Below are 56,042 nucleotides of genomic sequence, written 5' to 3'. Positions count from 1 at the left end.
ATGCGCCAGATCGCAAACTCGGATCGCGCGGCGACCGACCTTGTCTTCATAGGCAGGGCCAATGCCGCGGCCCGTGGTGCCGATCTTGCCTGCACCGGCCGCCGTCTCTCGCAAACCGTCGAGATCGCGGTGCAAGGGCAGGATCAACGGGCAATTATCGGCAATCGCGAAATTCTCGGGATTGATGGTCACGCCTTGCGCGGTCAGCTTCTCCACCTCGGCCTTCAGCGCCCAGGGGTCCAGCACCACGCCATTGCCGATAATCGACAAAGTGCCCGTAACGATACCCGAAGGCAGCAGCGACAGCTTATACGTTACGTCTCCGACGACCAGCGTATGGCCCGCATTGTGCCCGCCCTGAAAGCGGACCACCGCATCGGCGCGGCTTGCCAGCCAGTCCACGATCTTGCCTTTGCCTTCGTCGCCCCATTGCGCGCCGATTACCGTCACATTGGCCAAAGTATTGCCTTTCCAGACCATGTCAGAAACTCCGTAGCGGCGCTTAGGGGGTGGCGCTGCGCTCGGCAAGGGGATCGGCACGCTAAATACCGGCCTGTTCGGGTGAGAGAAAGCTTTCGCGCATTATTGAACCGCCTATGAGGTCGATTTTCTCCCTTTCCGCCTTCGCTTGCGCCGGCTGTCTGGCAGTCGCGCCGCTGGCCGCGGCGCAGGTATCCGCCCCTGCCCCGGCGCCAGCATCTGTCCCCGCTGCCCGGACCGTACCCGCAGCGCAGGAATTGTCCTTTGGATCGCACCCCTTGCAGCGGCTCGATTTCTATCGCTCCCCCTCGCCCGGTCCGCGCCCGTTGATTCTGTTCGTCCATGGCGGCGCATGGATCGGCGGAGACAAATCCGATTCCACCGGAGAGGCCAAGATCCGCCATTACACACAGGCCGGATACCAGCTCGCCAGCGTCAACTACCGGCTGCTGCCCGAGGTCGACATCGAACACCAGGCCGACGATGTGGCGGCATCGCTTGCCAGCCTGCTGGAGCAGGCGCGCGATCTGAACATCGATACGCGGCGTGTGGTGCTGATGGGGCACAGCGCGGGCGCGCATCTGGCGGCATTGGTGGCGACCGATCCGCGCTACCTGAAACGCTATGGCCTGACGCCGGGCGATATCGGTGGCGTCGCGCTGCTGGACGGTGCCGCCTATGACGTGCCCAGCCAGATCATGGACGCGGGGCCTTTACTGGGCTTTGCCTATCAGATCGCGTTCGGTTCGGGGCCAGCGCGCCAATCGTCGCTGTCGCCCGCCAGCCATACGGCCACGGGCAATGCGCGCGACTTCCTGTTGCTGCATGTCGAGCGGCCCGATGCCGAGCGGCAGGCATTTACCTTTGCCGATGCGCTGGAGAGCGGCGGAACCCGCGCAAGGGTGGCGGGCGTCAAAGGGCGCGGCATGGAAGGGCACAACCGCATCAATGCGATGCTGGGCCGCAGCGATTCCGATGCGACGCCGATCGTCGACGAATGGCTGGCAGGGCTGTTCGGCAGCCGCGCCTACTGAACCGCTTCGGGTCCGCTGGCGCCCAGCACATGGGTGCAGCCCAGCGCCTTTGCCTCGTCCCTTTCGGTAAGGGCTGCCCGCGTGCGCCAGCCTTCGGCGCGCAGCGCAGCAGCGGCCTCGCGATCATGGCCGAGCGGCAGGAACACGATCCGGCTGGCCACCGGCAGTGCGTTGGCATCGACCAGCGGATCGGGATAGAGCGAAAAGCCTGTCGCCACCTCGTCATGCGGGGGCTGGCCGGGTTTACCCTCACCGGTCACGCGATAGGTGCCGCCACGCCCCAGCGCGCCGCGCAGCCCGTCGGCATAGATCGTGAAGCCGAACCAGCTTTGATATTCAAATCCGTGGCGTTCGGTCGGGTCCAGCGTCAGGCGCGCGGCATCGCCCACCAGCGCCGCAATCTCGCGCAGTGCCGCGATGCGCGTGCCCAGCGCGCCGCCATCGATAATGGCGCGGTCGAATTCTTCCAGCTTGGCAATGGCCGTATCGAATGGGCCGGTCGCATAAAGCAGCGGCAGAAATGCCTCTCCACCCACGGCAGTCAGCGCGCCCGCGTCCTTCGCATCCAGCTCGTGCCGGACCGCATCGGTCGTTTCGGCATCCATCGGATGCGCCCGCTCGGCCAGCGTGTCCACCAGATCGGGCAGCGTGAAGTCGACCGAAATACCGGTCGCCCCGGCCACCCGCAACGCTTCGATGGCAAGCAGCACAGCCTCGGCAGCGGCGGCGACATTATCGGCACCGACGATTTCGGCGCCGATCTGTAACTGCTCGCGCTCCGGATCTAGGCCGTCGCCCTTGATGCGCAAGACTTGCCCCGCATAGGACAGGCGCAAAGGGCGCGGCACATCGCCCATGCCGGTGGCGACAATGCGCCCCACCTGCACCGTCATATCGGCCCGCACCGCCAAACTGCGCAGCGATACGGGATCGGTAAAGCGCACCATGCGGTTCTTGCGCACGCCCGCCATGCGCGCGGCGAGCGAGCGTTCGAATTCGACCAGCGGCGGCTGAACCGGATCATAGCCATGGGCCGCCATTGCATCGACCATGGCGCGGGTTACACGCATCGCTTCGGCCGCGCGCGGCGGCAGGCGGTCGGCCAGCCCCTCGGGCAGCAGATCGGGATCGGGCGCACCGCTGCGCGGCGGTCGAATGGCGGTCGGCTTGGTCATCGCTGGCGCGTGTAGGGTGGCGGGCGAAGAGAGGCAAGCGTTCCCGCCTGCCCCTCGTTGCCTCTTCAGATCAGAACGAAAGCGCCTTGACGGTCTTCACGCCCGGCGTCTCGCAGATCTGCTTCATGACATCCTGCGAAATCGGCTGGTCGACCGACAGCAGCAGTACGGCTTCCCCGCCCGCTTCGCGGCGGCCAAGGTGGAACGTGCCGATATTGATGCCGCTCTTACCGAGCAGCGACCCGATGCTGCCGATAAAGCCCGGCGCATCCTCGTTCACCACGTAAAGCATGTCGCCAGTGAGGTCGGCCTCGATGCCGATGCCGAAAATATCGACAAGGCGCGGCTGGGTCTTCCCGAACAGGGTCCCCGCAACGCTGCGTTCGCCCGCATCGGTATCGACCTTGATACGCACCAGCGTCTGATAGTCGCCTTCGCGCTCGCGGCGGATTTCACGCACGTCAAGGCCGCGTTCCTTTGCAAGGAAGGGGGCGTTGACCATGTTCACGCTTTGCGAATAACGCTTCATCAGCCCGGCCAGCACCGCGCCGGTGATCGGCTTGATGTTGAGCTGGGCCGCAGCGCCCTCAACCTCGATCCCGATGCGGGTCAGATTGCCATGCGCCAGCTGCCCAACCAGCGAGCCGAGCTTTTCGGCCAGTGCCATATAGGGCTTGAGCTTGGGCGCTTCTTCCGCCGACAGCGACGGCATGTTGAGCGCGTTGGTCACGCCGCCATTGACGAGATAATCGGCCATCTGCTCGGCCACTTGCAGTGCCACATTGACCTGCGCCTCGGTAGTCGATGCCCCAAGATGCGGAGTGCAGATGAAGTTCGGCGTACCGAACAGCGGGCTTTCCTTGGCCGGTTCCTTCGCGAACACATCCAGCGCCGCGCCCGCGATATGGCCATTGTCGAGCAGGTCTTTCAGCGCTGCCTCATCGATCAGACCGCCGCGGGCGCAGTTCACGATGCGCACACCCTTTTTGGTGCGTTCAAGACGTTCGCGATTGAGGATATTGCGTGTTTCATCGGTCAGCGGAGTGTGGAGCGTGATGAAATCGGCGCGTTCGATCAGGGCTTCCAGATCGACCTTTTCCACGCCCAGCTCGACAGCGCGTTCCTCGGTCAGGAACGGGTCATAGGCGACGACCTTCATTTTAAGGCCCAGCGCGCGGCTGGCGACGATCGCGCCGATATTGCCCGCACCGATCAGGCCCAGCGTCTTGCCGGTCACTTCGACGCCCATGAAATCGTTCTTGGGCCATTCACCGTTCTGCGTGCGTGCATTGGCGGCGGGAATCTGGCGGGCCAGCGCCATGATCATGGCGATCGCATGTTCGGCCGTTGTGATCGAATTGCCGAAAGGCGTGTTCATCACCACGACGCCCTTGGCGCTGGCGGCGGGGATATCGACATTGTCGACCCCGATCCCGGCGCGGCCGATGACCTTCAGATTGGTCGCGGCCTCAAGAATGTCGGCAGTCACCTTGGTGGACGAGCGGATCGCAAGCCCGTCATACTCGCCGATGCGGGCCATCAGCTGTTCGGGGGTTTCGCCGGTGATGACATCGACATCGCAGCCGCGCGCTTCGAAAATGCGGGCGGCATTGGGGTCCATCTTATCGGAAATAAGGACTTTCGGCCTGGCCATGGTAAGCCTTTCTATCTTTTGAAATCAGGAAGATGCAGGCGGGACTTCACATCCCGCCGCACGCAGATCAGGCGGTCAGCAGACCATAGGCCCAGTCGAGCCACGGGCCGAGCGCATCGATATCCGCCGTGTCGACGGTCGAACCGCACCAGATGCGAAGACCGGGAGGCGCATCGCGATAGCCAGCCACGTCAAAGGCCGCACCTTCGTCTTCCAGCAGCTTGGCGAATTGCTTGATGAAATCCGCGTCGGCACCCTGCACCGTCAGGCACACGCTGGTATTGGAACGGATCGCGGGGTTTTCGACCAGATGGCCCAGCCACGGACGCGCTTCGACAATGGCGTTCAGCGCCGTCGCATTCGCGTCCGCACGCGCCTTCATCGCGGCGCTGCCGCCGATTTCCTTCGCCCATTCCAGCGACAGGATCGCATCTTCCACCGCCAGCATCGACGGGGTGTTGATGGTCTCACCCTTGAACACGCCCTCGACCAGCTTGCCGCCTTTCGTCAGGCGGAACACCTTGGGCAGCGGCCATGCGGGCGTATAGCTTTCCAGCCGTTCGACCGCGCGGGGGCCAAGGATCAGCACGCCATGGCCGCCCTCTCCGCCCAGAACCTTCTGCCACGAGAAGGTGGCGACATCGATCTTGGACCAGTCGATGGTCTGCGCGAAAACGGCGCTGGTGGAATCGGCGAAAGACAGCCCTTCGCGATCCGCGGGGATCCAGTCGGCGTTCGGCACGCGCGCACCGCTGGTGGTGCCGTTCCAGGTGAACAGCACATCGTTCGACCAGTCGACCGCCTGAAGATCGGGGATCTGGCCGTAATCGGCCTTCATCACGGTGGGATCGAGCTTCAGCTGCTTGACCGCATCGGTCACCCAGCCCTCGCCAAAGCTTTCCCACGCCAACGTGGTGACAGGGCGTGCGCCTAGCATCGTCCACATCGCCATTTCGAACGCGCCGGTATCCGAACCGGGCACGATGCCGATGCGGTGCGTTTCGGGCAGCTCAAGCAATTCGCGCATAAGATCGATGCAATAGGCCAGACGCGCCTTGCCGATCTTGGAGCGATGCGAGCGTCCAAGCGAAGCGGGATTGAGTTTTTCGGGAGCCCAAACCGGGGGTTTGGCACAGGGACCGGACGAGAAAAAGGGACGCGCCGGTAGCGTCGGTTTTGTATCAGTCATTAAGACTCTCCTTACAGAGAGCACGCGCGGCGTTGGGACCGCGTGGCCCGCTGGCCGCCCTAAAGATACACGCCGCCGTGTCAAGCGAATGACGCATGGGCCCGGCAGGGTGTGGTTCATCTGCGGTGAAGGCTAAACCGCTAAAACCCTTGGAAAAGCGCCATTGCGCGCTTGGCCGGTGCATTGTGGAAAGCCTAAGGTTCACAGCGATGAATATGGATACCCACCCCGCATTGCGCCCTGTCTGCCACCCCTCCGCACGGCGACTCGGGGCAGCATTGGCGCTGGGCGCAGCTGCAATGCTGGGCGGCTGCGCGCCCGAGGCGACGCGCGATATTCCCAAGACGACCTCGCGACCCGTCGTGCAACCGGTCCCGCGAAGCCAGCCTTCGGCCGAGGAACGCATTTGCCGCACGCGACTGGCAGAGCTGGGTGCAGATTTCGTGCCTCTGCCCGATCTGGCTGCGGGATCGTGCAGTTCGACCAATGCCGTCACGCTGTACCATCTGGCCAGCGACAACACGCGCGTCACGGTCACCAACCTGCCCCGCATCTCCTGTTCGCTGTCGCAAGACCTGTCGAACTGGACACGCTTCGGGGTCAGCCGTGCGGCGCAGCAGATTTTGGGCAGTCCCGTCGTCAAGCTTGAGACATTCGGAAGCTATAATTGTCGCAATGTCGCGGGATCGAGCCGCCGTTCGGCGCATTCGACCGCCAGCGCAGTCGACATCTCGGGCTTCGTGCTGGCCGACGGGCGACGGATCACGGTGGAAAGCGGGTGGAAAGGCAGCAGCGCCGAACGGCAGTTCCTGCGCACCATTCACGACAGCGCGTGCAAGCGGTTCGGGACGGTTCTGGGCCCCGATTACAACCGCGCGCACGAGGATCATCTCCATCTGGAACTGGACGGTGGCGGGTACTGCCGCTGACGCTTGCCTATCGCATCCCCTTCTCCTAAACCCGCCGCGTCATCCGGGGAGTAGCTGCCCGCACACCTATGGGAATGCGGGCCCAGCATCGACATACTCGGCCGAGAGGTCGCGGTGTTGGGACAAGTCCTTCAAGAGCGTCCACCGCTCTGTCCAAGGCGCTTCTGGCGAGACCGCATGACATGCGAACCCGGTTCTGCCGGGCGGGGTTCGTGTGTCATCGGTTATTGCAGAATACGCCCGGCATCTGGATTGGAACTTGCCCGATGGAAGCCTTTCTTACCTCCACCGCCGTCGTCGCGCTTGCCGAGATCGGCGACAAGACCATGCTGCTTGCCATCGTGCTGGCCGCGCGGTTTCGCAAACCCTGGCCGGTGGTCTGGGGCATATTGTTCGCCACTATCGCCAATCATTTCCTTGCCGCGCTGCTGGGCGCCACCATGGCCGAGGTGCTCGACGGAATATGGTTCCGCTATGCCGTGGCTGCCGGCTTCGTCGCCATGGGGCTCTGGACGCTGATCCCCGACAGGCTGGACGAGGATGAGGAGCCCCAGAGCCTTGGCGGCGCGTTTCTGACGACGCTGGTGGCGTTCTTCCTTGTCGAGATTGGGGACAAAACCCAGATCGCCACTATCGCGCTGGGCGCGCGTTTCGATGCCACGCTGGCGGTGACGGCGGGCACAACGCTGGGCATGATGATCGCCAATGTACCCGCCGTATTCGCGGGCGACGCGCTGACAAGGCGCGTGTCGCTGAAAGCGATCCGCATGGTCGCTGCCGCGCTGTTCGTCATTATCGGGCTGATGCTGGCGGCGCAAACCGCCGGATGGATCGGATAGCTGCCGATCGGGGCGGCGGCACCGTCGGGCATGAACCGCGCCGCCGCCCGCCAGGAGAGCTTAATGAAGCCAGTCGCCAAGGCTCGCTTCCAGACGCAGCCGGACGGCTTCAGCCGCGTGGCGCGCGCCCAGCTTGTCCATCATATTGCCGCGATGGATTTCCACCGTGCGCGGAGAAATATCGAGGTCGCGGGCGATCACCTTGTTCGAACAGCCTTCTGCCAGACGGTCCAGCACTTCCCTCTCGCGGTTCGACAGCATGGCGATGCGCGTTCGTGCCTCTATCGCGCGGCGGCGGTGCCGGGCCTGCGTCTCGGCCTCGCCCGCGACGCGGCGCAGGATCGACGACAGCGCCATCGGGTCCAGAGGCTGATCGAGATAGTCGAACGCGCCCGAACGCATCGCGCTGACCACGCGGTCCATTTGCGGGTGACGGGCCGTTGCGATCACGGGCAGCCACGCGCCCTGCGACGAAATCGCGTTCATCAGATCGCCCACCCCGCCGGCCTGCGGATCGTCATGCGCCAGCACGATCCCGTGCGAAGGCAAATGCGCGGTCAGCTCGTCAATCCCCTCATACACCTCGGCATGATGGCCCAGATCGAAGATGGTTCGGGCAAAGCTGGCCCTGTTACGCGGGTCCGCGTCGACGATGTGAATGATGATGCGCTGTTCCATGGACACGAGCATGTCGGCCCCATGGCGCACCCGCCACTAAGGTTGATTCCGTAATGGACCTATTGATTTCATTTGCCTTTCAATGGCGGAGAGTGCCGTCGATATTCCATCCGGAATGGATGCAATCACTCGCTCGCCATATGGTCTGCCATGCGTATTCCGGGCATTCGGAGCAGGAAACCGTCAACCAATCACGCCATATTCAGCCGACCGACTCGGGTTCGTCGTCGAAGCTGTAATCGGGCAAGGAATGGAATGCGGTGCGCAAGGCTTCGCTCCAACTCGAAGAGATTTCCTGAAAATACGGGTCGCTGGCCATGATCCGCTTTTCATGCAGCGGTTCGAATCGGTCGCGTTCCAGCACCAGCACGTCGAGTGGCATGCCGACCGACAGATTGGCCGCCAGCGTCGAATCCATCGACACCATCAGCAATTTGACCCCGTCCTCGAAGCTCATCGTCCGGTCATAGCCGCGGATGATGATGGGGCGCCCATATTTGGTCTCGCCGATCTGGAAGAACGGCGTGTCGGCGCTCGCCTCGATGAAATTGCCTTCGGGATAGATCAGGAACAGGCGCGGTTCCATGCCCGCGATCTGGCCCGCGACGATCATGCTGGCGGTAAAGCGCGGCCCGCCGGACTGGCCATCGCTGGAAATCTGCCGCTCCTCGATCGTGGCGCGCAGCAATTCCCCGACCAGATTGGCGACCTGGAACATGGTGGTGCATTTCAGGATCGACGGTTCGCGGTCCTCGGGCGCCTTGTTGCGTTCTTCCAGCTTGCTGACCACCGATTGCGTGGTCGCCAGATTGCCCGCCGTCATGATCGCGATGATCCGGTCGTCAGCCGACCAGTGAAACATCTTGCGAAATACCGAGATATTATCGACGCCCGAATTCGTCCGCGTATCGCTCATCATGACGATACCCTTGTCGAGCATCATGCCGACGCAATAGGTCACGCCCGTCCCCCATGTTTCAACATTTTCCCGCCCTTCATCATGGCCGCACGGCTGACAGCGGGAACACCGGTACCATAGGCGTAAATCGCGCGATTCACAGCAGGCGGCGCATCAATCCTGTGGGCCGGGGGCGTTCGGATCGCTCGACTGGCCCTGCTGCGACTGGATTTGCTGCGACTGGCTCTGCGATTGCCCGTGCCCATTCAGGCTCTTACCGTTCACGCTCTGGCTCTGCCTTTGCTGTCCCTGCTGTTGGGTTTGGCCCTGCTGCTGGGATTGGCCCTGCTGGCGCCGGACCGTCAGATCGACATCCAGCCCCGCATTGCTGCAACCGATGGAAATGCCCTTGACCGGCGCAGCCTCGGAATAATCCTGACCGCTGGCGACGCGGATATAGCGCTCGTCGGGGCTGATCTGGTTCGATACGTCGAAACCCACCCAGCCCAGACCGTCGATATGCGCCTCGGCCCATGCGTGGCCCGCCTTCTGCTCGTCGCTATGCTCCATCAGCAGATATCCCGACACATAGCGCGCCGGAATGCCCAGATGCCGCGCGCAGCCGATAAAGATATGCGCATGGTCCTGACACACACCCTCACCCGCATGCAGCGCGTCTTCGGCCCGCGTGCCGGTGTCGGTCTTGTCCTTTTCGTATTTCACCGCGTCGAGGACGGCGGCCGACAAGGCGTGAAGCATCGGCAGAGCCTCGCTCTCCCGCTGGAATTTCTCGGCCAGAGCACGCATTTTCGCGCCCGGCCGGGTCAAAGGCGTATGCCCCGAAAAATGCCAGCACGGCAGATGGCCCGCATGACGCCCGATAATGCCGTGATTATCCGCCGTCTCGATCGTGCCCTCGCAATCGATGATCACTTCGGTCACGCCCGGTTCGATCGCGATCAGCGTGGTGGTGTTCATATTGTGATCGTCGAACTGCAACTGCTCGTGCGCGCCTTCATAGCGCATCGTCCAGTCCACAACCTGCTGTCCGCTGGTGGATTTCGGCGTCAGGTGCAGCCGCTGCAATGCGTGCACGACGGGTTCGTCGAAGAGATAGCGGGTGCGGTGATGGACGTTAAGGCGCATGGGACGTCTGTACTCTCCCTCAATCCGAGAAGCGGTAGTCGGTTTCGACGGCGTGCGCGATCTCGTTATTGTCGGAAATGAAATCCGACAGAAATTCGTGCAACCCCTGATCGAAGATGGATTCGATATCGGCATCGTGCAAGCGCATGTCCGCCTTGCGCATCAACTCGTGCGCGTGCAGTTCCTCGCCATATTGCAGGGCCAGATTGCCAAGGTTCGACCGTATCTTCGAATAGCAGAACGCCAGCGACCGCGGAAAGCGTCCGTCGAGGATCAGGAAATCGGCGATCCCCTTGGCATCCATCTGGCCCGAATTCAGCCAGCGATAGGCTCGTTCCGCGCCCAGCGAGCGCAGGATCGTTTCCCACTGCACATTGTCGAGGCTGGACCCGACATAGGAAAGCGAAGGCAGCAGCACGTAATATTTGACATCGAGAATACGGGCCGTGTTGTCGGCGCGCTCGATAAAGCTGCCGATGCGCGCGAAATTATAGATGTCGTTGCGCAGCATCGACCCGTCCATCGCGCCGCGCACCAGCGTCGCCTCGCGCTTGACCGCCGCGATGGCATCGCCAAGATTGCTTTGCGTCACGGGCCGCGACAGCAGATCGTTGATCTGCAGATAGCTTTCGTTCACCGCCAGCCATAATTCGGCGGTAATGACGTTGCGCACCGCGCGCGCATTGGTCCGCACCTGCCCGATCAGCGACCGGATCGAATTGGGATTGTCCTTGTCGCGCAGGATATAGTTCCACACCTGCATGCCGGTGAAGGTGCCGTTCTTTTCCAGATAGGATTCGGTCATCCCCGCGGTTTCGAGGACAGAACTCCATTCCTGTTCCGCCGTGATGGAATCGCTGGTCAGCGCCATGCGGAATCCGGTGTCGAGCAGGCGGGCGCAATTCTCCGCCCGCTCGAGATAGCGGAACATCCAGAATACGCCGTTTGCGCTGCGCCCTAGCATTATTCCTCCAGCACCCAGCTGTCCTTGGTGCCGCCGCCCTGGCTGGAATTCACCACTAGCGACCCCTGTTTCAATGCCACACGCGTCAGCCCGCCGGGCGTGATGTCGATGCCATTGGGGCTCATCAACACAAAGGGCCGCAGATCGACATGGCGCGGGCTCAACCCTTTTTTCGCAAGGATCGGCACGGTGGAAAGCGACAGGGTCGGCTGCGCGATATAGTTTTGCGGGTTCGCCTTCAGCTTCTGGACGAATTTGGCGATTTCGCGCTTGGACGCGGTCGGGCCGATCAGCATGCCATAGCCGCCCGAACCGTGCACTTCCTTCACCACCAGATCGGCGATGTTATCCAGCACATATTTCAGTGCATCGGGCTCCATGCAGCGCCAGGTTTCCACATTGGGCAGCAGCGGTTTCTCACCGGTATAGAACTCCACGATATCGGGCATGAAGCTGTAGAGCGCCTTGTCGTCCGAAATGCCGGTGCCGGGCGCATTCGCAATGGTGATGCCGCCCGAACGATAGACATCCATGATCCCCGGCACGCCCAGCAGGCTCTCGGGATTGAACGTCAGCGGGTCGAGGTAATCGTCGTCGATCCGGCGATAGATCACGTCCAGCGGCTTGTACCCGCGCGTCGTGCGCATCTGGACGCGCCCGTCAATGACGCGCAGATCGCTCGCCTCCACCAGTTCGGCACCCATCTGGTCGGCCAGAAAGCTGTGCTCGTAATAAGCGGAATTGAAGATCCCCGGCGTCAGCACCGCGATGGCGGGCTTACCCTTTCCGTCGAAGGCAGGCGGCGCACAGGCGGCAAGGCTGCGCGCCAGCCGCCGCGGATAGTTCGATACCGGCGCGACCTTTACCCGCGTGAACAGTTCGGGGAACATCGCCATCATCGTTTCGCGGTTTTCCAGCATATAGGAAACGCCGCTGGGCGTGCGGGCATTGTCTTCCAGCACGTGGAAATCGTTCGGGCCGGTGCGGACCAGATCGATGCCGGTGATGTGGGTATAGATACCGCCCGGCGGGGTAAATCCGCACATATTGGGCAAAAACGCGGCATTACCGCGCAGCAGCCATTCGGGCACGCGTCCGGACCGCACGATTTCCTGCCGGTGATAAAGATCGTGGAGAAAGGCGTTGAGCGCCCTCACCCGCTGCTCGATCCCGCGCGACAGGCGGCGCCATTCCTGCGCGGTGATGATGCGCGGCACCGGATCGAACGGGATTAGCCGTTCCTCGGCCTCGTCCTGTCCGTAGACGTTGAAGGTGATCCCGGTGCGGCGGAAGAACGCTTCCGCCTCGCGGTGTTTCTTGCGCAGGGCTTGGGGATCCTGCTCGTCGAACCAGTCCGAATAGCCGGCATAGGCGGCCCGTATCGAGCCGTCCTCGCCATGCATTTCGTCAAAGGAAGGTTTCTGGTCCCGGCTCATGCGCTATCGCTCATGAGTCGGGGTTGTCACCGGTTTTTTGCTGCGTTGCAAGATGCGTAAAACTTTCGGGTGATTTTGCGAGCACCCATGACACCGCCTCGATCGAGGCGGGATGCCATGCAAAGCCCATATGTGTGCACCGGACATGGAGCGAGAAATCGCGCTCTTCCCGTTTGCCGCAAGCGCAGTGGCGATGGACGACACCGTCCTGCGCGCTCCACATCGCGACGGTCGGCACGGGTGGCTTGGCCGCGAATTCGCCCTTTACCGGCGGTTCGTCGACCGGATGGCCCGCGATCGCGTGATACAGCCGCCAGCCGTTATTGCCATGCATGTCACCCGAAAACGGCGAGCCCAGCGTGATCACCATCTCGACGTGATCGGGCAGCCTCTTGGCCGCTTCGCGCGCGAAAACGCCGCCAAGGCTCCACCCGACCAGCGTGATCTTGCGCCCCTCGGCGCGGGAAACGCGCCGGATGCGCGACAACAGGCGTTCGAACCGGTCCTCGCTTGCGCCCAGGTTCCAGCCGAGGCCCCAATCGGTAACCGAATGCCCTGCCTCGGCCAGTGCCTTGTGCATGGGGGCCATGCGCCACGGATGCGACCCGAAACCGGGCAACAGCATCACCGCACGCGATTCTTCGGGGATCGTTACATCCATCTTGCCATGCGCGATCCGGAACGCGGCAGGCGCGGCCAGCGATGCCAGCTCTTTCAGCAAAAGGCGCGACGAAGGGGTCGACACACCCTCGGGCTGAGGGCGCAGCGCCAAAGCGTGACGCCGTTGCCATTCGCGATAAAGAACACCGAATCCCTTGCCCGGCCTCGGCGCATCGGCAGGCGCGGGATTCGCCCGACCGACTTGCTGGCTAGGTGTCGTCGTTTTCCCTTTACGAACAACAGTGTCAGCCCATCCCTGCTGCGGCAGGCGGGTCATGCGGGCATTGGCGCGGGGGATGCCGGTATGGATATGATCGGGTTTCATGTAACCTTGCTGTAACATTTTTCGCCCCATCCAACCAATGCGAAAACGGCCCCGCAGTTTCCCGCCGGGCCGTTTTACTCCGGTTCCGAGATCGGGATCAGGCGGCGCAGTCGCCTGTGCGGGTCTGCTTCATCCGCATCGTCATCGCCATTTCCTGACCCTGTGCCTTCATCTTGGTATCGGCCACGATATCGGAACTGGTCTTGCCCACCGTGCCGTTCATCGTCATTTCCATCGTGCCGCCGTCCAGCGCGCAAACAGCCTTGGCATCGACCTTGCCATTATCGACCGACAGCCGGTTGAAATCGCACTGGCCGTTCTGGGCGACTTGCCCCAGCTGCTCCTTGAAACCCTTTTCGGCGTCTTCCGCCGTCAGGCAGAAACCGTCGGCATAGGCGCTTTCCATCACGCTTTTCATCTGGTCCAGCGCGCCTTCGGGTGCGCCCGGCAGGTCGAAACTCGTGATCTCCACCTCGAGCTTGTATTGACCCGGCTCCGGCTTATCCAGCTTGCTGAATTCCTCGGCCGCCTCGTCGATGTTCATCGCCTGCTCGGCCGCGGGTTCTTCGGGCTCGCTCGAACAGGCGGCCAGCGCCATGGCGGCGACCGCGATAAGACCGGTATATTTCAATTGGTTTCGCACTGAATCTGCTCCCCTGCTTGTTCAGGCGATGGTGCATTGCAGATGGGATACCGCTTGGCAATCACATCGGGGCAATTGCACCGCCAGCCTATTGCACCCATATCCCGTTCCATGACCGAACTCGTCATCCGCCGCGGGCTGGAAGAGCCCGACACGTCCGAAAGTTTCACCCCGCACCGCCCCGCCCGGCCGGAAAAATCGCTGCCCGGGAAACGGTTCGAACTGGTGAGCGATTATGAACCCGCCGGCGACCAGCCGACCGCCATCGCAGAGCTGGTGCAATCGGCGCAGGAGGACGAGAAGACACAGGTGCTGCTGGGCGTGACCGGGAGTGGCAAGACTTTTACCATGGCCAGCGTGATCGAACGGCTGCAACGGCCCGCCCTGATCCTTGCGCCCAACAAGATCCTTGCCGCCCAGCTTTATGGCGAGTTCAAGAGCTTCTTTCCAAACAACGCGGTCGAATATTTCGTATCCTATTACGATTATTACCAACCCGAAGCCTATGTCCCGCGCTCCGACACCTATATCGAGAAGGAGTCGAGCGTAAACGAGGCGATCGACCGGATGCGCCATTCGGCCACTCGCGCGTTGCTGGAACGCGACGATGTGATCATCGTCGCCTCTGTCTCGTGCCTTTATGGCATCGGATCGGTCGAGACCTATTCGGCGATGATCTTCGACCTGAAAAAGGGCGAGACGCAGGATCAGCGCGAAATCATCCGCAAGCTGGTTGCCCTGCAATACAAGCGCAACGATGCTGCCTTTGCCCGCGGCAATTTCCGCGTGCGCGGCGATAATCTGGAAATCTTCCCCTCGCACTATGAAGACATGGCATGGCGCGTGTCGTTCTTCGGCGACGAGATCGAGGAGATCAGCGAGTTCGATCCGCTGACCGGCAAGAAGGGCGCGTCGCTCGACAAGGTGCGGGTCTATGCCAATTCGCACTATGTCACCCCCGGCCCGACGATGAAGCAAGCGACCGAGGCGATCAAATTCGAACTGGCCGAACGGCTGAAGGAGTTGGAGGCCGAGGGCAAGCTGCTGGAGCATCAGCGACTGGAACAGCGCACCAATTTCGACCTTGAAATGATCAATGCCACCGGTTCCTGTGCGGGGATCGAGAATTACTCGCGCTTCCTGACAGGCCGCCTGCCGGGCGAGCCTCCGCCGACGCTGTTCGAATATCTGCCCGACAATGCACTGCTGTTCGTGGATGAAAGCCACCAGACCGTGCCGCAGATCGGTGCGATGGCGCGCGGGGACCACCGCCGGAAACTGACCCTGGCCGAATATGGCTTTCGCCTGCCCAGTTGTATCGACAACCGGCCGCTGCGGTTTAACGAGTGGGACGCGATGCGCCCGCAAACATTCTGCGTATCGGCCACGCCGGGTGGCTGGGAAATGGAAGAAACGGGCGGCGTTTTTGCCGAACAGGTCATTCGCCCGACCGGCCTGATCGACCCGCCGGTCGATATCCGGCCTGTGGAGGATCAGGTTCAGGACTGCATCAACGAATGCAAGGAAACCGCGAAAAAGGGATATCGCACGCTGGTCACCACGCTGACCAAGCGCATGGCCGAGGATCTGACCGAATTCATGCACGAGGCGGGCGTCAGGGTCCGCTATATGCACTCCGATGTCGAAACGCTGGAGCGTATCGAACTGATCCGCGATCTGCGGCTGGGCGTCTATGACGTGCTGGTCGGCATCAACCTGCTGCGCGAAGGGCTGGATATTCCCGAATGCGGGCTGGTCTGCATTCTCGATGCCGACAAGGAAGGTTTCCTGCGCAGCGAAACATCGCTGATCCAGACCATCGGGCGCGCGGCGCGCAATGTGGACGGGCGCGTGATTCTTTACGCAGACCGCATTACCGGCAGCATGGAGCGCGCCATGGCGGAAACCGACCGCCGCCGCGAAAAGCAGCGCGCCTATAACGAAGAACATGGCATCACGCCCGCCACCATCAAGCGGCGCATTGCCGATATCGTTGCCGACACCGCATCGAAGGATGGCGTGACCGTCGATACCGGCGATGATGAGCGCAACAATCTGGTCGGCCACAACCTGCGTGCCTATATCGAGGAACTGGAGGGGCGCATGCGTGCAGCCGCCGCCGATCTCGAGTTTGAGGAAGCTGGCCGCCTGCGCGACGAAATTCGTAGGCTGGAAGGCGAGGAACTGGGCCTGCCCGACGACCAGAAGCGCGCGCCCATCGTGGGGCGCAGCAATGAAGGCAAGCCGGGCACCCGCAAGACGCGGTTCGGCAAGACGCAAAGGAAGTGGAAAAAGTAACGTCCGCAACCGGTTTTTGCGCCAAATCGGGGGGATAACGCGGTGACCCAAATTGCGTTACCCCCGCAATCGCCGCATGTATGCCGCCATGATCATCCGCAATCGCATCCGGCGCGCCCTTGCCATCGCGCTTATCGGTTCCGCCCTTCCCGCCAGCCTTGCCGCCCCTGCAACCGCGCTTGCCGCCCCTGCGGACGATGAGGCGAAGCCGGCCACCGGCTATGAGGCGAACTCGGCATCGAAGAAGCTGAGCGGCACATTTGGCGGCAAGCGCATCACCTATACCGCCACGGTTCAGGAACAGGTGCTGAAAGGCGACGACGGAACGCCCAAGGCCGCGATCGTCACCATGTCCTATATCGCCGAACCGCGCGACACATCGCGGCCCGTCACCTTCCTGTACAATGGGGGGCCGGGTTCGGGCTCTGTCTGGTTGCAGATGGGTGCATTCGGCCCCAAACGCGTCGCGATCCCTTCGGAAGCGCAGGACGACGGCGGGCCGCCCTATCCCATTCTCGACAATCCGGATTCGCTGCTGGACGTGACCGATATCGTGTTCATCGATCCGGTCGGCACGGGTTTCAGCCACGCCATCGGCGATACCGACCCGAACGATTACTGGGGCGTCACTGCCGATGCCAAATCGGTCGCGGCGGTCATTCGCAAATGGTTGGGGGAAAACGGCCGCTGGAACAGCCCCAAGTTCCTTGGCGGCGAAAGCTATGGCACCACCCGCAGCGCCGCCGTGGTGCGCGAGCTTGAGGGCGGGTATAACGATGTCGGCCTGAACGGCGTGATCCTGATCTCGACCATCCTCGACTTCGCGGCCGGCGCGGATACCGAGGGGAACGAGCTTTCCTATATCACCAACCTGCCCACCATGACCGCGACCGCGCATTATCACGGCAAGGTGCAAGGCACCTCGGTCGAGGCGCTGGTCGAGGAAGCGCGCCAGTTCGCCATCGGCCCCTATGCCGCTGCCTTGCTGAAAGGGCAGTCCCTGCCCGATGCCGAACGTGCCAGCGTGCGCGCGGAGCTGGCCCGCCTGACGGGCCTGTCCGAAGCCTATCTCGACCGCGCGGACCTGCGCGTCACGCCGGGCCGTTTCTATAAGGAATTGCTGCGCGATCGCGGGCTGACCGTCGGACGGCTCGACAGCCGCTATACGGGCGTCGATTACGACAGCGCGGGCGAATATCCCGACAACGACCCCAGCTTCTATGGCATCGATGCGGGCTATGCCGCCGCGATCAATAGCTGGCTGCGCGACGACATCGGGTACGAGACCGAGCGCCAGTATGTCACCATCGGCGGCGTGGGCGACTGGGACTGGAAGTTGCAGGGCGGGCGCGACACCAATGCCTATCTGTCGGTGGCGCCTTATCTGGGCAAGGCGCTGCGCGAAAATTCGGACATGCGTATCTTCGTCGGCCAAGGCTGGTACGATTTCGCCACGCCTTTCTTCGCCGCCGAATACTCGCTGTCGCGCACCGGTTTCGACCCCTCCCGTATCGAGTTCCAATATTACGATTCAGGACATATGATGTATATCCGCGATCAGGACCGCGCCAAGCTTTCCCGCGATGTCAGGGCGTTCATCAATGCGCGATAAGGCTGGCTGGATCGGCGCGGGCCTTCTGCTCGCCGCCCTTGCGCTGACGGGGTGTTCGGGCGATGACGAGCAGGCTGCAGCCGCCGCGCCCATCCGTTTGCAACTGACCGGCACCGCGCATGCCGCATCGGGCCATGCCATGCCCGGCAAGATCGATCCGCAAGACGGTCGCTGGCAGCGCAAGGGCCAGACCGCGCTTTACGGCGAACCCGGCCAACCTGCCCTGCTGAAAATCGCGTGCCGGAACGGCATGGTAGAGGCAGTGCGCAATGTCCCGTCCGACAAGGGGGCGAAAGCGATGCTCTCCTTCGTCGGCTATCGCGGCGTTTTGCGGCTGCCGGTCGACAATAATGGCGCACGCTGGGCGGGCGCGCTTCCCGCCGATGATAGGAACTGGATCGCGCTGACCGGCGGGCCGTTCTATGCCACGGTCGCGGGCGGCGGAAAGGTCATCTTTCCCGCATCGTCCGTTCTGGGCGATCTGGTGGAGGGCTGCAAGCCGCAAGCCCCCCAAGCGCCGGTAGCCGCATAAAGGCCGCCGTAAAAAAACCGCCGCCTAAAGCTTGCCGAATTTTTCTTCGTAACCGGCGGTATCCCCGCTGGCGAGGTAACGCGCCTGCGTCCGCCAGTCGTCACGTTCGATCCGGCCGGAAAAGCGCCCCATCTTCGCGTCGATTTCCTGAACGTCGGAATCGCTCCATGCCGCGATCTGGTCATAGCGCGAAATACCCATGGACGAGAGCAATTCGGCCAGTTTCGGCCCCACGCCCTTGATCCGCGTCATATCGTCGGTCGCGCCGTCATCGTGCAGCTTGATCGCCGCGGCCACGGCCTGCGCATCCTCGGCAGTCTCGGGCATCTGGTCCTGCGGTGCGGCCTTGGCGGCCTCGGCTGCCTCATGCTCTTCCTCGGCCATCAGCGCGGCGGCGGCGACGGCCACCCCTGCACCGCCCAGCGTTTCGGGCACGGCGGGCGGCTCGTGCTCATGCAGAGGCTTGCCCGCGCTGGCGGGCGGTGCATCGATAAAGGCCTGATTGCGCTGCGCGGGCGCGACGCCCTCGTCCAGCACATCGGGTCGAAAACTGCGATCACGCGTTTTCTTGGGCCTTGCGATCAACCAGACGGCGATCAGCACGGCCACGATCACGACCAGCAGGAACGCCAGCCAGTTCGACTGGATCATCTCAACCATTTAGCTTTCCTCGCTCTTCCCTATATCGCCGCCCACCGGTTGCCCCCGATAGATCCGGCCTTTCGACACCTGCCTCTTGGCACGCTCTTGCGTCAAACGCGCCAGACGGGCGCGGCGTTGCAGCCAGCTCATCATCAGCGCAAGCACCGCGCCATAGACGATGAGCATAAAGACCATCAGTTCAACCCAAAGCGGCATAGACTGCCTCTAACCCTTTTCTCGTTCAACCGGCATCGGGAATATCGATGGGCGTCGGCTTTAACGGTGCGACTTCGATCACCGAAAACTCGATGCGGCGGTTGGCGGGGTCCTCGGGCTCCAGCCCCTCGATCGGCTGTGCCGACCCCACGCCTGCGGCACGCAGCGAATCGCGGGGCAACCCGCGCTGCACCAAAGCGCTGCGAACCGCCGCGGCCCGCTCACGCGACAGGCGCAGATTGACCGATGCATCGCCCACCGCGTCCGAATGGCCGGTGATCGCGATAATGCTGCCCCTGCACGGTTTCAGCGCGCCTGCAACCTCGTCCAGTAAAACCTCGCTCGCCGGATCGATCTCGGCGCTGCTCTGGCCGAAACGGATCACGCGCACGGCCAGCAAAGTCTCCACATCGCGCTGGCAGTGATAGGGACCGGCCTCGATCACAGGCTCGGGCATCGCCATGCTGCGCGAACGGCGGTCCCAATGCGCACCTCCGACGCCGGGCAGATCGGCCACGGCACGCGCCACGCGGGCGCGGACATCGTCGGGCAAATCCTCTCCGCCGCGAAGGACAGGATGGCGCGTGGGCCAGCCATTGGTGGTGGTGAAATCGGCTGTAATGCCGGTGCCGCCATGGGCCGCGATCGCCTTTTGCGCCCGCGCCTCAAGCCGCTCGATCATATTCTCGCCCGTCTGCGCATTGGCGATCAGGGCGATGCATGCCGTTATGATCGCACCGGTCAGCACACGCAGCCAGGTCGGTATGGCAAGAATAAGGCTCATGACCCTTCCCTAGCGAAGCATTCCGGTCGGTGAAAGCATGTCACCCTTCCGCGCTCGCCCCGGCCTTGTTGCCCGATTTGAACAAGACGCGATCCTCGGGCCCGAAACCGCGTTTCCATATGACATAGCCATAGGTTGCAAGGATCGCGGGCGCGCCGATGGCAAGCTCGATCCACTCCGGCGTCAGCGTGAACAGATAGCCGACGACCACGGCCGGCGCGATGGCCCAGATCAGCGGCCAGCGGAAATTATTGATCGACTGGCCCAGCATGCGGCCCAGCATTCTGGACTTGGTGATCGATGCGAATGCCAGTACCAGCCCCAAGGCCAGCGCGACCGAAGCCGCCTGAAACGGCTCTGCCAGTTCGAAATGCTGCGCCAGCATGATCAGCGCCACGGTCAGCACGCCCTGCAGCGCCAGTGTCATGACCGAAACCGCCAGATTGCGGATGCGCGCCAGATAGATCAGCGCCGCTTCGGATACGACGGCCGTGGCCGCCACGACTTCGGCCCCCAGCAGAAAGGCCAGCGCGCCCGTGCCGCCGACGAAACCCGGCCCGACAAGGCCCATCACCGCCTCGCCCGGAATGCCTAGCGCCAGCGCGACGCCGGTTTGCGCGGCAATAATCCAGAACCCCGCCTGACAGACCTGACGCGCGATGGCGGCAAAATCCTTCTCGTTCAGCTTGCGCACGATGACGGGGCCAAGGATCGGCTCGAAACTGGTCTTCAGCTTTTGCGGCAGGCTGGCGACCTGCACGGCGACATAATACACGCCGACGGTCGCCGGGCTGACGAATATGCCAAGGATCGCGATATCCAGCCGCCGCGTGCCCCATTCGATCGCGTCGGCCAGTGCCAGCGGCAGGTTCTCGCGCGCGATTTGCAGCAAACGGATCGTCTGCGGTTTCCACCCGTGCGGAATGCCATACATGCGCAGCATCGGGATAAAGGCCGTCACCGCCGCCGCCGCGACCGACAGAAGATAGCTGATCGCCAGCCCGCCCTCTGCCAGCGCGGGCACGAACAGCAACGCCCCTGCCGCGATGGACAGCACCCAAGGCTCCACCACGGCGCGGCTTCGCACGGTGGCCGCGATATTGAACCGGAACGCCAGCGCCGCCAGCATCACTTCGGTGACCGACAGAAACACCAGCGCAAAGGGCAACAGCAAATCCCACCGGCTGTTCATGCCATTGGGAAACATCGGATCGGGGAAGATGAACAGAATCCCCGCCAGCAGCGAGGAGAACAGCAGCGACAGCAGCAGCCCGTCGGCGATGACGGCGGATTCCTCGCGGTCACTTTGCCCCAGCTCTTTCGCAAGGCCGCGTTTCAACCCTAAAGTCGCGAGTTGTCCGCCAATCTCGATAATGATCAATGCCGAGGCAAAGCGCCCCAGCTGGTCCGCGCCGTAAAACCGGCCCGCGATAAACAGAAACGGCAAGCGCGCGACAAGGCGCAGCAGAAAGCCGAAGAAATTGGTGCGCCCGCCCTTGGCCAGAGTGGCCAGATCGTTCGATCCGCCATCTCTGTCCTGCTCGTCCTGCGGGCCCTGCGCCGTATCGGGCGCGCCGTTCTGGCCGGTCACGGCGTTTCCATCTCGGGTCGCAGCGGACGCGCCAGAATGCCGCGCACCATGTCATTCGCACTCGTTTCGCCCGCGAGCAGGGCGCAAACCGCCTGCGTTATGGGCATGGCGATGCCCAGATCATCGGCCAGCGCGTTGAGCACGGGAGCAGTGAACGCTCCTTCGGCAACGGTACGGCGATTGGCCATCAATTCGGCAGCGGGCGTCCCTGCAGCCAAAGCGCGGCCCAGCGAGAAATTGCGGCTGGAGGTCGACGAACAGGTCAACACCAGATCGCCAAGCCCGCACAGGCCCGACAGGGTTTCCGCCTGCGCCCCGCGCGCAAGGCCAAAGCGCAACATCTCGGCATAGCCGCGCGCGATGGTGGCCGCCCGCGCGTTCTGGCCCAGCGCCAGCCCGTCGACCACGCCGCATGCGATGGCGAGCACGTTCTTCACCGCGCCCCCGATCTCGGCACCGGTCATGTCGTCAGAGTAATAGGGCCGGAAGCTCGGCCGGGCAATCTGTGCCGACAGGCGCTGCCATTGCGCATCGCCGCCAGTGCACGCCAGCGTGACTGCGGTGGGCAATCCGGCTGCCACTTCATGCGCGAAAGTAGGCCCCGACAGTACCGCAAGCTGCGCATCGGGCGCCGCATCATGCGCAACATCGGCCATCAGACGGCCCGATCCCGCCTCGATCCCCTTGGCGCACAGCACGGCATCGCCCGCAAATTCCGCCAGCGCACCGCCCATGACCGAACCCAGATGCTGCGCAGGTGTCACGATCAGCAATGTGTCGAAACCGGCCATTGCCTCCAGATCGCTGCTTGCCACGATAGAGGGGCTGAGCGGCGCATCGGGCAGATAGAGCGCGTTGCGGCGGGCGCTGTTGATGCCCTGCACCACCTCTTCCTCGCGCGCCCATAATGTCACCGGCGCGCCATCGGCGGCCAGCATCTGCGCCAGTGCCGTGCCCCATGCACCGGCGCCGATCACGCCGATCCGCGATGCGTCGTTCATGCCTTCACTCCCGCTCCCCGTACGGCCTCTGCATCGGGATCGAGCGGCCAGCGCGGACGTGCGGCGACCGACAGCGGATCTCCGCCCGGTTCCGCCAGCCCGGCGTTCAGCCGCTCCTGCCCGGCCCATGCGATCATCGCCGCATTATCGGTGCAAAGTTTCATCGGCGGGGCGGCGAAATCAAGCCCGTGCCTGCCCGCCAGATTTTCCAGCGCGCCGCGCAGCGACGCATTCGCCGCAACCCCGCCCGCCACGACCAGTGCAGTCATGCCATCGGCCTGCTCCAGCGCGCGGGTCGTCCGGTCTATCACGCAGTCCATGGCTGCCTGCTGAAAGCTCGCCGCCAGATCGGCAGGATTGTATATCCCGCTTTCATGCGCCCGCAGCACCGCGCTTTTCAGCCCCGCGAAAGAGAAATGCGGTTCCGCCGATCCCTTCAACGGGCGGGGCAAAGGCACTGCCTTTGGATCGCCCTCCCGCGCCAGACGCTCTACCGCGGGGCCACCCGGAAAGCCCAGGCCCAGTATCTTGGCAGTCTTGTCGAAAGCCTCACCCAGCGCATCGTCGATGGTCGTGGCAAGGCGGCGATAGTCACCCACGCCGCGCACTTCCAATATCTGGCAATGGCCGCCCGATGCCAGCAGCAGCAGATAGGGAAACGCCAGCCCCGCATCGGCCAGACGCGGGCTTAGCGCGTGCCCTTCCAGATGGTTGATGGCCAGCAGAGGCTTGTCCCCCGCCATGGCAAGCGCCTTCGCCGTGACAAGCCCCACCATGACCCCGCCGATCAGGCCGGGTCCGGCAGTGGCCGCGATCGCATCCACATCGCCAAGCGCCATCCCGCCTTCGTCGAGCACGCGTTCAACCATCGGGGCCAGCACCTCGACATGGGCGCGGGCCGCGATTTCGGGAACCACGCCGCCAAAGGGCGCGTGATGCGCGTCCTGCGATGCGATGGCCTGTGCGATAATCGTGCGATCACCGGCAACCAGCGCCACGGCGGTTTCGTCGCAACTCGATTCGATACCCAATACGACACGGCGACGCGTTGAATCGCTGCCCTGTGCGGGCTGAACCGGTGCGGTCGGGTGGGGCCAATCGGGGGATGGGCTGCTCATGGCAACTTCCCCTGAACGCTTTGCCCCGCTAGCACAAGCCGCTGCATGACAAGTCCCGCCAAACCCTCGCCGCCCGCCGCCCCCTGCCCTCAACGCATACTCAGGCTGGGCACAAGACGTTCGCCACTCGCCATGGCACAAGCGTATGAGGCGCGCGACCGTCTGATCGCCGCGCATGGCTGGTCGCCCGATGCGGTCGAAATCGTGCCCGTTCTGGCCAGCGGGGACCGGATACAGGACCGCCCGCTGGCCGAAATCGGCGGCAAGGCGCTGTGGACCAAGGAACTGGACGCGGCTCTGGGCGAAGGGGCAATCGATTTCGCCGTTCACTCGATGAAGGATGTCGAAACGGTCCGCCCCGATGCGCTGACCATCGCGGCTTTGCTGCCGCGCGCCGATGTGCGCGATGTACTGATCGGCGCGTCCTCCGTTGCCGCCATCCCGCGGGGAGCGACACTGGGCACCAGCGCGCCGCGCCGTGCCGCGCAAATGCTGAACCTGCGGCCCGATCTGACGATTACCGGCTTTCGCGGCAATGTCGCGACGCGGCTTGCCAAGCTGCAGGCAGGCGAAGCCGATGTGACATTGCTGGCCGCCGCGGGGCTGGACCGGCTGGAACAGACCGGCGTGGGGCACAGGCTGGAGGTGGCCGACTGGCTGCCCGCCCCCGCGCAAGGCGCCATCGGCATAGAATGCCGCACCGACGATGCCGATATGCGCACATGGCTTTCCGCCATCGATCACGCCACTACCGCCGCGCAAGTGATGGCGGAGCGCGCGTTGCTGCTGGCGCTGGGCGGCAATTGCCACAGCCCCGTCGCGGTACTGACCACGGGAAGCGAAAAGCTGGCAATGCGCGCGGCGATTTTCAGCCCCGATGGCGCGTTGCGGGTCGACAGACAGGCTGAATTCGCCGCGGACGACGCAGATGCGCCCGCCCGTCTGGCCAAGGCGCTGCTGGCCGACGCACCCGCCGCGATTACCGTGCATTTCAGCGGCGCGGCGTGATCCCGGTCATCACGATCCGCCCCGCACCGGGCGATGCCGCGACCGTCGATCGCGGCGCGCACCAGGGGATGACAATCGAAAGCCATCCCTTGTTCGAGACGCAGCCGGTGCCATGGGCGGTTCCCGATGCCGGTGCGTTCGACGCGGTCCTGCTGGGCAGTGCCAATTCCTTGCGCCATGGCGGAACCGGCTTGCAATCGCTGACCCCGCTTCCCGCATTATGCGTCGGGGAAACGACGGCGCAGGCTGCGCGGCAGGCTGGTTTTGACGTCATCGCCACCGGCGCGCGCGGCATGCAGAACCTGTTGCCGCATGCCACGGCGCGCGGGCTTTCCCACCTGTTGCGCCTGTCGGGGGAGGCGCATGTCCCGCTCGACCTATCGGCCGGTATCACGGTCGAAACACGCATCCTTTATCGCGTCGTGCCATTACCCATGTCCGGCAATCTGGCGGGCCTGCTGGCTGGCGGGGCACTGGTATTGCTGCATTCGGGTGAAGGGGCGGCCCATTTCGCGAATGAATGCGACCGGCTGGGAATTGCGCGCTGCGGGATCGCATTGGCCTGCCTTGCCCCGCGTATTGCCGAAAGGGCGGGCACAGGCTGGGCCGACTGCCGCCATGCCCCGTCACCCGACGATGCCGCATTACTGGCCTTGGCGAAACAAATGTGCCAAAGCGGCGCCACAGGAATGATATAGAACACGATGGACTCCAGCGCTCCCCACGCCTCAGTGCCCTATGGCCAATCCCGCAGCAGCAACCGTTTCCGCAAGATTGCGGCAAGCGTTCTGCTGGCATTCGTCCTTGGCCTTGCCGCCGCCTTTTACCTTGCGTGGAGCACCGGCTGGCTGACCGACCCCGCGGCCGAACCCGCCCAGGTCGCAGCACCGGTCGAGGCAGCGCCTCCGGCAGAGGCGGAACTGACTGCCGCCGCGCCGCTGCCCGCTTTGCCCGAGGGTGAGATGACGGTGGGCCAGCGGGTCGGCGATCTGGAACGCCGCCTCAACCGGCTCGACATGCAGGCCGAAGCCGCGTCGGGCAATGCCGCCCGCGCCGAAGGGCTGCTGGTCGCCTTTGCCGCGCGCCGCCTGGTCGAACGCGGCGCGCCGCTGGGCTATCTGGAAAACCAGCTCCAATTGCGCTTTGGCAATGCCCAGCCCAATGCGGTGCGCACCATTATCAACAGTGCGCGCAATCCGGTCACCCTCGACCAGTTGCGGCAGGGGTTGCAAAGCCTGCCCGAAACGGCCGTGGCAGAGCCCGACGATCTGACCGGCTGGGCACGCATCCGTTCAGAGATCGCGGGACTGTTCGTTCTGCGCAAGGCCGATGTGCCGTCGCCGCAACCGGTAGTCCGGCTGGAACGGGCCCAGCAATTGCTGAACGACGGGCGTGTAGAGGCTGCCGCCGCGCTGGTGGCGCGCCTTCCCAATCGCGACGCGACCAAGGAATGGCTGGAAAACGCCCAGCGATATGTAGCGACGCAGCAGGCACTGGACCTGATCGAAACGGCGGCGCTGCTTGAACCGCGCAATCTGTCGGATTCGCAGGGACAGCCGGTGCGCCAACCCAGCCCCGCCCAACCCAGCCCCGCTTCTGCCGGCGACGATGGCGGGACTGCCACAAGCGGTAGCAACCAGACCGTCAATTCGGCCCGGTAAGGCGCCGGACAGCCTTCGCTAGGCGTCTTGCAACAGCTCGGGCAGCTTGCCCGATACGCCGCGCGCCTCGTCCATGAACCAGCGTTTCAACGGATTGGTCCGCTCGATCGCGCTAATGCCCAAGCGGCGGATAGCGCCCGCCGTCCTGCCCGGCACGCCGAAAATCCACGTCAGCCCGTCGGTTGCGGCGGCGACCATGAAATCGTCCAGCCCGCGCCAGTCCTGATACCGCTTCAACATCTGCGCATCGCCAAGGTCGAGGCCCAGGCGCACCCCTTCGCCCAACACTTCGGCCAGCGCCGCCGCATCGCGCAGGCCAAGGTTCAGACCCTGCCCCGCGATCGGGTGAATGCCATGTGCCGCATCGCCCACCAGCGCCAGCCTGTCAGCGACGATCGTGGGCGCATGGTGAAATCCCAGCGGAAACGACGAACGCGGACTGGCAAGATCGAGCCTGCCCAGCAATCCGCCCATGCGCTTTTCGGCCTCGGCCACGAAGGCTTTCTCGCCCAGTTTCAGCCACGCGGCGGCGTCATCCTCTGCCACGGTCCAGACCAGTGCGGTGCGGTGGCGACCCATCTCGTCATCGTTCATCGGCAGCAAGGCAAAGGGTCCGGCGGGATAGAAAATCTCCCACGCGATCCCGTCATTCGGCTTTTCATGTGCCAGCCCGCAGATGATCGCACGGTGCCCGTAATTCCATTTCGCCACGACCAGCCCCGCCTCTTCCCGCGTGGGAGAGCCGCGCCCTTCGGCGCCGACCAGCAGGCTTCCCTCGTACCGCGTGCCATCGGCCAGCACCGCCGCCACGCCATGCGCGCCGCGCTGCCGCTCCACGACGCGGCTATTGGGGTGATAGGCGATTTCGGTCACGCCTTTCACCGCTTCGAAAAGGGCCATACGCAAGCGGCGGTTTTCGAACATGCGGCCCAGGGAACCGTCACCCTCGGCCGGTTTGAATCGCAATTCGCCCGGCTTCAACTGGTCGCTGACCGCAATCTCGGTAATCGGGCTGGCGAAAGGTTCGAGGAACGGTTGCACGCCAATATTGCCGAACAGGTTCCAGCTGGCAGTCGAAATGGCCGAGGCGCGGCCGTCGAAACCCTCGGCCGTTTGCGCGCCGGGATCGCCTGCGTCGATGACATGGCTAGTGATGCCCTGCCGCGCCAGCGCCAGCGCCAGCGTCAACCCGACAAGCCCGCCGCCCAGTATCACGACATCGCGCCGGTCCGTCTCTGTCATCGTCATTCCTTCCGCCTTCCAAACCCGCGCAATATGGACATAGGGCACTGCGATGCCTAAGTCCCGGCGCGAGTTTCGATAAGTCCTGCCCAGATGGCCGCCTGCCCGCCATGGCGCAAGCCCCATCGCGGCGGATCGGCGATTTCGGCCAACGATTGCAGCCAACGATTGCAGAGTGCACACCCCCGCATGACCAGCCCGTCGCAGCCCAGCATTCGACCGCCTCGACCGGCGCATCCGGCGCTGCGACTGTTCATTGCGATCTTGATGGCGCTGCTCGGCTTCATCGCCGTGCCCGCTGCCGCCCAGACCAACCATATCGCCGCCCAACTGGTCCCCGAACGCGCCGCCAAGCCCGGCGAAACCATCGAAATTGCCATCGCGATGAGGCCCGAAGACGGCTGGCACGGTTATTGGCTGAACCCGGGGGATGCAGGCTTTGGCATGGGGCTGGACTGGGAATTGCCCGACGGTGCCATGACCGGCGCACCGCTCTATCCCACGCCCGAGCCTTTGCTGATCGGCTCGCTGATGAACCATGTCTACGAAGGGCCCTATGCGGTGCTGGTACCCTTTACCGTGCCCGTCGATGCAGCGGCGGGAGACGCGCTGCCTGTGCGGCTGCGGGCAGACTGGCTGGCCTGCACCGACCGTATCTGCGTGCCCGAACAGGCCGAGCTTTCAGCGGTGGTCACCGTCGCCGCAGAAGATGCCAACCCTTCCGCCGCGACAGTTTCCGATCCGCGTTTTGCGTCATGGCGACAAGCACTGCCCGCACCGGTTCTGGCCAAGGGCCGCTATCAGATCGATGGCGGGAATATCCGCATTGCCGTCCCGCTTGCCGCCAGTGCGCAAGAGGATCAGCCGCATCTGTTCTTCGCAGACGACGGGATCGTCGATTACGCCGCCCCGCAGAACTTCGAACGGCAAGGCGACTGGCTGATCGTAGCGTCCAAGGCGCGTCAGAACGCCAGGGCGGGCGGGCCGCTGGAAATGGTGCTGCGGCTCGACACGACAGGCGCAGGGATCGGATTTACCGCCGAAGCAGGCAAGGTTCCGGCCATATCGGGTGCGAACATCAAACCGGACAGCCTGTTCGGCAGCACGGGCCTTGCACTGATCGCAGCGGCCTTCGCGGGCGGGTTGCTGTTGAATATCATGCCCTGCGTCTTCCCGATCCTCAGCCTGAAGGCGTTGCATCTGGCGCGTGCGGGCGGCGACGGCCACGCAGCCCGGCGCGAGGCGCTTGCCTATACCGCCGGTGTGGTGCTGGCCGTGCTGGCGCTGGGCGGGGTGATGCTGGCATTGCGCGCTGCGGGGAGCGAGATCGGCTGGGCCTTTCAATTGCAGGAACCCGCGACGATCGTGCTTTTGCTGGCGTTGGTGGTGGCGATCACCGCCAATCTGGCGGGGCTTTTCGAATTCACCCTACCCGTCGGCGTGGAAAGCAACGGCGGCGGCGCATTCATGACCGGTTTGCTGGCGGCCGTTGCGGCCACGCCATGCACCGCGCCTTTCATGGCAGCGGCAATGGGCGCGGCCCTGCTCTTGCCGCCGGTACAGGCCTTGCTGCTGTTCGGCGCTCTGGGCCTTGGCCTTGCCACACCATTTCTTGCGATCGGCTTTATTCCCGCCCTGCGCCGCCTGCTGCCACGCCCCGGCCCTTGGATGGAGCGGTTTCGTCGCATCATGGCAATTCCGATGGCGCTGACGGACATGGCGCTTTTGTGGCTGGGGTGGCGATTGGGGGGAACCGCACTGCTGGCAGGTGGTGTGCTGCTCACGCTGCTCGTGCTGGCCTTGTGCTGGCTGGTGCGCAAACGCCAGCGCCGCGGTTTGTCGGCCATGTTGCCCGCCGTGGCCGCCTGCCTTGTCGCGCTTGCAGGCGCGGGCGCGGCCAGTGCCTTTGTCGATCCGCAAGACAATCGCCCCCCCGAAAGCGCGATACCCGGTACCCTTCCATTCAGCGAGGATGCCCTGGCACAGGCACGCGCAAAGGGACCGGTGTTCCTTTATTTCACTGCCGACTGGTGCGTCACCTGCAAGGTCAACGAACAGGTCGCCATCGCCCGCGATCCGGTGATCAAGGCATTCGGCGACAATGGTGTTACCGTCATGGCGGGTGACTGGACGCGCCGCGATCCCGCGATCACCCGGTTCCTGTCTGCCCAAGGGGCGGCGGGAGTGCCGCTTTATCTATGGTATCGGCCCGGGCACGAGGCGGATCAGCTTCCGCAAGTTTTGCACAGCCAGTTGCTGATCGACAGGGCGGTCTTGTCGAACGGGAAGCCCGAACGGTAAGAATCCATCCAATTGAATCCCATGCGGAACCGCGCAACCGGAACCGCGTTTCCCTTTCGTCGGCCCCGTTTGCGCGGGACCAACACAAGGGGTCCGAAAATATCGAACGGCATCAGGCGGTTCGGACAAGATGGGCAGACAAGGAATGACTGCTGTTGGACCTGTTGAACGCAAGGAATGCAGAGAAAGACCAGTGATTCTTCTTGTTGAAGACGAAATGATCATCGCATTCGACCTGCACGACCGGCTGGCCGATTGCGGGTACGAAGTCGATGGCCCCTACCCCAGCGTGGCCCGCGCGATGAGCGCGATTGGCGAGGTGCGGCCCGAAGCAGCCATTCTGGACGTGCAACTGACCGATGGCGATGTAATGCCGCTGGCCGACCGCCTTGCCGAAATGAATGTCCCGATCATTTTTCACTCGGGCCATGCGAAGCCCGAGTTTCTGAAACAGCGCTATCCCGATGCCGCCATTTGCGCAAAACCCTGCTCGGTCGGCACGCTGGAGGATTCGCTGCGCAGCATGCTCGTCCACAGCCGCTAGCCGCCAGCTTGCGCCGCGCTTGGCCGTTACCTAAGCCATAGGGGCACGGGCTGGCCGTGCGCAACGACTGGACGGGCCATGGGGCTGATCTGCGTATTCAACGGACCCAATCTCAACCTGCTCGGCACGCGTGAGCCGGAGATTTACGGGCATGACACGCTGGACGACGTGGAAAGCCTGTGTGCCGAAAAATGCCGCATTCTCGGTCATGCGATGCGCTTTACCCAATCCAATTCCGAAGGCGATCTGGTAACCTGGATACAGGAAGCGCGTGGAAAGGCAGACGGCATCGTCATCAACCCCGCAGCCTTTACCCACACTTCGATCGCGATCCGCGATGCGCTGGCTGCGTTCGACGGACCCTTCGTCGAAATCCATATTTCCAACGTCCATGCGCGAGAGAGTTTTCGTCATTACAGCTATCTCTCCGACATTGCGGCGGGCGTGATCGTGGGCTGCGGTGTGGCGGGTTACGGCTATGCCATCGATGCGGTTTCGCGGCTGATCGATAAGGGCTGACCGAAAGGCAACAGGTGCGAAAAAAAGCCCCGCGCGAACCGGCGCGCGGGGCTTTTTTCATATCTACCGGCCGCGATCAGGCCAGCTCGGAAACCAGCTTTAGCACCCTGTCCGCATGATCCTTGCGGCAGATCAGCAGATCGGGCAGCGACACATCCTCGCGGTTATAGCGCAGCGGCGAACCGTCGATTCGCGAGGCGTGGAGCCCATGCGCCAGCGCCACCGCAGCAGGGGCGCAATTGTCCCATTCGTACTGCCCGCCCGAATGAAGATAAATATCGGCCTCTCCGCGAATAATCGCCATGGCCTTGGCCCCTGCGCTTCCCATCGGGACCAGTTCGGCGCCGATCGCCTCGGCAACGGCCTCGCTGTCCTTGCCGGGGCGCGTGCGGCTGACGACCATACGCAGCCGTTCAGGCGCGGGCGGAAGTTCCGTCACCTCATCGGTGCGCAGCACGGTGGGAACGCCCGGCAGCGCGACAGCGCCGATGACCGGCTCGCCCTTGATCGCAAGGCCGACATGAACGGCCCAGTCGGTCCGTCGCTCGCCGTATTCGCGGGTGCCGTCGACAGGGTCGATGATCCACACCCGGTCCTTGCCCAGCCGTTCCATCGTGTCACGGCTTTCCTCGGACAAGACCCCATCGTCGGGACGCTGGGCAGCGATCGCGCGCATCAGAAAGGCATTGGCGGTATTGTCGCCCGCACTGCCCAAAGGCTTGCCCTCGATCAGCCCGCTGTCGCGCACCTCGACCGCGATGCGCCCTGCGACCTCGGCCAGCCGCGCAGCCAGTTCGGCATCGTCCCTGATTATCGTGTCCGTCATCGTCACCACCCCAGCACATATTCGACGATGCGGTCGGCCGCTTCCTCGGCCGTCATGCTCGTCGTGTCGATACGGATTTCCGGATTGGCCGGCGCTTCATAGGGGCTGTCGATCCCCGTGAAGTTCTTGAGCTCGCCCGAACGCGCCTTTTTATACAGGCCCTTCACATCGCGCGACTCCGCAACGCTGAGCGGCGTATCGATAAAGACCTCGACGAATTCGCCTTCTTCCATCATCGCGCGCACCATGTCGCGTTCGGCCCGGAACGGGCTGATAAAGGCAGTGACGACGATCAGGCCCGCGTCGGTCATCAGGCGCGACACCTCACCCACGCGGCGGATATTCTCGATCCGGTCCGCATCGGTAAAGCCCAAGTCCTTGTTCAACCCGTGGCGCACATTGTCGCCGTCGAGCAGGAAGGAATGGCGGTTCATCCGGTGCAGGCGCTTTTCGACCAGATTGGCGATGGTCGACTTGCCCGAACCCGACAGGCCGGTGAACCAGAGCACCTTGGCCGTCTGGTTTTTAAGGTCGGCCCTCGCCTCGCGGGTGATATCCATCGCCTGCCAGTGCACGTTCTGCGAACGGCGCAGCGCGAAATGGATCATGCCCGCCGCCACGGTCTGATTCGTGATCTTGTCGATCAGGATAAACCCGCCCAGCGCCTTGTTCAGCCGTCCCTGATCGTCGCGATAGGGCAGGAATGTGAGCGGCTTGTCCGTTACCATTTCGGCAACGCCAATGGCGTTCAGTTCCAGCGTCTTGGCGGCCAGATGGTCCAGCGTGTTGACGTCGATCTGGTATTTCGGCTGCTGAAGGCTGCACGATACGGTCTGGCTGGCGCATTTCAGCCAATATGACCGGCCGGGCAGCATCGCCTCGTCCGACATCCATACGATGGTGGATTCGAACTGGTCCGCGCTTTCGGGCGGATTATCGGCGGCCGCGATCACGCTGCCGCGCGATACGTCGACTTCATCCTCCAGAGTGATGGTTACCGACTGGCCCGCTTGCGCCTCTTCCAGATCGCCATCGAAAGTGACGATGCTTTTGACGATGCTCGACTTGCCCGAAGGCACGATGCGCACCGGATCGCCGGGCTTGACCGTGCCGCCGGTGATCTGCCCCGAAAAACCCCGGAAATCGAGGTTCGGTCGGTTCACCCATTGCACCGGCATGCGGAAGGGCTTGGCCAGATCCTCGTCCGAGGACAGTTCGACCGTCTCCAGATGCTCCATCAGCGTGGGGCCGGTGTACCACGGCGTCTTGCCCGACAGCTCGGTGATATTGTCGCCCTTGAAGCCCGAAATCGGAATGGCGGTGAACGCCTCGATCCCCACTTCCTCTGCGAACTCACGGTAATCCTGCACGATGTCGAGGAACGCCGAACGGTCGTAATCGACCAGGTCCATCTTGTTGACCGCCAGCACGACGTGCTTGATCCCGACCAGATGGGCCAGGAAGCTGTGGCGGCGCGTCTGCACCAGCACGCCCTTGCGCGCATCGACAAGGATCACGGCGAGATCGGCGGTGGATGCCCCCGTCACCATATTGCGCGTATATTGTTCGTGCCCCGGCGTATCGGCGACGATGAACTTGCGCTTTTCGGTGGCGAAGAAGCGATAGGCGACATCGATAGTGATGCCCTGTTCGCGTTCGGCGGCAAGACCGTCGACCAGCAGGGCGAAATCGATCTCCTGCCCCTGCGTGCCCACACGCTTGGAATCGGCCTGCAGATCCGCCAGCTGGTCTTCGAAGATCATCTTCGAATCGTACAGCAAGCGCCCGATCAGCGTCGATTTACCGTCATCCACGCTGCCGCAGGTGATAAAGCGCAGCATCGTCTTGTGCTGATGCTTTTCGAGATAGGCGTCGATGTCCTGCTCGATCAGCGCATCGGTCTTGTAGACGGGCTCGTCCTGGATATTCGACATCAGAAATAGCCCTCCTGCTTCTTCTTCTCCATGCCGGCACCACCCGCATCCTTGTCGATGGCGCGGCCCTGCCGCTCGCTGGTGGTGGTCAGCAGCATTTCCTGAATGACTTCGGACAGGTTCGCCGCCTCGCTCTCGACCGCACCGGTCAGCGGATAGCAACCCAATGTGCGGAACCGGATCGAACGCATGACCGGCTCCTCGCCCTCTTTCAGGGGGAAGCGGTCATCGTCGACCATCAGCAGCAATCCGTCACGCTCCACCGTGGGACGCGGGGCGCTGAAATAGAGGGGGACGATCTCGATCCCCTCAAGCTGGATATATTGCCAGATATCCAGCTCGGTCCAGTTGGAGATCGGGAAGACGCGGATACTCTCACCCTTCGCCTTTTTCGCGTTGTAAAGGTTCCACAATTCGGGACGCTGGTTCTTGGGGTCCCAGCCATGGCTGGCCGTCCGGAACGAAAAGATGCGCTCCTTCGCGCGGCTCTTTTCCTCGTCGCGCCGGGCGCCGCCGAAGGCCGCGTCGAAACCGTGAATGTCCAGCGCCTGCTTCAGCCCCTCGGTCTTCCACATATCGGTATGCAGCGGGCCATGGTCGAACGGGTTGATCCCACGCTCCTTCGCTTCGGGATTCTGATGCACGATCAGTTCCATGCCCGCGTCGCTGGCGGCACGGTCGCGCAATTCGTACATCGCCTGAAACTTCCAGGTCGTATCGACATGCATCAACGGAAAAGGCGGCGGGCTGGGATAGAACGCCTTTTTCGCAAGGTGCAGCATCACGGCGCTGTCCTTGCCCACAGAGTAGAGCATGACCGGATTCTCGGTCTCTGCCACGACTTCGCGGATGATGTGGATGCTCTCGGCCTCAAGCCGTTCGAGATGGGTCAATGCACGTGGCAAAACTCGCTCCCTTTGTCGGGTCGCACAGGAAATTGGCGGTGTCCGGCAATGGGATAACGGGCGGGTTTTTCAGGGGGTAGAAAAAATCTCTTTAAGCGCCTCAAGCGATTTTTTAGCGGCTTTTCGCCAGATGCGTCCTATTCAATTGAGCTGCCAGAATTGCAGGTTCAGAATTGAGGCAAAGGCGATCCACGCCAGATAGGGCACCAGCAATGCCGCCGCCAAACGGCTGACCCGCGCGGTATAGGCAATGGTCGCCAGCACCAGAATCACCAGAAGGACGATCCAGAAAAACCCGAATGCCAACATGTGCATTCCAAAGAAGATCGGCGACCATAAAAGGTTCACCACCAGCTGGACGCCGAATATCGCCAGTGCGGATTGCTTATGCGCCTTGCGGTCGCTGGCCAGCACCAGTGCCAGTGCAAATCCCATCATCGCATAGAGAATCGTCCAGACCACGCCAAACAGCCAGCCCGGCGGGAAGATATCGGGCTTTACCAGCGCATCGAACCACGGATCGCCAACGCCCGACCCTGACAGGCGCCCTGACGCCAGCCCGAGAATCACCACTGTGGGCACGCAGATCATCGCCCACCAAAGCGTCGATTTCTGGCGATAGGACGGAATGTGCACCGGCGGTTCGGTCGCTGTGCGGTCTTCGGGCGTGTTCATACCGTTTCCAACTCCCCTCAGGCCGCGCGTGTTCCCCTCGCTGCCCAGATCAGGAATTCTATATTGCCTTCAGGCCCCTTGATAGGGCTTTCGGTCAGGCCGCGCACAGTCCAGCCTTGGGATCGCAGCCAGCCTGCCACTTCCTCGCAAACCCGTTCGTGCAAGGCCGCATCACGCACCACCCCGCCCTTGCCCACTTCCTCACGCCCCACTTCGAACTGCGGCTTGATGAGCGCGACCAGCGTCGCATCCGGCGCGGCGAGCGAGAGCGGCACAGCCAGCACCTTTGCCAGCGAGATGAAGCTGGCGTCGCACACCACCCAGTCGCAGGGGCGGTCGATCTGTTCCGCCGTCAGAATGCGGGCGCTGGTCTGTTCCAGCACGGTAACCCGCGGATCGCTCCGCAATTTCCAGGCCAGCTGGTTCGTGCCCGAATCGACGGCGAAAACATGGCTTGCCCCGTTGGTCAGCAGCACATCGGTAAATCCGCCGGTCGAACTGCCGATATCCATCGCCGTCGCACCATCCGGGTTCAACCCGAAATGGTCGAGCGCATGGGCCAGCTTGATCCCGCCGCGCGACACCCATGGATGATCGCGCCCGCGCACCTCTATGGAGGCATCGGACGGCAGTTGCTGTCCGGGCTTGGCGATCTTCACCTCGCCCGCGAACACCAGCCCCGCCATCACCAGCGCCTGTGCGCGGCTGCGGCTTTCGGCCAGTTCGCGTTCGACCAGCATCTGGTCCACCCGCATCTTGCGCGGTTTCTGCTTTTTGTCGGTTGAGGAGCTGTTTTTCGGGGATTCTGTCATTGTCGGTCGGCTGGAAAAACCGCTTTGGCCGATTGGCGCTTGAGCGAACGGTGAAGGCTTCGCATAAGCAGACCATGACGCCAAGCCGCAATTCCCTTTCGCCCGTTTCCGCAATCCCAGAAACCGCGCGCCGCACGACCGCCGCCGCGGCCATGCGGCGTTGCTGGACATTGACGGGTACAATGATCGCCGCAACGGGGCTGGCGCTGACGACCGCATGTGCCCCGACGCCGCCCCCGCCCGCCCCCGCTCCGGCCCCTGCGCCCGTTCCGGCACCGGCGCCCGCACCGGTCCAGCGGACGATTGCCGATTGGCAGGATGCGCCGGTGACCCCAGGCACCTGGGCCTATCGCGCGGACGGCAATGTTACCCGCGCCTTGTTCGGTACCACCCAATCGGGTGCGCAGTTCACCATGGCCTGCGAAAGGCCGAGCCGCCAGATCCGCCTGTGGCGCGCGGGCAGCCCCGCGAATGCCGCCGAAACCGGCATGACGGTGGCGACGACCTCTACCACCCGTACAGTGCCCGCCGCCGTTCAGTCGGGTGCTTCGCCGCAACTGGTCGCCAGCCTGTCGCCCAATGATTCGCTGGTCGATGCCATCGTATTCTCGCGCGGAAAATTCGCCGTGTCGGTATCGGGCCAGACATTGCTGGTGATGCCGAGCTGGGCGGAAGTGGCGCGGGTGGTGCAGGATTGCCGTCAATAGCGCGCCAAAAGGGCGAAAATCCGGCAATTCACCCTGTGTATTGAGGGGCTTGACCTGATTTGCGACAACCCGTCTATTCTGACAGTGAATAAAACAATTTCAAGCCTTGTCGTTGCAGCGCAAAAACTGCAGCCTGCGAATCAAGGACGGGGCGACGGGTCGCCGCAGACCGCCAGGAAGCGGTCAGCGAAGGCCCGGATCCCGCCCCGGCCCGGCCGCACGCAAGGCACCAGGGGGCTTGCGAATGCGCGGCAATCTTGGCCCCGGCGCGAAAGGAGGTGATCCGATGTCTCATGGTCCAGCAGAGAGGTCGGTGAAGTCCACTACGAGGCATTATCGCTGAGTTACTTTCGCCGCCTGCGCCTTTCCTCGAAAAGCAATTTTCCTGATCGGCAAGCGGGCGCGGAAGAGCGATAAAGGCTTCGTCAGGGCGGCACTTCCTGGCCGCTGACCATGCGAAACCCCGTGGCGAGCCTGCTCGCTGCGGGGTTTCTCATATCGGCGCCGCGCGGCAGTCTCTGTTCGCGCCTGCAGCAGCGACCGACGCCTGAATGCTGCCAACTAGCGGTATCAGCGCGCTTATTCCCACCCGATACCCGCACTTCGGCTCATCGCATTTGCGAGAACCTTTTGTCCTGTCACCCGTTGCGGCTGCGGTCGGGCTTTAGAAGGAGACTTGCGCCATGTGGAAAAAAATCGCCTGCAGCCTAGCTGCGACAGGCCTAATCGCCGCGCCGGTAATGGCCAGCGCCCAAAGCGCCGAGCGCGCGACGCAACCTGCGGCGGAAAGCAGCGAGCTCGGCGGATCGAGCCTTATTCCGATCGCCCTTATGCTGGCCATGATTGGCGGCGGCGTCTGGCTGGTCGTCGACGATGACGACGACGATCCGGTCAGCGTGTAATTACCGGGCGGGGCGAGACGGATCGTTTCGCCCCGCTGCATGAACCGCTTGCCGACTATATGGTCCGAATACTGCCGCCTTGGCCGGATTTTCCCAAGCTTGTTTGCACTGCAGCATGAACCGGTGTATCCTGCGCAAAGCTACTAGTCTGACTATTCACACTAGCGAGCGAGATCGACCATGATCCAGAAAATCCTCAGCACCTCGGCAATGGGCATGGCGGCTGTCATGCTGGCGAGCGCTCCGGCGATGGCCAAGTCGAATAAATCCAGCCCGCTCAATACCGTGGGCCAGAAGTCTTCGCACGGTTCGTCCTATGAACACAAATCGGGCAAATCGCACGATGACGGTAATAAGAACACCAAGAGCCATCATTCCAGCGGCTACCCCGGTAAATCGGGAGATGCGCCCGGACGATGCGTTTCCAATATTGCCAAACCGCATCACGGCTATGGCATCAGTGGCGAAATCAAGAAAAAGTGTAAGCCGGTCAGCCGGTAACAACTAACATCGCAGTTCTCCCGATCTCTTGGGCCGAACCGGTGTAGCGGTTTGTTCCGCTGCGTCGATTTGTTTTTCGCACTGCAACCCTCGCTTTCAGAGGCTGTTTTAAAATTTATTTTCCGCGGGCAAAAATGACACAGCTGTTAAGGCTATTTGTTAATAGCTCGGTGAAATTGATGAAAAATAAAGCATTTTTGCGCCCCAAAATTAACAGCCGCCCTGATTGGCGTCAACGTTTGCCTCGCAAAATATCCCTAAAACATCGAATTCGTGGCCATTGAGGCCATGATATCAAGGCATCGGCCATACTGCATTGCAATATAGTCGCTTTGTGGGAACAAAGGCTTTCGAAACGAACGGCAATTTTTGCGAGGAACGATGCTGCTAAAGAGACTCACGGCTGCCATTATCGCTATTAATGTGGTGATTGCGCCGATTCACGCTCATGCTGCTCCGCTCGGTACTGTTGGCGCTGCCAACGCCCGCATTGCCGGTCCCGCCGGCGAAACGAGCGAGCTTACCGCCGACGGTAATGGGACATTGCTGATCCTGCTGGGTCTGCTGCTTATCGCAGGCGGCGTGTATGTCGCCACCAAGAAGGACGACGACGATACGGAGCCGCCGCCGGTCAGCTTCTGATCCGTCGCTTCGATTTCCGAAAGGCCGCCCCGTCCCAGTGACCGGGCGGCTTTTTCATGCGCGCTCTCCAGGCAAAATACTGGCGCGGCGGTTCTGCCATACGCAAATTTGCCAACGGGGGCATCACGCGCCATCCCCTCAGCCAAAGTGCCAGTATACGATTCGTCTTTTACCGGCGCACCAGTCGGTCCGGACAGGTTCAAACTGGCCGGGTAATGTTGAGCCGACAAACAACTAGGAGAGCAGAATGGCAGAGGCCGTCACCGTCGAAGTCCAAAACGGCATCGCGATCGTCACGATCGCCAATCCCCCCGTCAACGCACTGGGTCACGAAGTGCGCAAGGGGCTCGACGCCGCGGCTGACCGGATTGCAGGCGATGCCGATATTCTCGCCGCGGTGATCCGTGCCGAGGGCGCGACCTTTCCTGCCGGTGCCGATATCGGGGAATTTCCCGACGTGCCTGCCCCGTTCCACGGCGATGTGTTCGACAAGATAGAGGCTCTGGAAAAGCCGGTCGTTGCGGCCATGCATGGCACCGCGCTGGGGGGCGGGCTGGAACTGGCGCTGGGCTGCCATTATCGTGTCGCGGCAGAGGGATCGAAAATGGGCCTGCCCGAGGTGCAACTGGGTCTGCTACCCGGTGCGCGCGGCACGCAGCGTCTCCCCCGCCTGATCGGCGCAGAGGCTGCGTTGGGCATGATGCTGACGGGCAAACCCATCGACGCGGCAAAGGCGCTGAAAGCCGGCCTGATCGACAAGATCGTACCCGCAGGCGAACAGGACAAGGCCGCCATCGAAATGGCCACGGCGCTGATGGCGCAGGATGCCCCCCTGCCCCGCGCTTCGCAAGACAGCGAATGGACCGCGAAAGACCGGTCCGATCCGGCCCTGTTCGACCGTATCAGGGAAACGCATGGCCGCCTGTTCCGCGGCGTCATCGCACCCGACGCGATCGTCACATGCGTGAAGGCAGCGGTCGAACTGCCCTTTGCGCAGGGGATAGAGGTCGAGACCAGCGAGTTCACCCGCCTGCTGACATCGGACCAGTCGCGTGCCCTGATCCATGTTTTCTTCGCCATGCGCGACACCGCCAAGGTGCCCGGTATCGGCAAGGAGACCCCGCTGATCGACATCAAAAGCGTAGGCATCATCGGTGCGGGCACCATGGGGGGCGGTATTGCGATGTGCTTTGCCAATGCTGGCATTCCGGTCAAGCTGGTCGAGGTAAAGGCTGAAGCACTGGAGCGCGGCCTTGGAGTGATCCGCAGGAATTACGAGAATACGGCGAAAAAGGGCCGGCTGACCGACGATCAGGTCGAGAGCCTGACGGGCCTGATCACCGGCACGCTCGACATGGACGATCTGGCCGATGTCGATCTGGTGATCGAGGCGGTGTTCGAAAGCATGGAGGTCAAGGAAAAGGTCTTTTCCCGTCTGGACGCGATCGCCAAGCCCGGCGCTATTCTGGCGTCGAACACCAGCTTCCTCGATATCGACCACATCGCCGCGCTGACCAGGCGGCCCGAGATGGTGCTGGGACTGCACTTCTTCTCGCCCGCCAATGTCATGCCTCTGCTGGAAGTGGTGCGCGGCGACAAGAGTTCGGACAGCGTGATCGCCACAGGCATGAAACTGGGCAAGACGTTGCGCAAGACGCCCGTGCTGGCGCGGGTGTGCGACGGTTTCATCGCCAATCGCCTGATGTTCCCCTATCTGGTCGCCAGCCAGAACATGCTGCTACGCGGCACGCCGATGCAGGAAATCGATGCCGCGATGAAGCAATACGGCTTTGCCATGGGCCCGATCGCCCTGCTCGACCTGATCGGGCTCGATGTCATCACCTTCCCCGGTGAAGTGACCATGACGGGCGAACTGGTAAAAGCCGAACGCCGCGGGCAAAAGCTGAATGGCGGTTTCTACGACTATGACGAAAAGCGCCGTGGCACCCCTGCCCCCGCCGCTCTGGAAATCGTCGAAAAAGTGCGCACCGCAAACGGTATCGAGGCGGCGCCGCCGCTGACGGCGGACGAGGTGCTGACTGGCCTCCTTTATCCGGTGGTCAACGAAGGCGCGAAAATTCTGGAAGAGGGGATCGCGCTACGGGCGGGCGATATCGATGTCACCGCGATCCTAGGGTATAACTGGCCGTCCTATCAGGGTGGACCGATGTGCTGGGCCGATATCCACGGCCTGCCCAAAATCGTCGAAGGTTTGAAGGCGATGGGCATCGAACCGGCCAAGCTGCTTGCTGAAAAGGCGGCGTCGGGCGGTTCGTTTACCTGACCGGTCGGGCGGCGGTCCTAAGCAGGTCCATGGGCCTGCGCATAGGCCGCCGCCGCACCGAACAACCCAGGTTGTGGATGGGTGATCAGCTTGACCGGCAGCTTTTCCATCAAATGCCTGAACCGGCCCTTATAGACGAAGCGGTCGGCAAAGGCGGGTTTCGACAGCTCATCCTTTAGCCGCAGACCCAATCCGCCGGCGATGACAACCGCATTGGCACCATGGGCCAGTGCCAGATCGCCCGCCGCCGCGCCCAGGATCATGCAAAAGCGTTCGCATGCCATCACCGCCACAGGATCGCTGCCCGTCAACGCCGACAGCCATAATTCGCGGTCATCACCCGATGGCATGGGCAGCCCCTCCATCCTCGCGATGGATTCGGCCAGATAAACGATCGCCGGTCCCGAACACATTCGTTCCACCGACACGCGCGGAAGGGATGCGCGCACGTTCGCGAGGATTTGTTCCTCCACGCGATCTTCGGGCGCGAATCCGATGTGGCCACCCTCGGTCGGTTGCACGCGATAGGATCCGTCCGCCCGCCTGATCAGCGCCGCGACCCCAAGGCCGGTGCCGGGCCCGCAGATCGTGGTCGTGCCATGGGGCGGAAATTCTTCCGGCCCCGCCAGATGTTCGAAATGCGCCGGATCGGCTGCGGCCACCGCATGGCCCACTGCCTCGAAGTCGTTTATCAGCACATGGGAATCGACCCCCAGTTCCGATGCGATTTCGGCAGGCCGGATGATCCAGTGCGAATTGGTGAACTTGATCGTCTCGGCACTGACGGGCCCCGCCACGGCTATCGCCGCAGCGCGGGGAAGCGGCTCGTCCTGAGCATCGGCAAAGCGCTGCCATGCCGCTGCAAGGCCGGCAACGCTGCCCGTGGCGAAGGTAATCGGTTCGGCCAGACGGGTGACGGCTCCGTTTGCGACCTCGGCAATCGCGAAACGGGCATTGGTACCGCCCACATCGATGGCGACGAGTTTCTGGTCCATAATCATGGCCCTATGCCTAGCAGCGATGGCCCGATACGAAAGCCCGCAATCGCCTTCTTTTAACGCGGCAGCAGATAGGCACCCTGCGGCACCGGATCGTCGAACCGCTTCACGCTGCCTGCCAGCGCTTCCGAAACCAGATGATTGACCAGTTCGGGGAACAGCAACGGTTCCTCCGCCGCCTCCCACAGGAAGAAGCCATAGCTACCGGGAATGGCGTTGATCTCGTTGAACCAGATTTCGCCCGTTTCGCGGTTCGACATGAAATCGATGCGCGGCGCACCGCGATGGCCCAGCGCGATAAAGGCGCGGCGGGCATAGTCGTGGATCGTCGCCTTCATGTCGGCGGGCAGATCGGGATTGATATCGCGGGTTAACGACAACATGCCCTCGGACGGCAGGAAAGACCCCTTGGTCCCGCCACCGGACGACAGATATTTTTCCTTGAAATCCAGCAGTTCCGCACCGCTCTTCGGACGCTCTATCGCCGACAGCTTTACATCCTGTGCATCGCGGTCCCATCGCATGGCGATATTATATTCGACCAGGTTCTGAACCTGCGGCTCGATAATCGCCAGATTGTCCTGCGCCAGCACATAGGCGACCAGCGCGGGCAAATCGGCCGCTGTCCTGGCCAGTCCGACCCCGATGGAACTGCCCAGATTCGCGGGCTTCACGATGGTCGGAAATCCGAATTTGGCTTCCACCTCCGCGATCAGGGCCTGCGTATCGGCCAGCTTCGCGCGGTTCGCGGTCACGTGGTCCAGCACGTTTACGCCCGCCAGCTTTACCAGCGCCTTGGTCGCGTCCTTGCGCATGGCCATCGCGCTGGAACCGGCGGCAAAGCCCGTTACCGGAATGCCCAGCATTTCGAAATGGCCCTGCAGGCGCCCGTCCTCTCCGAACGGTCCGTGGAAAACGGGCAGCACGCAATCAATGGGCGTCTGCTCATGCCCCTGAAACGTCTGCATGACCGGGCCGCGCTCGCTCCAGCGGAAAAACACTTCGGGCGCGCCAGAGGGCTTGGGCTTGAACCGCCTGATGTCGCGCAGAAACGGGGCGGAGAAGAAGCGGTTCTCGAAATCCGTATAGACGGGGATCACCTCGATCTCGCGCACGTCGCAGCCGTCCATCAGCTGATGGGCCGACACGACCGAGACATCGTGTTCCTGACTGGCGCCGCCGAACAGCACGGCTACTTTCAACCTGTTGTCATTCGCGACCGACATGTGCGCTATCCCCAGTTCCAACGCAGGCCACCCACAGGGTGACGCGTGCTCATCTTGTGCGCCGCATCTGGCGCTGTAAGAAGGGCGGCATGAAGCCTCCCCATCATATTCGGATCGGCACGCCGGGCGCGCCCAAAGTGGCGTTCGGTCACGGCTGGGATCGTTCGCACCGCGATTTCATCCCTGTTGCCGAGGCGCTTGCGCCGCTTATCGATGCCTACCTGTTCGATCTGCCGGGTTTCGGCAAGACCGAGAGGCCGGATGATGCGTGGGGAACGGTGGAATACGCCGATTACATGGCGCGCCACATGGTCGACCAGCTGGGGTTCGACCTGTGCACATGGGTCGGGCACAGCCTTGGCGGACGGATCGGCCTGCGGCTCGGCCGCCGGTCGGGCGGATTGATCGAGCGGCTGGTGATCGTCGCGGGCGCAGGCGTGCCCCGCAGCCGCTCGCGGTGGGAACAGTTCAAGGGCAAGCGCCGGTCTGCCCGGTTCCAGCGCCTGAAGGCACAGGCGAAGGACGAGGCGACGCTGATCGCGCTCGAAAAGAAATTCGGCAGCCCCGATTACGTGCACAGCCGCGAAACCGGCATGCGCGATATTTTCACTGCCACGGTGACCGAGGACCAGACCGCCGAATTGCCGCGCATTACCATGCCGACCACGCTGATCTATGGTGCCGACGATGTCGACACCCCGCCCGAGGTGGGCCGCAAGATCGCTTCGCTGGTGCCGGCTGCCAGCTATGTCGAAGTGCCGTTCTGCGACCATATCTCGATCCTAGACCGCGGGCGGCACCAGATCGCGCTGGCCATTAAGGAAGGGCTGCCCAAGGGCGCGCCGACGGCCAGCGATCTGCCAGGGGCCGGAACGACGGAGCGCGGCCGATGATCTATCTGACCGTCATCCTGTTCGCTGCGGCATTCGCGTTTCTGCTCTGGGTGCGGCTGCATACGCTGCTCACCTATTTCCAGCAGGAGGAATATAACGCCGGCCGCTTCCCCGCCGCGATCCTGCGCATGCGGCTGTTCGATGTTCGCGCCAGCATCGTCCTGCTGGTGCTGACGGGCATTGCCGCGCTCGCCATGGCAAAGGGCGAACTGGTCGGGCTGGCGCTGACCTCGATCCTTGCCAGTGCGGCGCTGTTGGTGGCGATCGCATGGCACGAAAAGCAATATCGCTATAAAAAGCCGCTCGCCCTGACCGAACGGGCCAGACGTATCCGCAATGTGGCCGCCATCATCTGCGTGCTGCTGGTCCTGCTGGCCACGATGGGGCCGATACAGGCGCTGATCGCGATACAATTGCCGCCGCTGGCACTGATCATCGCCAATGCCATTCTGCAACCCGTACAGGAAAGGGTGAACGAGGGATTCGTCGCGGAAGCACGCGACAAGCTGGCACGGCTCGATCCCTTGCGCATCGGCATTACCGGCAGCTTCGGCAAGACCACCACCAAGCATATTTTCGCCGAGGTACTGGGCGTGTCCGCGCCGGTATTCTACTCGCGCGGGTCGATCAATACGGTGCTGGGCCTTACCCGTCATATCCGCGAACGGCTGCAATGGAGCCATCGCTATTTCATCGCCGAAATGGGTGCATACGGTATCGGTTCGGTTGCACGGCTGTGCCGGTTCGTGCAGCCCGATTACGGCATCGTTACCGCCATCGGCGACGCGCATACCGAACGGTTCGGATCGGTCGAGAATATCGCAAAGGCCAAGTCCGAACTGGTCGAGGCCGTGTGCGACAAGAGCGGCACGGCCGTCGTCGCGACGCAGGTGATGGATTACGCCCCGTTTCGCGGGCTGGCCGAACGCTTCCCCGGACAGGTCGTGACCGTCGGGCCGGAAGAAAACGCCGATATCCGCATTGTCAGCGCCGCGCTGCAGGATGCCGACTGGGTCATTACGCTGAAGGACAGGCGCAGCGAAGGCATTGGCACCATCAGCTATGAATTGCCGCTGCTGGGCGAACACAATGTCACCAATTCGGCACTGGCCGTGGCGATGGCCGCGATCATCGATCCCGCCATTGCAAAGCGCATACCGCTGGTCACGCCCGATGTCGAACAAGTGCCGCACCGTTTGCAAAAGCGGGAAAGCCCCGGCGAGGCGCTGGTGCTGGACGATGCCTATAATGCGAACGAGGCCGGGTTCCGCAATGCCGTCGCGGTGGCATCCGAACTGGCGAAACAGCGTGGCGGGCGGGCGATTCTGGTCACCCCCGGCATTGCCGAGCTGGGGATGGAGCACGACCGCGTCCATGCCAAGCTGGGCGAATATGCGGCGGGGCTGGCCGATGTGATCTATGCGGTCAATCCTTCGCGCATTCCCGCCTTTACCGGCGCGCTGGCCGCCGCAGGCAAGCCCGCGATCGAAGTCGCCAGCTTTGCCGAGGCACGCAAGGCTTTGCAGATCGACACAAAGCCCGAAGATGTCGTGCTGTATGAAAACGACCTGCCTGACCTTCTTGAAGAGAAGCGTCTGCTCTGACGGGGTGATTTACTTAAAGTTTGAATGATGGCCTCCCCCGCCGCATAGTCGGGTTGGGGGAGTCGTTTTCGTCAATCAAAGGCCGATACCTGAAACAATCTCTCCCAATGGGTCGCGCATTGTCACGCTCATAAGAGGGGACTGCCTCATGAATATGTCCACGATCCGCCGCACTGCCATCGCGGCGTGCACCGCTGCCATCGCCCTGACCGCGCAACCCGCCATCGCGCAGTCGCTGGACGATTCCACCATCATCACGCTCTACAAGATCAAGGGCGACCGGTATATGGACGCGCTGCGCTTTATGGCCATGCGCGAAAAGGTCGCCGCCGAAGCGGGCCTGCCTGCCGATGTGTTCTATTTTCACGAACAGGGCGCGGGCTGGACGATGATCCAGATATCGCAGCCCTGGCCCGACGACGCGATGGAAAAGATGGAAGCGGCCGGCAAGAAGCTGAACATTCCCAAGCCAGCACCCGGCGCATTCATGGCGATGATAAACGACCACGAGGATGTCATCGTCTCCGGTCCGACCACCGCCACCGCCAAGCTGGCCGAATGGGAAGAGGCCGGCGCCGAATGAAGATGTGCGCCGGTGCCCGATCAGCGGCACCGGCGCGGCATCGTGGCACGGATTGCGGTGGATAATCGGCAGCGTTAACGAATTATTGCACGGCTTGGTGATAGCTTGCGCAGGCACGCAATCCGGAGCCATTATGAACCTGCGCATCGAGGACCGTTCGCGAGTGACGGTTCATGGACTTTATCGCATCACCAACGGGCGCGAGCGCGCGGCGATCATCATCGATTTGTCGCCAAAGGGCTGCCGCCTGCTTGAACGCATGTACCAACTGCCGATCGGCGCGGATATCATGCTGACCATGGGGCATATCTCGGCCTTTCCCGCGCGCATCTGCTGGAACGACGGCTCGTTCTATGGGGTGGAGTTCAAGCGCCCGCTTCACCGCGTCGTGCTGGAACATCTCTATCGCGGCGGCGCGCCCATATTGCGCGCGCCGTCGGGAGAGGAAATGGCCGAAACCGGCGAAGACTAAAGCGTTTCGAAAATCGCGCCAAAGTCCTTGCCCCCCAAGCCTGCCGCATTGGCTGCCTCGTAAATCTCGGTCGCCTTGGCGCCCAGGTCCACCTTGGCCCCGCTGCCTGCTGCCGCATCCATGGCAAGTTTCAGGTCCTTCAGCATCAGCGCCACGGCGAAACCGCCTGCATACCCATTATCGGCAGGGCTTGCCGCGCCGACACCCGGTGCGGGCGTGTAATCGTTGAGCGACCAGCAATAGCCCGTCGACTTCGAACTGATCTCGTGAAATTTCTCCATCGCCAGCCCGTTGCGTTCGGCCAGTTTCAGCGCCTCGCACGTGCCGATCATGTGGCATGCCAGCAGCATGTTGTTGCACATCTTGGCCACTTGTCCCGCACCGGCATCCCCGGCGCGGATCACGGCCTTGGCCATCGGTTCGAGAACGGGTTCCGCGCGTGCAAAAGCAGCATCGGTCCCGCCCACCATAAAGGTCAGCGTGCCGCCATTGGCCGCCGCGATGCCGCCCGAAACCGGTGCATCGACCATGTCGTAACCGGCCGCTTGCGCCGCCGAAATCACCTTGCGCGCGGTGGCGACATCGATGGTCGAACAATCGACCAGCAATGCGCCCTTGGGGGCATGGCCGATGATCTCGTTACCATAGACCGCATCGACGATCGCGCCATTGGGCAACATCGACACCACCGCGTCGACACCCGCCACTGCCTCTTTGGCCGAGGCAAAACCGGTACAGCCCGCTTCGACTGCATGGGCCAATGCAGCCTCGCTCAGGTCGAAAGCGGATATATCGTGCCCTGCCTTCGCCAGATTGGCGGCCATGCCGCCACCCATGTTGCCAAGGCCGATAAAGGCGATTTTCATTTTGCTATCCTCTCCAGAATTCCGTGATGCGGCAGGGCCCTAGCGCCCCTTCCATTGTCCCTCGCGCTTCTCGACGAACGCGGACATGCCCTCGGCCTTATCCTCGGTCGCGACCAGGATCTGGAACATGCGCCGTTCGGCCACCAGACCCTGATCCAGCGTCGTTTCGAACGCCATATGGACCATTTCCTTGTTCATCATCGCGGCCATCGGCGGCATGGCGGCAATCGTCGCCGCGGTTTTCAGTGCATCGTCCAGCAAATCGGCGGCCGGAACGATCCGCGCGACCAGCCCTGCCCGCTCGGCCTCTTCGGCACCCATCATCCGGCCCGTCAGGCACATTTCCATCGCCTTGGACTTGCCGATCGCCTTGGACAGCCGCTGCGAACCGCCCATGGCGGGGGCCACGCCCAGCTTGATTTCAGGCTGACCGAATTTCGCCGTGTCCGATGCCAGAATGAAATCGGCCATCATGGCAAGCTCGCACCCGCCGCCCAGCGCAAAGCCGTTCACGGCGGCGATCCACGGCTTGCGGGTCTTTTTCACCACATCCGAAGTCCAGCCCGCGAAAAAGTCCTCCAGATAGAAATCGGCGACCTGCTTCTCGATCATTTCCTTGATGTCGGCACCCGCGGCAAAGGCCTTGTCCCCGCTGCCCGTCAGCACCAGACAGCGCTGGGTCGCATCGCGCTCGTAATCCGCGAAGGCGGCGGTGAGATCGGCCAGAACCTGCGAATTCAGCGCGTTCAGCGCCTTGGGCCGGTTCAGCGTGACCACCGTCACCGCCCCTCGTGTTTCGACAAGGATCGTTTCAAAGCTCATAAAGGTTTCCATTCCTCTTCCGGCGGGAGCGGCGCGAACACCGCATCCACCGCCCTGGGGTCGATATCCGCGACATTGGCCGGGCTCCATGCCGGATCGCCGGTCTTGTCGACCAGCAGCGCGCGCACGCCTTCGGCAAAATCGGGCAGCATGATCGTGCGGCTGGCGGCGCGGAATTCCATCGCCATATTCTCGGCAAAAGTGCTGGCGCGCACACCCTCGCGCAGCTGCCGCAGCACCAGCGCGCAGGTCATGGGGCTTTTGGTACGCAATGTGCGCAATTCCTTGCCCGCCCATTCGCCGCCATCGGCCTCCAGCGCCGCGATAATCTCTGCCAGTGTGTCGCCCGCGAACAGCCGGTCGATTTGCGCCATATTGCCGCGCAGACGCGGTTCGGACGGCTCCACAGCCAGAGAGCCGAGGATCATCTCGATCCGGTCGGGATCTTCGGTAATGCGCGCTTTCGCCTCTGCCGTGGCGACACTGTCAAGGTAATGCGTACCCAGCCCCGCCCACAGGCATTCCGACCCGTCGAGCCGCGCGCCCGTCAGGCCCAGAAACTTCCCCAATTGCCCCGGCAGACGCGACAGATACCAGCCGCCACCAACATCGCAGATCAGGCCGATTCCGGTTTCGGGCATGGCATAGCGCGTATTTTCGGTGACCACCCGATATTGCGCCGGCTGCGCGATACCGACACCGCCGCCCATGGTGATGCCGTCCATAAAGGCGATCACCGGCTTGGGGAACGTGAACAGCAGATGGTTCAGCTGATATTCGCGGTAGAAGAACGCAGCCCCTGTCTTGCCGCCATCTTCCAACGCCGAATTGCGCAGCAGCGTCACATCGCCGCCCGCACAGAAACCACGCCCCTCGGCATGATCGAAGACGACCGCCTTCACCTCTTCATCATCGCGCCACTCCAGCAGCGCCGCGATCATCGCCTCGCACATGTCCATCGTCAGCGAATGGATCGCCTTGGGCCGGTTCAGCGAGATATGACCAATCTTCTTGCCCGGTGTGCCATGCGTGTGGATCAGCACATCGCTCATTTCACCATCTCCCGTCCGACGATCATGCGCATGATCTGGTTCGTCCCTTCCAGGATCGAATGGACGCGCAGGTCGCGCCACAGCTTTTCGACGGGATATTCCTTGAGGTAACCGTAACCGCCGAACAATTGCAGCGCGCGGTCGACCACGCTGCTGCCGGTTTCGGTGGCGATCATCTTGGCCATCGCGGCAAAACGCGTTTTGTCGGGCGAACCGGCGGTCACCTTGGCAGCCGCAAGATAAAGCAAGGCCCGCGCCGCCTCCAGTTCTGCCGCCATATCGGCCAGGGTGAATTGGGTGTTCTGGAAATCGGCAATGGCACGGCCAAATTGCTGGCGATCCTTCACATAGGCCAGCGCCTCGTCAATCGCACGCTGCGCCCCGCCCAGCGAACAGGCGCCGATATTCAGGCGTCCGCCGTCCAGCCCCTTCATGGCGATGGCGAAACCCTCACCCTCGGCGCCGACGATGTTTTCCTTCGGCACCTTCACCTTGTCGAGGATGAGCGCGGCCGTGGGCTGCGAATTCCAGCCCAGCTTTTTCTCCTGCGCGCCAAAGGATACGCCTTCCATGTCCTTTTCGATCACCATGCAGGATATGCCCTTGGGTCCATCCTCACCCGTGCGGACCATGGTGACATAGATTTCGTTTACCCCGCCGCCCGAAATGAACTGCTTCGATCCGGTGACTTCCCAGTGATCGCCCCTGTCGACCGCCTTGGTCTTGAGCGCCGCCGCATCCGATCCCGACCCCGGCTCGGTCAGGCAATAGCTGGCGATATGATCCAGCGTGACAAGATCGGGCAGATATCTGGTCTTCACCGCCTCAGCCCCGAACGCGTCGATCATCCAGATCGCCATATTGTGGATCGAGATGAAGGCGCTGGTCGAGGGACAGCCATAGGACAAGGCTTCCATGATCAGCGCCGCTTCCAACCGGCCCAGCCCGATGCCGCCCGCTTCTTCAGAGACATAGATCGCGCCAAAACCCAGCTCGCCAGCCTGCGTCAGCATATCGCGGGGCAGGATTTTCTCTTCATCCCAGTGGGCGGCATGGGGCGTGATGGCGTCGGCGGCAAAGCGCCGCGCCATTTCCTGTATTGCCTGTTGATCTTCGGTTAGGTCGAACTGGCCTGTCATGGTTCCTCTGTTCTTTTATCGGGCAATCTGGAATCAGCCGCAGCTGATACGGTCGATCACCATATTATCGTCATAGGTCACGGTCAGCCGGTCCGGCCGGTAATCCATCGTCATGGCGCTGCGCGGCGGCCCCCAGCGGAGCGTTTTCGCGCCGGTCGCTGCCAATAATTCAGCCCCCAGTTCGGGGCTTGCCGTCTGGCCGATCCGGTCCTGGACACTGGCGGCATCGCACATGGCTGCTTCTCCGGTTTCGGCAGGATCGCTGTCGGCGGTTGCGGTCGTTGCACATCCGGTAAGGCCAAGTGCAAACGGGGCCAGAGCGCCAAGGGCAAGGCTGCTTGTTTCACGCTTCATCGAAAATCCCCTTCTTAACCACATTTGCGATATTCAAGCGCACCCTGCATCGCGTCCTCGCCCATTTCCTGGCGGATCAGGGTCTGGCCATCGTCGCGCGTTTCCATCCGCATCTCGCGGGTCCATTCCATGCCCTCGCCTTCAAACGCGAACACGGCCTGGATCGCATGGGGTTCAAGCGTGACGTCGTCACTCAATGTGCCGACCGACTCATAAAAGGTGAGCGTCGTCCCGTCGATCTCGAGAAGTCCCTTGGCCGCCGCGCCGCCTTCACAATCGGCAGCATTGATGCCCCAATTGCCGCGAAATTCGGCCGGAATGGTACCGGATTCGGCAGCAGCGGTGTCGACAGGGGCAGCTGTTTCGACAGGCGCGGGGGCAGGATCGTCACCCGTGCCCTCCTCCGGCCCCTGCGAACCGCACGATCCCAGGGCGAGCGCGCCGGCCATAGCCAGCAGCGGTGTGATGAAACGGGTTGTCGGCTTGCGCATGAATTCTCCTTTGCGAACGCCTCGGCACTATCCTTCGGGAACGCGGTCTAGCCTGCCTGTTTCCCGTAAAGATAGTGCCGGATACGCTCACAAGGTCGGTATCAGGAACGCGTTCGACCCGTCGCCGCCACCGTCGGGCCAGCGTTGGGTGACGGTCTTGACCTTGGTCCAGAAGCGCAGGCCTTCCATGCCGTACTGGTTGGTGTCGCCGAATGCGCTGCGCTTCCACCCGCCAAAGCTGTGATAGGAAACCGGCACCGGGATCGGCACGTTCACGCCGACCATGCCCACATTCACCCGCGACGCGAATTCGCGTGCCGCATGGCCGTTGCGGGTAAAGATCGCCACGCCATTGCCGTATTGGTGCTTGCTGGGAAGCGCGACCGCTTCCTCGAAATCCTTGGCCCGCACCATTTGCAGCACGGGGCCGAAGATCTCTTCCTTGTAGCTCGACATATCGGGCGTCACGCGGTCGAGCAGCGTGGGGGCCACGAAAAAGCCCTTCTCATGCCCTTGCAGCGTAAAGCCGCGTCCGTCGATGACCAGTTCGGACCCCTCGTCCACCGCGGTCTGGATCCATTGTTCGATCCGCGCCTTGTGCTCGGGCGTCACGACGGGGCCGTAATGCGCGTCGGGATCGGTCGACACGCCCACGCGCAGCGCATTGATCGCGGGGATCAGCTTTTCGCGCAGACGCTCGGCCGTATCCTCGCCCACCGGCACCACCACGGGCAGCGCCATGCAGCGTTCGCCAGCAGAGCCAAAGGCCGCGCCGCACAGATCGTTGACCACCATGTCGAGATCGGCATCGGGCATCACGATGCCATGGTTCTTGGCCCCGCCCATCGCCTGCACGCGCTTGCCGGCGGCAACGCCCCGGCTGTAGACATAGTGCGCGATGTCGGAACTGCCCACGAAGCTGACCGCCGCAATGTCCGGATGGTCGAGGATCGCGTCCACCATCACCTTGTCGCCATGCACGACCTGCAGCAGGCCTTCGGGGGCGCCGGCCTCGACAAACAGTTCGGCCAGACGCACCGGCACGCTGGGGTCGCGCTCGCTGGGCTTCAGGATAAAGGCATTGCCCGCCGCGATCGCCATGCCGAACATCCACATCGGGATCATCGCGGGGAAGTTGAACGGGGTGATCCCCGCGCCGATCCCCAGCGGCTGGCGCATCGAATAGACATCGATGCCGGTGCCCGCGCCGATGGTATATTCGCCCTTCAGAACCTGCGGGATGCCGCAGGCGAACTCGATCACTTCCAGACCGCGCTGCACGTCGCCCTTGGCGTCGTCGACCACCTTGCCGTGCTCGCTTGCCAGCAGTTCGGCAAGCTGCTGCATGTTCTGTTCGATCAGCTCCTTGAAGCGGAACATCACCCGCGCGCGGCGCTGCGGATTGGTCGCCGCCCATTCGGGCTGCACCTTCTTCGCGATCTCCACCGCGCGGTCCAGCAGCGCCGCATCGCCCAGCGGCACCTCCGCCTGAACCTCGCCCGTCGACGGGTTCCACACCTGATGCGTGCGGCCAGTTGCTGCACCAGCTCCGCCTGCGATGAAATGGTCTATCGTGCGCATGGCCCTTCACTCTCCGTATTTGTCCGGCGCAAAACCGTGGCGCCTTGGTATTGCCAAACAGCATTGCAGCGCGCACCATTGCATGCAACGATCAATTTTACGGCATGGTGCTGCAAAAATGCAGGATATCGACTGGAGCGATTTTCAGGTGTTTCTGGCCCTCGCCCAATCGGGCCGTACCAGCGATGCCGCCAGCCTGCTGGGCGTCGACGCCACGACCGTCAGCCGGCGGCTGAAACGTTTGGAAACCGGCCTTGGCGCCGCATTGTTTGAACGCGGACCCGAAGGGCATCAACTGACCGAAGCGGGCGAGGATTTGTTCGAACAAGTGTCGACCATGGCCCGCGCCGCCGCAAAGATCCGCGACCGCGCCGATACGGGCGGCGGCCTGTCGGGCAGCCTGCGCATCAGCGTTTCCGAAGGGTTCGGGACCTGGTTCCTGACCCGCTACATCCCGAAACTTGCCGATGCGCACCCGTCGCTGACTATCGATCTCGTTGCCAGCAGCGGATTTCTGAACCCTTCGCGGCGCGAGGCGGATATTGCGGTTATGCTATCGCGCCCCCGCTCGGGCCAGCTGATCGCGCGCAAGCTGTCGGATTACGCTCTAGGGCTGTATGCAACACACGCCTATCTGGAGCAGGCGGGAACGCCGCAAAGGGCCGAGGATCTGACGGAGGGACACCGGCTGATCGGCTATGTACCCGAACTGGTCTATGCGCCAGAGCTGGTCTATCTCGACGAAATTCACCCGGGCCTTCGAGCCACGCTGCGTTCGTCGAGCATCAATGCGCAGCACCGGCTGATCGCACAAGGGGCCGGCCTTGGCGTTTTGCCGCGCTTTATCGGGAATGCCGATCCGGATCTGGTGCCGCTTTTGCCGAACCGGACCATATTGCGCAGTTTCTGGATCGTGACCCATGCCGACACCAATTCGCTGGCGCGGGTTCGGGCTGGCAAGGACTGGCTGATCGAAACGGTCGCGGCGCAGCGGTCGGTGCTGCTACCACGATAAATAGGGGGCGGAACATCGGGCCCCGCCCCCATCAAACCATCAGATATGCAATGCGCGTCCGTAAGCCGCGAGCACGCTTTCGTGCATGCTCTCGGTGATGGTCGGGTGCGGAAACACCGTGTTCATCAGCTCCGCCTCGGTCGTTTCCAGCGTCTTGCCGACGACATAGCCCTGGATCATTTCGGTCACTTCCGCGCCGATCATATGCGCGCCCAGCAACTCGCCGGTCTTGGCGTCGAACACGGTCTTGGTGAAGCCCTCGGGCTCACCCAGCGCGATCGCCTTGCCGTTCCCGATAAAGGGGAACATGCCGACCTTCACTTCGTAACCGGCTTCCTTCGCCTTTGCCTCGGTCATGCCGACGCTGGCGATCTGCGGATGGCAATAGGTGCAGCCCGGGATATTGTTGCGATCAAGTCCGTGCGGATGCACATCCTTGTTCCCCAGTTCCTGAGCAATCGCCTCGGCTGCGGTCACGCCTTCATGGCTTGCCTTGTGCGCCAGCCACGGGCCGGGCGTGCAATCGCCGATTGCCCACACGCCCTTTACATTGGTGCGTCCGTAATCGTCGACCTTGATATGGAAACGCTGGTCAGGCTCGATCTTCAATTCGTCGAGGCCGATATCTTCGACATTCGGAACAATGCCGATGGCGGTGATCACATGGCTGAATTCGACCTCTTCGGTCTTGCCCGCCTTGTCGGTGATCTTCGCCTTCACGCTCTTGGCCGACTTGTCGGTGATTTCGACCTTCGCGCCGGTCTTGATCGTCATGCCTTGCTTGACCAGGGCCTTTTCGAGGAAGGCGGAGACGTCCTTATCCTCGACAGGGACGACACGGTCCATCATTTCCACGACAGTGACGTCGACGCCCATATCGTTGTAGAAGCTGGCAAATTCGATGCCGATCGCACCCGAACCGATCACCAGCAGCTTGGTCGGCATTTCCTTGGGCGTCATCGCATGGCGATAGGTCCAGATGCGGTCGCCATCCGCCGGATTGCCCGGCAGATCGCGTGCACGCGCGCCGGTGGCGATGATGATATGCTTGGCCGAAAGCTCTTCGGTGCCCTTTTCGCCCTTCACTTCCAGCTTGCCGGGCGCGGTCAGCTTGCCTGTGCCCATGTGGACGGTGATCTTGTTCTTCTTCATCAGGTGGGTGACACCCGAATTCAGCTGCTTCGCCACGCCGCGCGAACGCTTTACCACCGCTTCCAGATCGGCAGTGATTTCCTTGGCGGCAAGGCCATAGTCCTTGGCGTGCTGCATATAGTGATAGATTTCGGCCGAACGCAGCAGCGCCTTGGTCGGGATGCAGCCCCAGTTGAGGCAGATGCCGCCCAGCAATTCGCGCTCCACGATGGCGGTCTTCAGGCCAAGCTGTGCGCTGCGGATGGCGGCGACATAGCCCCCCGGCCCCGAACCCAGCACGATCACGTCATAGCTGTCTGCCACTTTGCAGTCTCCTAACCCTCAATCGGGCGCGGACGCCCGTTTTCATCTATCGCCACAAAGGTGAAATCCGCTTCGGTCACCTTTACGGCCGTTTCTTCAAAGCGATGGCGGCGCCATGCCTCGACATTGATCGTCATCGACGTGCGGCCGATGCGAGTGATGTCGCCATATACGGACACTTCAT

56 protein-coding genes and 1 riboswitch (2 of these 57 only partly in view) are annotated in these 56,042 nt (G+C 62.8%); of the genes, 22 read left to right on the top strand and 34 right to left on the bottom strand.

The window, feature by feature from the left end; translation table 11 throughout:
* Nucleotides 1-459: the beginning of an adenylosuccinate synthase gene (locus LOZ74_RS07825; RefSeq protein WP_230293844.1), read on the bottom strand. 831 nt of this gene lie to the left of the window's left edge; 459 of the gene's 1,290 nt are visible here — the first part of the coding sequence; the start codon lies at nt 457-459; its stop codon lies beyond the left edge, outside the window.
* Nucleotides 460-758: 299 nt separating this feature from the next.
* Here LOZ74_RS07825 and LOZ74_RS07820 point away from each other — a divergent pair, with 299 nt between their 5' ends.
* Complete coding sequence (locus LOZ74_RS07820) at nt 759-1,514, top strand: alpha/beta hydrolase (RefSeq protein ID WP_230293577.1); 756 nt, start codon at nt 759-761, stop codon at nt 1,512-1,514.
* On the opposite strand, the gene LOZ74_RS07815 is transcribed toward LOZ74_RS07820, so the two are convergent.
* From LOZ74_RS07815 to LOZ74_RS07805, 3 genes are all read right to left on the bottom strand, one after another.
* On the bottom strand, nt 1,508-2,689 hold the full coding sequence (locus LOZ74_RS07815) for an ATP phosphoribosyltransferase regulatory subunit (protein ID WP_230293576.1): 1,182 nt from the start codon (nt 2,687-2,689) through the stop codon (nt 1,508-1,510). The genes LOZ74_RS07820 and LOZ74_RS07815 overlap by 7 nt on opposite strands.
* Nucleotides 2,690-2,759: 70 nt before the next feature.
* On the bottom strand, nt 2,760-4,343 hold the full coding sequence (gene serA, locus LOZ74_RS07810) for a phosphoglycerate dehydrogenase (RefSeq protein ID WP_230293575.1): 1,584 nt from the start codon (nt 4,341-4,343) through the stop codon (nt 2,760-2,762).
* Nucleotides 4,344-4,410: 67 nt separating this feature from the next.
* Entirely contained in the window at nt 4,411-5,532 is a 1,122-nt protein-coding gene (locus tag LOZ74_RS07805) for a phosphoserine transaminase (RefSeq protein ID WP_230293574.1), read from the bottom strand.
* A gap of 209 nt (nt 5,533-5,741) precedes the next feature.
* On the opposite strand from LOZ74_RS07805, the gene LOZ74_RS07800 reads away from it, so the two are divergent.
* Nucleotides 5,742-6,461, top strand: a complete 720-nt coding sequence (locus tag LOZ74_RS07800) for an extensin family protein (protein WP_230293573.1) — start codon at nt 5,742-5,744, stop codon at nt 6,459-6,461.
* Nucleotides 6,462-6,491: 30 nt separating this feature from the next.
* Nucleotides 6,492-6,677, top strand: a riboswitch (yybP-ykoY riboswitch).
* Between the two features lie 50 nt (nt 6,678-6,727).
* Nucleotides 6,728-7,300: a TMEM165/GDT1 family protein gene (locus LOZ74_RS07795; RefSeq protein WP_230293572.1), complete on the top strand. Its 573-nt coding sequence runs from the start codon at nt 6,728-6,730 to the stop codon at nt 7,298-7,300.
* Nucleotides 7,301-7,360: 60 nt separating this feature from the next.
* Here LOZ74_RS07795 and LOZ74_RS07790 read toward each other — a convergent pair whose 3' ends face one another.
* The 7 genes from LOZ74_RS07790 to LOZ74_RS07760 form a co-directional block, all read right to left on the bottom strand.
* Complete coding sequence (locus tag LOZ74_RS07790) at nt 7,361-7,990, bottom strand: response regulator transcription factor (RefSeq protein ID WP_230293571.1); 630 nt, start codon at nt 7,988-7,990, stop codon at nt 7,361-7,363.
* Between the two features lie 190 nt (nt 7,991-8,180).
* The gene (locus LOZ74_RS07785) at nt 8,181-8,939 is read right to left on the bottom strand and encodes a proteasome-type protease (protein ID WP_230293570.1); all 759 of its coding nucleotides are present in this window, start codon (nt 8,937-8,939) and stop codon (nt 8,181-8,183) included.
* Between the two features lie 111 nt (nt 8,940-9,050).
* A complete protein-coding gene (locus LOZ74_RS07780) occupies nt 9,051-10,022 on the bottom strand; it encodes a transglutaminase domain-containing protein (protein WP_370638887.1) in 972 nt (323 codons plus the stop codon).
* Between the two features lie 19 nt (nt 10,023-10,041).
* Entirely contained in the window at nt 10,042-10,986 is a 945-nt protein-coding gene (locus LOZ74_RS07775) for an alpha-E domain-containing protein (protein ID WP_230293569.1), read from the bottom strand.
* Nucleotides 10,986-12,422, bottom strand: a complete 1,437-nt coding sequence (locus tag LOZ74_RS07770) for a circularly permuted type 2 ATP-grasp protein (RefSeq protein WP_230293568.1) — start codon at nt 12,420-12,422, stop codon at nt 10,986-10,988. The genes LOZ74_RS07775 and LOZ74_RS07770 overlap by 1 nt, the downstream gene beginning before the upstream one ends.
* Before the next feature lie 10 nt (nt 12,423-12,432).
* A complete protein-coding gene (locus LOZ74_RS07765; RefSeq protein ID WP_230293567.1) occupies nt 12,433-13,407 on the bottom strand; it encodes a triacylglycerol lipase in 975 nt (324 codons plus the stop codon).
* Between the two features lie 97 nt (nt 13,408-13,504).
* The gene (locus tag LOZ74_RS07760; protein WP_230293566.1) at nt 13,505-14,038 is read right to left on the bottom strand and encodes a DUF3617 domain-containing protein; all 534 of its coding nucleotides are present in this window, start codon (nt 14,036-14,038) and stop codon (nt 13,505-13,507) included.
* Nucleotides 14,039-14,161: 123 nt separating this feature from the next.
* Between LOZ74_RS07760 and uvrB the strand changes: the two genes are divergently transcribed.
* The 3 genes from uvrB (at nt 14,162) to LOZ74_RS07745 (ending at nt 18,492) form a co-directional block, all read left to right on the top strand.
* A complete protein-coding gene (gene uvrB, locus LOZ74_RS07755; protein ID WP_230293565.1) occupies nt 14,162-16,348 on the top strand; it encodes an excinuclease ABC subunit UvrB in 2,187 nt (728 codons plus the stop codon).
* Between the two features lie 88 nt (nt 16,349-16,436).
* Nucleotides 16,437-17,960 (top strand): S10 family peptidase, encoded by a 1,524-nt coding sequence (locus tag LOZ74_RS07750; protein ID WP_230293564.1) that lies wholly within the window; start codon nt 16,437-16,439, stop codon nt 17,958-17,960.
* Nucleotides 17,950-18,492, top strand: coding sequence for a hypothetical protein (locus LOZ74_RS07745; protein ID WP_230293563.1), 543 nt, complete (start codon nt 17,950-17,952; stop codon nt 18,490-18,492). The genes LOZ74_RS07750 and LOZ74_RS07745 overlap by 11 nt, the downstream gene beginning before the upstream one ends.
* A 24-nt stretch (nt 18,493-18,516) precedes the next feature.
* On the opposite strand, the gene LOZ74_RS07740 is transcribed toward LOZ74_RS07745, so the two are convergent.
* The 6 genes from LOZ74_RS07740 to tsaD are packed head-to-tail and all read right to left on the bottom strand — an operon-like array spanning nt 18,517 to nt 23,844.
* A complete protein-coding gene (locus LOZ74_RS07740) occupies nt 18,517-19,152 on the bottom strand; it encodes a hypothetical protein (protein ID WP_230293562.1) in 636 nt (211 codons plus the stop codon).
* Nucleotides 19,153-19,350, bottom strand: a complete 198-nt coding sequence (locus tag LOZ74_RS07735) for a hypothetical protein (protein ID WP_230281197.1) — start codon at nt 19,348-19,350, stop codon at nt 19,153-19,155.
* Nucleotides 19,351-19,375: 25 nt separating this feature from the next.
* A complete protein-coding gene (locus LOZ74_RS07730; RefSeq protein ID WP_230293561.1) occupies nt 19,376-20,134 on the bottom strand; it encodes an OmpA family protein in 759 nt (252 codons plus the stop codon).
* A 40-nt stretch (nt 20,135-20,174) separates the two neighbouring features.
* Nucleotides 20,175-21,725 carry a lipopolysaccharide biosynthesis protein gene (locus LOZ74_RS07725; protein WP_230293560.1) on the bottom strand — a complete coding sequence of 517 codons (1,551 nt, stop codon included), beginning with the start codon at nt 21,723-21,725 and terminating at the stop codon, nt 20,175-20,177.
* Nucleotides 21,722-22,726 (bottom strand): NAD(P)H-dependent glycerol-3-phosphate dehydrogenase, encoded by a 1,005-nt coding sequence (locus LOZ74_RS07720; protein ID WP_230293559.1) that lies wholly within the window; start codon nt 22,724-22,726, stop codon nt 21,722-21,724. Before LOZ74_RS07720 ends, LOZ74_RS07725 begins: the two co-directional genes overlap by 4 nt.
* On the bottom strand, nt 22,723-23,844 hold the full coding sequence (gene tsaD / locus LOZ74_RS07715; RefSeq protein ID WP_230293558.1) for a tRNA (adenosine(37)-N6)-threonylcarbamoyltransferase complex transferase subunit TsaD: 1,122 nt from the start codon (nt 23,842-23,844) through the stop codon (nt 22,723-22,725). The genes LOZ74_RS07720 and tsaD overlap by 4 nt, the downstream gene beginning before the upstream one ends.
* Nucleotides 23,845-23,976: 132 nt before the next feature.
* On the opposite strand from tsaD, the gene hemC reads away from it, so the two are divergent.
* Genes hemC through LOZ74_RS07700 form a run of 3 tightly spaced genes read left to right on the top strand, consistent with a single transcriptional unit; the run spans nt 23,977 to nt 26,513 of the window.
* Complete coding sequence (gene hemC, locus LOZ74_RS07710; protein ID WP_230293557.1) at nt 23,977-24,852, top strand: hydroxymethylbilane synthase; 876 nt, start codon at nt 23,977-23,979, stop codon at nt 24,850-24,852.
* Nucleotides 24,849-25,550 (top strand): uroporphyrinogen-III synthase, encoded by a 702-nt coding sequence (locus LOZ74_RS07705; protein WP_230293556.1) that lies wholly within the window; start codon nt 24,849-24,851, stop codon nt 25,548-25,550. Before hemC ends, LOZ74_RS07705 begins: the two co-directional genes overlap by 4 nt.
* 6 nt (nt 25,551-25,556) lie before the next feature.
* A complete protein-coding gene (locus LOZ74_RS07700) occupies nt 25,557-26,513 on the top strand; it encodes a hypothetical protein (RefSeq protein WP_230293555.1) in 957 nt (318 codons plus the stop codon).
* A gap of 18 nt (nt 26,514-26,531) precedes the next feature.
* Here LOZ74_RS07700 and LOZ74_RS07695 read toward each other — a convergent pair whose 3' ends face one another.
* Nucleotides 26,532-27,755 carry an FAD-dependent oxidoreductase gene (locus tag LOZ74_RS07695; RefSeq protein WP_230293554.1) on the bottom strand — a complete coding sequence of 408 codons (1,224 nt, stop codon included), beginning with the start codon at nt 27,753-27,755 and terminating at the stop codon, nt 26,532-26,534.
* A gap of 189 nt (nt 27,756-27,944) precedes the next feature.
* On the opposite strand from LOZ74_RS07695, the gene LOZ74_RS07690 reads away from it, so the two are divergent.
* The 3 genes from LOZ74_RS07690 to aroQ all read left to right on the top strand — a co-directional run bounded on the left by LOZ74_RS07690 (nt 27,945) and on the right by aroQ (nt 31,119).
* Nucleotides 27,945-30,056 carry a protein-disulfide reductase DsbD gene (locus LOZ74_RS07690; RefSeq protein ID WP_230293553.1) on the top strand — a complete coding sequence of 704 codons (2,112 nt, stop codon included), beginning with the start codon at nt 27,945-27,947 and terminating at the stop codon, nt 30,054-30,056.
* 193 nt (nt 30,057-30,249) lie between these two features.
* A complete protein-coding gene (locus LOZ74_RS07685; RefSeq protein ID WP_230293552.1) occupies nt 30,250-30,600 on the top strand; it encodes a response regulator in 351 nt (116 codons plus the stop codon).
* 78 nt (nt 30,601-30,678) lie between these two features.
* Entirely contained in the window at nt 30,679-31,119 is a 441-nt protein-coding gene (gene aroQ / locus LOZ74_RS07680) for a type II 3-dehydroquinate dehydratase (RefSeq protein ID WP_230293551.1), read from the top strand.
* A 76-nt stretch (nt 31,120-31,195) separates the two neighbouring features.
* On the opposite strand, the gene LOZ74_RS07675 is transcribed toward aroQ, so the two are convergent.
* The 5 genes from LOZ74_RS07675 to LOZ74_RS07655 all read right to left on the bottom strand — a co-directional run bounded on the left by LOZ74_RS07675 (nt 31,196) and on the right by LOZ74_RS07655 (nt 36,271).
* On the bottom strand, nt 31,196-31,945 hold the full coding sequence (locus tag LOZ74_RS07675; RefSeq protein ID WP_230293550.1) for a 3'(2'),5'-bisphosphate nucleotidase CysQ: 750 nt from the start codon (nt 31,943-31,945) through the stop codon (nt 31,196-31,198).
* 2 nt (nt 31,946-31,947) lie between these two features.
* Nucleotides 31,948-33,879 carry a sulfate adenylyltransferase subunit CysN gene (gene cysN / locus LOZ74_RS07670; protein WP_230293549.1) on the bottom strand — a complete coding sequence of 644 codons (1,932 nt, stop codon included), beginning with the start codon at nt 33,877-33,879 and terminating at the stop codon, nt 31,948-31,950.
* A complete protein-coding gene (cysD, locus tag LOZ74_RS07665; RefSeq protein WP_230281211.1) occupies nt 33,879-34,784 on the bottom strand; it encodes a sulfate adenylyltransferase subunit CysD in 906 nt (301 codons plus the stop codon). Before cysD ends, cysN begins: the two co-directional genes overlap by 1 nt.
* A 141-nt stretch (nt 34,785-34,925) precedes the next feature.
* A complete protein-coding gene (locus LOZ74_RS07660; protein ID WP_230293548.1) occupies nt 34,926-35,459 on the bottom strand; it encodes a TspO/MBR family protein in 534 nt (177 codons plus the stop codon).
* 17 nt (nt 35,460-35,476) lie between these two features.
* The gene (locus LOZ74_RS07655; RefSeq protein WP_230293547.1) at nt 35,477-36,271 is read right to left on the bottom strand and encodes a TlyA family RNA methyltransferase; all 795 of its coding nucleotides are present in this window, start codon (nt 36,269-36,271) and stop codon (nt 35,477-35,479) included.
* Between the two features lie 182 nt (nt 36,272-36,453).
* On the opposite strand from LOZ74_RS07655, the gene LOZ74_RS07650 reads away from it, so the two are divergent.
* From LOZ74_RS07650 to LOZ74_RS07630, 5 genes are all read left to right on the top strand, one after another.
* Entirely contained in the window at nt 36,454-36,978 is a 525-nt protein-coding gene (locus LOZ74_RS07650) for a hypothetical protein (RefSeq protein WP_230293546.1), read from the top strand.
* Nucleotides 36,979-37,661: 683 nt separating this feature from the next.
* Nucleotides 37,662-37,880: a hypothetical protein gene (locus LOZ74_RS07645; RefSeq protein WP_230293545.1), complete on the top strand. Its 219-nt coding sequence runs from the start codon at nt 37,662-37,664 to the stop codon at nt 37,878-37,880.
* Between the two features lie 180 nt (nt 37,881-38,060).
* A complete protein-coding gene (locus LOZ74_RS07640) occupies nt 38,061-38,381 on the top strand; it encodes a hypothetical protein (protein WP_230293544.1) in 321 nt (106 codons plus the stop codon).
* A 381-nt stretch (nt 38,382-38,762) separates the two neighbouring features.
* On the top strand, nt 38,763-39,023 hold the full coding sequence (locus LOZ74_RS07635; RefSeq protein ID WP_230293543.1) for a hypothetical protein: 261 nt from the start codon (nt 38,763-38,765) through the stop codon (nt 39,021-39,023).
* Nucleotides 39,024-39,270: 247 nt separating this feature from the next.
* Entirely contained in the window at nt 39,271-41,307 is a 2,037-nt protein-coding gene (locus LOZ74_RS07630) for a 3-hydroxyacyl-CoA dehydrogenase NAD-binding domain-containing protein (protein ID WP_230293542.1), read from the top strand.
* Between the two features lie 17 nt (nt 41,308-41,324).
* On the opposite strand, the gene LOZ74_RS07625 is transcribed toward LOZ74_RS07630, so the two are convergent.
* Nucleotides 41,325-42,302 (bottom strand): glucokinase, encoded by a 978-nt coding sequence (locus tag LOZ74_RS07625; RefSeq protein ID WP_230293541.1) that lies wholly within the window; start codon nt 42,300-42,302, stop codon nt 41,325-41,327.
* Nucleotides 42,303-42,361: 59 nt separating this feature from the next.
* On the bottom strand, nt 42,362-43,531 hold the full coding sequence (locus tag LOZ74_RS07620) for a hypothetical protein (RefSeq protein ID WP_230293540.1): 1,170 nt from the start codon (nt 43,529-43,531) through the stop codon (nt 42,362-42,364).
* A gap of 89 nt (nt 43,532-43,620) precedes the next feature.
* Here LOZ74_RS07620 and LOZ74_RS07615 point away from each other — a divergent pair, with 89 nt between their 5' ends.
* The 4 genes from LOZ74_RS07615 (at nt 43,621) to LOZ74_RS07600 (ending at nt 47,083) form a co-directional block, all read left to right on the top strand.
* Nucleotides 43,621-44,424 (top strand): alpha/beta fold hydrolase, encoded by an 804-nt coding sequence (locus LOZ74_RS07615; protein WP_230293539.1) that lies wholly within the window; start codon nt 43,621-43,623, stop codon nt 44,422-44,424.
* Entirely contained in the window at nt 44,421-46,028 is a 1,608-nt protein-coding gene (locus LOZ74_RS07610; RefSeq protein ID WP_230293538.1) for a UDP-N-acetylmuramoyl-tripeptide--D-alanyl-D-alanine ligase, read from the top strand. The genes LOZ74_RS07615 and LOZ74_RS07610 overlap by 4 nt, the downstream gene beginning before the upstream one ends.
* 148 nt (nt 46,029-46,176) lie before the next feature.
* On the top strand, nt 46,177-46,611 hold the full coding sequence (locus LOZ74_RS07605) for a hypothetical protein (RefSeq protein WP_230281221.1): 435 nt from the start codon (nt 46,177-46,179) through the stop codon (nt 46,609-46,611).
* Between the two features lie 133 nt (nt 46,612-46,744).
* Nucleotides 46,745-47,083, top strand: coding sequence for a PilZ domain-containing protein (locus LOZ74_RS07600; RefSeq protein WP_230293537.1), 339 nt, complete (start codon nt 46,745-46,747; stop codon nt 47,081-47,083).
* Here the strand turns inward: LOZ74_RS07600 and mmsB are convergent.
* The 7 genes from mmsB to LOZ74_RS07565 form a co-directional block, all read right to left on the bottom strand.
* Entirely contained in the window at nt 47,080-47,949 is an 870-nt protein-coding gene (gene mmsB, locus LOZ74_RS07595) for a 3-hydroxyisobutyrate dehydrogenase (protein WP_230293536.1), read from the bottom strand. The genes LOZ74_RS07600 and mmsB overlap by 4 nt on opposite strands.
* A 39-nt stretch (nt 47,950-47,988) precedes the next feature.
* Nucleotides 47,989-48,771 carry an enoyl-CoA hydratase-related protein gene (locus LOZ74_RS07590; protein ID WP_230293535.1) on the bottom strand — a complete coding sequence of 261 codons (783 nt, stop codon included), beginning with the start codon at nt 48,769-48,771 and terminating at the stop codon, nt 47,989-47,991.
* The gene (locus tag LOZ74_RS07585) at nt 48,768-49,823 is read right to left on the bottom strand and encodes an enoyl-CoA hydratase/isomerase family protein (protein ID WP_230293534.1); all 1,056 of its coding nucleotides are present in this window, start codon (nt 49,821-49,823) and stop codon (nt 48,768-48,770) included. The genes LOZ74_RS07590 and LOZ74_RS07585 overlap by 4 nt, the downstream gene beginning before the upstream one ends.
* Nucleotides 49,820-50,962: an acyl-CoA dehydrogenase family protein gene (locus LOZ74_RS07580; RefSeq protein ID WP_230293533.1), complete on the bottom strand. Its 1,143-nt coding sequence runs from the start codon at nt 50,960-50,962 to the stop codon at nt 49,820-49,822. The genes LOZ74_RS07585 and LOZ74_RS07580 overlap by 4 nt, the downstream gene beginning before the upstream one ends.
* A 33-nt stretch (nt 50,963-50,995) precedes the next feature.
* Nucleotides 50,996-51,316 carry an I78 family peptidase inhibitor gene (locus LOZ74_RS07575; protein WP_230293532.1) on the bottom strand — a complete coding sequence of 107 codons (321 nt, stop codon included), beginning with the start codon at nt 51,314-51,316 and terminating at the stop codon, nt 50,996-50,998.
* A gap of 14 nt (nt 51,317-51,330) precedes the next feature.
* A complete protein-coding gene (locus tag LOZ74_RS07570) occupies nt 51,331-51,807 on the bottom strand; it encodes a hypothetical protein (RefSeq protein ID WP_230293531.1) in 477 nt (158 codons plus the stop codon).
* Between the two features lie 87 nt (nt 51,808-51,894).
* A complete protein-coding gene (locus tag LOZ74_RS07565) occupies nt 51,895-53,388 on the bottom strand; it encodes a CoA-acylating methylmalonate-semialdehyde dehydrogenase (RefSeq protein ID WP_230291357.1) in 1,494 nt (497 codons plus the stop codon).
* Between the two features lie 118 nt (nt 53,389-53,506).
* On the opposite strand from LOZ74_RS07565, the gene LOZ74_RS07560 reads away from it, so the two are divergent.
* A complete protein-coding gene (locus tag LOZ74_RS07560; protein WP_230293530.1) occupies nt 53,507-54,403 on the top strand; it encodes a LysR family transcriptional regulator in 897 nt (298 codons plus the stop codon).
* Between the two features lie 39 nt (nt 54,404-54,442).
* On the opposite strand, the gene lpdA is transcribed toward LOZ74_RS07560, so the two are convergent.
* Together lpdA and LOZ74_RS07550 are read right to left on the bottom strand one after the other, a co-directional pair.
* Nucleotides 54,443-55,858, bottom strand: a complete 1,416-nt coding sequence (lpdA, locus tag LOZ74_RS07555) for a dihydrolipoyl dehydrogenase (RefSeq protein ID WP_230293529.1) — start codon at nt 55,856-55,858, stop codon at nt 54,443-54,445.
* 11 nt (nt 55,859-55,869) lie between these two features.
* Nucleotides 55,870-56,042: the end of an acyl-CoA thioesterase gene (locus tag LOZ74_RS07550; RefSeq protein WP_230281232.1), read on the bottom strand. Its footprint extends 217 nt past the window's final position; the window shows 173 of its 390 coding nt (coding positions 218-390); its start codon lies beyond the right edge, outside the window; its stop codon occupies nt 55,870-55,872.

Source organism: Croceicoccus sp. Ery5 (genome assembly GCF_020985325.1).
Taxonomy (GTDB): domain Bacteria; phylum Pseudomonadota; class Alphaproteobacteria; order Sphingomonadales; family Sphingomonadaceae; genus Croceicoccus.
This window is presented reverse-complemented; position numbering and strand designations above follow the sequence as displayed.

What these genes read in the sequence shown, in the direction of transcription:
- LOZ74_RS07780 (WP_370638887.1), bottom strand. Translation starts at nt 10,022, where the DNA reads ATGCGCCTTAACGTCCATCACCGCACCCGCTATCTCTTCGACGAACCC.
- LOZ74_RS07795 (WP_230293572.1), top strand. Translation starts at nt 6,728, where the DNA reads ATGGAAGCCTTTCTTACCTCCACCGCCGTCGTCGCGCTTGCCGAGATC.
- mmsB (WP_230293536.1), bottom strand. Translation starts at nt 47,949, where the DNA reads ATGAAAATCGCCTTTATCGGCCTTGGCAACATGGGTGGCGGCATGGCC.
- cysN (WP_230293549.1), bottom strand. Translation starts at nt 33,879, where the DNA reads ATGTCGAATATCCAGGACGAGCCCGTCTACAAGACCGATGCGCTGATC.
- LOZ74_RS07650 (WP_230293546.1), top strand. Translation starts at nt 36,454, where the DNA reads ATGATCGCCGCAACGGGGCTGGCGCTGACGACCGCATGTGCCCCGACG.
- LOZ74_RS07675 (WP_230293550.1), bottom strand. Translation starts at nt 31,945, where the DNA reads ATGACGGACACGATAATCAGGGACGATGCCGAACTGGCTGCGCGGCTG.
- LOZ74_RS07800 (WP_230293573.1), top strand. Translation starts at nt 5,742, where the DNA reads ATGAATATGGATACCCACCCCGCATTGCGCCCTGTCTGCCACCCCTCC.
- LOZ74_RS07690 (WP_230293553.1), top strand. Translation starts at nt 27,945, where the DNA reads ATGACCAGCCCGTCGCAGCCCAGCATTCGACCGCCTCGACCGGCGCAT.
- LOZ74_RS07585 (WP_230293534.1), bottom strand. Translation starts at nt 49,823, where the DNA reads ATGAGCGATGTGCTGATCCACACGCATGGCACACCGGGCAAGAAGATT.
- LOZ74_RS07720 (WP_230293559.1), bottom strand. Translation starts at nt 22,726, where the DNA reads ATGAACGACGCATCGCGGATCGGCGTGATCGGCGCCGGTGCATGGGGC.
- LOZ74_RS07570 (WP_230293531.1), bottom strand. Translation starts at nt 51,807, where the DNA reads ATGCGCAAGCCGACAACCCGTTTCATCACACCGCTGCTGGCTATGGCC.
- LOZ74_RS07590 (WP_230293535.1), bottom strand. Translation starts at nt 48,771, where the DNA reads ATGAGCTTTGAAACGATCCTTGTCGAAACACGAGGGGCGGTGACGGTG.
- LOZ74_RS07615 (WP_230293539.1), top strand. Translation starts at nt 43,621, where the DNA reads ATGAAGCCTCCCCATCATATTCGGATCGGCACGCCGGGCGCGCCCAAA.
- LOZ74_RS07575 (WP_230293532.1), bottom strand. Translation starts at nt 51,316, where the DNA reads ATGAAGCGTGAAACAAGCAGCCTTGCCCTTGGCGCTCTGGCCCCGTTT.
- LOZ74_RS07630 (WP_230293542.1), top strand. Translation starts at nt 39,271, where the DNA reads ATGGCAGAGGCCGTCACCGTCGAAGTCCAAAACGGCATCGCGATCGTC.
- LOZ74_RS07600 (WP_230293537.1), top strand. Translation starts at nt 46,745, where the DNA reads ATGAACCTGCGCATCGAGGACCGTTCGCGAGTGACGGTTCATGGACTT.
- serA (WP_230293575.1), bottom strand. Translation starts at nt 4,343, where the DNA reads ATGGCCAGGCCGAAAGTCCTTATTTCCGATAAGATGGACCCCAATGCC.
- uvrB (WP_230293565.1), top strand. Translation starts at nt 14,162, where the DNA reads ATGACCGAACTCGTCATCCGCCGCGGGCTGGAAGAGCCCGACACGTCC.
- LOZ74_RS07750 (WP_230293564.1), top strand. Translation starts at nt 16,437, where the DNA reads ATGATCATCCGCAATCGCATCCGGCGCGCCCTTGCCATCGCGCTTATC.
- LOZ74_RS07610 (WP_230293538.1), top strand. Translation starts at nt 44,421, where the DNA reads ATGATCTATCTGACCGTCATCCTGTTCGCTGCGGCATTCGCGTTTCTG.
- LOZ74_RS07815 (WP_230293576.1), bottom strand. Translation starts at nt 2,689, where the DNA reads ATGACCAAGCCGACCGCCATTCGACCGCCGCGCAGCGGTGCGCCCGAT.
- LOZ74_RS07660 (WP_230293548.1), bottom strand. Translation starts at nt 35,459, where the DNA reads ATGAACACGCCCGAAGACCGCACAGCGACCGAACCGCCGGTGCACATT.
- LOZ74_RS07790 (WP_230293571.1), bottom strand. Translation starts at nt 7,990, where the DNA reads ATGCTCGTGTCCATGGAACAGCGCATCATCATTCACATCGTCGACGCG.
- LOZ74_RS07605 (WP_230281221.1), top strand. Translation starts at nt 46,177, where the DNA reads ATGAATATGTCCACGATCCGCCGCACTGCCATCGCGGCGTGCACCGCT.
- LOZ74_RS07625 (WP_230293541.1), bottom strand. Translation starts at nt 42,302, where the DNA reads ATGGACCAGAAACTCGTCGCCATCGATGTGGGCGGTACCAATGCCCGT.
- LOZ74_RS07635 (WP_230293543.1), top strand. Translation starts at nt 38,763, where the DNA reads ATGCTGCTAAAGAGACTCACGGCTGCCATTATCGCTATTAATGTGGTG.
- LOZ74_RS07640 (WP_230293544.1), top strand. Translation starts at nt 38,061, where the DNA reads ATGATCCAGAAAATCCTCAGCACCTCGGCAATGGGCATGGCGGCTGTC.
- aroQ (WP_230293551.1), top strand. Translation starts at nt 30,679, where the DNA reads ATGGGGCTGATCTGCGTATTCAACGGACCCAATCTCAACCTGCTCGGC.
- LOZ74_RS07700 (WP_230293555.1), top strand. Translation starts at nt 25,557, where the DNA reads ATGGACTCCAGCGCTCCCCACGCCTCAGTGCCCTATGGCCAATCCCGC.
- LOZ74_RS07770 (WP_230293568.1), bottom strand. Translation starts at nt 12,422, where the DNA reads ATGAGCCGGGACCAGAAACCTTCCTTTGACGAAATGCATGGCGAGGAC.
- LOZ74_RS07620 (WP_230293540.1), bottom strand. Translation starts at nt 43,531, where the DNA reads ATGTCGGTCGCGAATGACAACAGGTTGAAAGTAGCCGTGCTGTTCGGC.
- LOZ74_RS07745 (WP_230293563.1), top strand. Translation starts at nt 17,950, where the DNA reads ATGCGCGATAAGGCTGGCTGGATCGGCGCGGGCCTTCTGCTCGCCGCC.
- LOZ74_RS07765 (WP_230293567.1), bottom strand. Translation starts at nt 13,407, where the DNA reads ATGAAACCCGATCATATCCATACCGGCATCCCCCGCGCCAATGCCCGC.
- LOZ74_RS07655 (WP_230293547.1), bottom strand. Translation starts at nt 36,271, where the DNA reads ATGACAGAATCCCCGAAAAACAGCTCCTCAACCGACAAAAAGCAGAAA.
- LOZ74_RS07730 (WP_230293561.1), bottom strand. Translation starts at nt 20,134, where the DNA reads ATGAGCCTTATTCTTGCCATACCGACCTGGCTGCGTGTGCTGACCGGT.
- LOZ74_RS07740 (WP_230293562.1), bottom strand. Translation starts at nt 19,152, where the DNA reads ATGGTTGAGATGATCCAGTCGAACTGGCTGGCGTTCCTGCTGGTCGTG.
- LOZ74_RS07565 (WP_230291357.1), bottom strand. Translation starts at nt 53,388, where the DNA reads ATGCGCACGATAGACCATTTCATCGCAGGCGGAGCTGGTGCAGCAACT.
- LOZ74_RS07645 (WP_230293545.1), top strand. Translation starts at nt 37,662, where the DNA reads ATGTGGAAAAAAATCGCCTGCAGCCTAGCTGCGACAGGCCTAATCGCC.
- LOZ74_RS07560 (WP_230293530.1), top strand. Translation starts at nt 53,507, where the DNA reads ATGCAGGATATCGACTGGAGCGATTTTCAGGTGTTTCTGGCCCTCGCC.
- hemC (WP_230293557.1), top strand. Translation starts at nt 23,977, where the DNA reads ATGGCACAAGCGTATGAGGCGCGCGACCGTCTGATCGCCGCGCATGGC.
- LOZ74_RS07735 (WP_230281197.1), bottom strand. Translation starts at nt 19,350, where the DNA reads ATGCCGCTTTGGGTTGAACTGATGGTCTTTATGCTCATCGTCTATGGC.
- LOZ74_RS07695 (WP_230293554.1), bottom strand. Translation starts at nt 27,755, where the DNA reads ATGACAGAGACGGACCGGCGCGATGTCGTGATACTGGGCGGCGGGCTT.
- LOZ74_RS07775 (WP_230293569.1), bottom strand. Translation starts at nt 10,986, where the DNA reads ATGCTAGGGCGCAGCGCAAACGGCGTATTCTGGATGTTCCGCTATCTC.
- tsaD (WP_230293558.1), bottom strand. Translation starts at nt 23,844, where the DNA reads ATGAGCAGCCCATCCCCCGATTGGCCCCACCCGACCGCACCGGTTCAG.
- LOZ74_RS07805 (WP_230293574.1), bottom strand. Translation starts at nt 5,532, where the DNA reads ATGACTGATACAAAACCGACGCTACCGGCGCGTCCCTTTTTCTCGTCC.
- LOZ74_RS07580 (WP_230293533.1), bottom strand. Translation starts at nt 50,962, where the DNA reads ATGACAGGCCAGTTCGACCTAACCGAAGATCAACAGGCAATACAGGAA.